Source organism: Leptonema illini DSM 21528 (assembly GCF_000243335.1).
Lineage (GTDB): Bacteria > Spirochaetota > Leptospiria > Leptospirales > Leptonemataceae > Leptonema > Leptonema illini.
Genome location: NZ_JH597773.1, coordinates 2,323,728 through 2,379,241 on the forward strand (window position 1 = coordinate 2,323,728; position 55,514 = coordinate 2,379,241).

Below are 55,514 nucleotides of genomic sequence, written 5' to 3' on the forward strand. Positions count from 1 at the left end.
CGGTGCCGATCTCGGTGATCTCGGCGGCTCAGATCTTGGTGATCTCGGCGGAGCCGATCTCGGTGATCTCGGCGGTGCGGATCTCGGTGATCTTGGCGGTGCCGATCTCGGGGATCTCGGCGGGGCCGATCTTGGCGATCTTGGCGGTGCCGATCTCGGGGATCTTGGTGGTGCCGATCTCGGTGATCTCGGCGGGGCCGATGATAGTGCAGGGTTAGTACCCGATGATTCCTTTCCGGGACTTGACGCTGGCCTTGATAACGACAGCTTCGACACAGGCGGATTCGAATCGGCGGGATTCGATACCGGTGATTTCGGCGGAGACGGACTCGGTCTCGATACATCGGACCTTGCCGACATGTCGCAAACGGCGATGATGAGCACCGGCATCGGCGATGAATTCACCGACGAAGAGCTGGCAAAACTGCGCACCCAGCTTCTCGATTACTCTCCCGGTGTGCGCAAAGCCGTTATCGACGCCATTGTTAACGAAAAGATCAGTTCGGCCGATCAGCGCCGGCTCACGCATATGCTCGTCGAGCAGGCAAACGATGACGCCGTTGCCTCATTCATCGAACAGCACCTCGGTTACAGACCCGATACGGCCTTGCCGGACCGCACCCGCGACGGCGTCCCCATCCTCTACACCGAAGACGTCACGCCCGAAGCCCTGCAACGCCGACGACGCCGAGCCTATGTCGTGGCCGGAACGGTCGCCGCATCTATTCTGGCCGCCATCAGCATTTTTGGGGGCATGTATCTCTGGCGAGCCCATAGCATTTCAGGCATCTATGAGATGGGCCTCGAAGAGCTGCGAGAGGCCGAAAAAGAAAGCGGCGAGCAGCGCCTCAAGCGCCGGGAAGCGGCGGAATCATACTACAAGCGAGCGCTTGAGGCCGACGACGGAAATTTCAATGTCGAATACATGAACAAATACGGCATCGGCTACATGAAGGCCGGCTTTTATGAAGAGGCCTTTACAAAGCTTTTCGGCAAGGTCGAGCCGCCCTATGACTGGAGCGGCGATATGCGCGCTCCGCTCATCCGCACGGCAGACGGTTCGCGATGGTTCAGCGAAACCGAACAGCGAAACGGCTCGCGTACGCGACTTCTATCCGCCGACAATCGCATTCGAGAACTCATCGAGCCCGGAGCCTATACCGTATCGCGACTGCGCGACGGACAGATGGATCGCGAGAACCTCATTGCGCTGGCGAGGTTCCATTCGGGTATCACTTACTCCTTCGTGAATTCCGATGAAGGAAAGAAATACAAGAACGACTCTCTTGCCGTCGACTACTACCGATTGATCCTCACGTTGCTCGGCAGGCCCGCCGATGCCGAGGCGATGGCCGGTATCGGACGCATCTATTATAACCGCGGCGAATACGGAACGGCAGCACGCGAGTATCAGAAGATCCTTGACCAGAACCCGGCAGAGGTCGCGGGCCATGCGGGATTGCTTGAAACATATATCGAGATCTGGCGCCAGAACGGCGATCCGCGCTTCGTCATCGAGAAGCACCGGCAGATCCAGCGACTCGGCCTTGAATCCGACATGCCCATCTTTGTTCTGAGCAAGCTCGCCGGCTTTTATGTCGATCTCGACAGCGACGATCTGCGCATTCGCTACCAGATCGACCCCGTCGATACTATGAGCGGACTCGATCTTGACGATAATGCGGTCAATTTGCTCGGAATCGTATTCGACGCCTCAGAAGCGCGCGATGGGCAGACGATTGAGGGAACCAGCTACGCGGCTGGCTATTACCAGCGCGGACGATACCTGAACGTTCGCAAAGAACACAAGCGTGCGGTGAAACAGTTTCAGAACGCCTATCAATATGACGCTCGCTTTTACCCGGCGCTGAACGAGATCGGCGACTACTATGCCGATATCCTCGATTTCGATCGCGCAAAAGAGTATTATTTAAAGGCGATTGAGTCCTACGAACAGAACTATCGTTCTTATGGCATGCACCCCGAAGATGAGATCTTCGTTCAATACGATCGAGGAATCATCTATTATAATCTGGCATCGCTTGTCTTTATGCGCTATGCAGGCATCGAACACCGCGACCTTCCTGTAACGAATCGCATCTATCCAGAATCCGGACTGCATGACGAACCCGACGACGATCGACGCTCTCGACTCTACGAGGCCGGAAGCTATCTTGAGAAAGGCCTGGAGATCGGTCTTAAAAACGCCGAGGCGAGACGCGAATCCCTGTTCTGGCTGGGCTGGATTCCCTATATTCAGGGAGATTTTAAAGAAGCGATGCGGCGATGGAGCGAACTCGATCGCGAATACGAGGAGAGTCCGGCCAACGCAAACCTGAACTTCGGGAAGGCGAACGCCGCCTTCCATACCGATCAGTATCGCACCGCTCTCGGATACTATCTGAAGCTGCGTGATGAACTGGAGCCGTCGTTAAAAGATGGCTCTCCTCAGGATGAGCGGCAGAAGATGTCTTATTATCTTCTCTATTCGGTGTATAACAACCTCGGTGCCGTCTATGAAGCGGAGTTTCTTGAAAAGCGCGATCGCGGCGCTCCGCGGCGGGAGCTCGATAAGCTCGAAACGAAAGGGCTGACCCATTACATGAAGGCGATCGAGATCGCACGCGAAGCCGGCTTTGTTCCAGAAAAGGCCATGGCCAACAAAGAGCTTGCCTTTCGCGATATGACCGACCGTAAGCCGCTGATCGAAGACTGGCTGAACCCCGTCGTATCAGAGAAGTGATGCGCCGTCTGTTATAAGCGGCCGGAGTTTACCGGCCGGAGTGTTCAGGCCGTTTTTCGGTTAATCCAGCGTTTGAACGAACGCCAGAGCACCGTCGAAAAAAAGGCAGTCGCATACCATACCTTATCAAGGCGGTACGGCCTTGCAAGGATTCGCCAGAACCAGACAAGCCCCTTGAGCTGAAGAGAATCCGGCGCTTTCTTCTTTTTGCCTGAAAGAACGTCGATCGCCCCATCAAGGCCGATCACGACGGCCTTTGTCAGGAACTCCTGATTCTCACGCATCCACAGCTCCTGCCGTGGAAAGCCCATTCCGATCAGAATAATGTCGGGTGATGATTTACGCATCGATTCTTTGATCAGCTGCTCCCGGTCCGCGTTGAAATGACCGCTCTGACGACCGATGATGCGCAGGCCGGGAAGGCTTCGCGTCAGGTTCTGATAGACTCGCTCGATATGTTCGGGAGCCGAGCCAAGCATATAGATCGTATAATCCTTTTTATGGGCCAGCCTGAAAAGATCCATCAGGAAGGCGATCATCGGCACCCTGCCCTTGAACGGGATGTGCAGACGACGACAGGCCCACTCCAGCCCGCCACTCTCGCCGAGCATCAGATGCGAATCGGCAAGCTTCGCCAGCTTGCGACCCGGGCGCATGCGCATGAGCTTGAGAGGATCAAGGAACTGAACGAAATAGGGGCCGTCTTTCTTTTCGAGAAAATCAAAGACCCTGGCGACGGCCTCATCACGCGTCACGTTGTCAACGGGTACATCAAGCAGCTGCACCCGATTCAATCGGAGCAGATCGATGCTCTTGTACTCAAGCAGATAGTCCCGGTCTTCCCAGGCGGACGAGTATTCCCGCGACATAAAAGTTCCTGCATACCGAATCCGACTTTATGCCTGCTTCGTCAAGTCCGATCAGGGCTTCCAGTTCGGAATCGAGCGGAAACGGCGGATGTCGAGCGGATCAGAGAGGGCCCGAATCGAGGCCACAAAGATCGTGCGTTCTTCTTTCTTTTTCGTATTCGACAGGGTCTGCACGAGAACGGGCAGGTTATCGGGATCAATTCCGCCGATAAAGACCGCATCGGGAAGCTCTCCCTTCTTTCTCGCCTCATCGCGACGTCGCTCCAGTTCTTCGAAGGCCTCTTTCTGCAACTGCGGATGCAGGCCACTTTTCTTGGAGGTTGTCTTAAAGCAGGGACCAAAAGCGATATACGAAAGCGGAAGGACCCCGCTTCGATGCAGGGTCAGAGCCTCGGACCACTGATCGGGCGTATGCGTGGAAATGCCGCAGAGCGGAGTGGATTCAGCCTGGAGCGATTGGACGCCATTCAGCCGTCGCAATAGCGCCTGGCGACGCTCTTCGGGAAGCCCATGCCAGTCTTCCCAGCCAAGATGGATGCCATCGGCCACACCGTCGCAGAAAAGCTGATCATAATCATTCAGGATCCAGCGCAGCCGGCGACGACGGGCGTTCCTTTCGACCTCTTCAAGCCTGGCCTTCGTGGGCTTTTGCTTATTGCGATACTGAAAGATCGTAATGCCTTCGTCGGCCCAGAGATCGATCAGATCCATCGGCTGAAGACCGGCCATCTGCAAAAAATCCTCATCAAGGATGGGGTAAGCCCGAATACGCAACGATTCGCTGCTCGTTTCTTTTTTTGACATCAACCGCCGCCTACAAATCGGATGAGCTCGATCCGATCTTCACCGTTCAATTTTACATCGGTCCATTTCTGTCGGGGGATAACCTGTCCGTTGATCTCGATAGCGACCCCGGCAGGCTTGATCCCGTAAAGCTCCAGAAGCGAGCCAATATCGGGGGATTTCAGATCGGCAAGCGACCGTTCCTCTCCATTGACCTTCATCATCTCAATTGTTATCACAACGCAACTGTCGACAAACGTTTTTTTACGTTTCCCGACTGTCCGGTCCGGATCAGGAATGGTTGACCGGAATGCCCGCACCGTACAATTCGTGCACATGAAAAATAAAAATCTTCTGGCAATCTACCTGCTGGCCGGCCTTCTTATCTTCAGTTATCTGCCACCACTGCTTTCGCAGAGCCCCGCCCCCGAGGCCGAAAAAACCGAGCAGGCAGCTCCCGCCGAAGAGATCGTCACCGCCGAAGAAGAATCCATCTTTCAATGGATCATCAAAGGCGGCAGCACGATGGCCTATCTCGGCATCATCGTCGTCATCATCATCGGATTCGCCCTGGAACGTTATTTTTACTTCAAGCGCAGCCGGGTGCAGACAAAAGGCTATTACGAAAAATTCCGCGCCGCTCTCGACCGGGGCATCCCCGATCTCGAGGCCTTCCTGAAAGAGGATGGTACGATCCTTTCGCGCATCTTAAGCGAAGGCATGCGCAGTCGCTCGCGCGGAGTCGCCTCTGTTGAAAAAAGCATCGAGAATACGGCGACGGTAGAGATCGGTAAACTGGAACGGGGCCTTAACCTTCTGTCGAATCTTGGTAACCTCGCCCCTCTGCTCGGATTCTTCGGAACCGTTGTCGGTATGCGACACAGCTTCTTGCAATTCGTCGTCAAAGCGGCTCCGACGGCGAAGGATCTGGCCGGCGGCGTGGAAGAGGCCCTGATCACGACACAGGCAGGCCTGCTTATCGCCATCCCCACATACCTCGTTTACAACCTTTTCCTGTATTCGATCGATACGGTTACGATCGAACTGGAACGCTGTGCGAACGAGCTCTCTGACAGGCTCTCCTGAGGCATACATGGCCATTCGCGTAAAACGCAGAACGAGGCAGCCAGAGGAGATTCCGCTCGCAAGTACGTCGGATATCGCCTTTCTGCTGATCATCTTCTTTCTCGCCGCAAGCGCTCTGCTCGAGCTGCGCGGCGTGAAGGTACCGCTTCCTAAGAAGGACGCGCCTCCGATGCAGATTCAGAAAAAGGATCTTTTCAAGATCAAGATCGACGCCGAAGGGACCTATATCCATGAAGGTAAGGCCGCTCCGTTAAGCGAGCTGATGACGATCGTTGCCGAAGCCCTGCGTTCCAACCGAGATCTTGTAGTGGTTCTGCAGCCTTCTCCTGATGCGCCGGTCGAGACCGTGCCGCGCATCCTTGACGAATTGCAGAAGCGTAACGTGCAGCGTATCTCGCTCTCGATGGATAAAGCCGGAGGGCGTCGATGAAACTCCGTAAAAAACGAAAAAGTGACGCCATCCCCGTCGCCGCCATGGGCGATATCGCCTTCCTGCTGCTCATCTTCTACATGTCGACGACGATGCTGACCGATCAGAAACCGCTCGATCTTCCTCTGCCGGCCGTCGAAGGCCAGGCGCAAACGTCGCCGTTTCCGCTGATCATCTATATGAACCGCGAACTTGCATCCAGCGAACAGGTCTATTTCTATAACGAACGACATCCCATCAATGGACTGGGGGCGCTCGTTCAGGCCCGAGCGGCCGAAAGCCCGGCCGCCGTGCGCGTCTATGTGAACATGGAAAAGGATCTTCCCTATCGCTACATGAACACGCTCATCCAGGAATTAAAAGAGGCCGGCATCCGCAGCATGATCATCACAACGCGCGGCGCCGACGAAAAGATTCCCGGTCTCAAGGAGCCGTCTCCATGATGGCGCTTCTGCGAAACGATCTGCTCTACTGGATCGCCCGCCGCACCGAGCGCTGGTATGCACGCGAATGGCTTGCTGCCGGGGCCGTCGTCCTCGCCCTGCTCGTCGTCTTCGCGCAGCTGATCTTCATGCTTCTGCCCGGTAAAGATGATGGAACGGGCGAAGCGCCCGAGATCGTCGCCGAAATGAGCTTCGTTGAATTTCAGGAGCCGACCGAAACCGTTCAGTCCGAAACGCGCGATCTTTCAGACGAGATCATCGAAACCGATAAGCCCGCCGACGAAAAACCCGTGAACTGGGCCAATGCCGTTGATCCTACGATGGACTTCGATCAGCGCTTTACGGCGCGGCTTCAGGTAGAGAGCAGCGCCGACGATTACCCGGCCAGCGCACGGCGCTCCAATCTCGGCACCGTAACGGCTGCCGTAACGCTGTATATCTCGGCCGATGGCCGGATCCGCGATGTTCGCATTCGCAACCTGCGCACATCAAGCGGTAACATCGACGCCTTTCGCGGTGACTTCGTTCAGGCCGTGCGTAAGATCTTCTTAACAAAAAGCCGGCTCATCAGCTCCCCCTATAAATCAGGCGGAGAGGCAAAAGACTTCACCTGGGATACGACCATCACGTTCACGCTGCAATAGCTCTCCGTGATCGCAGCATCAAAGCACCTTCGCATGAATTACAGGGCGTCTCTGCGCCTGACCGGGCAGAGATGTGTTCGACCGATTGTTTTTCTGCTTGCCAGATTGACACAAATGTCAATTATTTGAGATCTCACACAGGCACGAAACTGGCCACAATCGGGCCACATTCAGACCAAAAGGAATCAAACATGACGGCAAAACAGAAACAAACTCGAACCAGCGTTCCGGAAGTACCCGCCCCCTGGAATCTGAAAGGGCGCGGCATCATGCTGCTCTATAAATTCTCAAAGGACTTTGCACTGAAACACGGCTTCTTGAGCGAAGAAGAGAAGGCCCACTATGCCGGCGGGCTCGGCGCAACGATGATCGTCGATTACGAAAGCTCAGACTGCGGCCCCTACGGCGAGCTATTGTTCATTCCCGGGCGCCTGCGCTCCGAAAAAGGAACGGCGAACATCATCTCGAAGATCTATGTATCGTCCGAGAGCAGCGTGGTCAACGGACGCGCCAACTGGGGCATTCCCAAAGAGCTTGCTGACTTCAACTTCGAACGCAATAACAGAAGCGAATCCGTCATCGTAAAGCGCGATGGCAAAAGCTTCTTCGAAGCGAGCTTCTCATCGGGCGGACTGCGCTTTCCCGTACACACAGCGCTCATCCCCTTCCCGCTCTCACAGAACTTAGACGGAAAGCGGTTTCACACGCGTTATTCGGGCCGCGGATGGGGACGCCTTGCCAGGATCGAATCTATGCACATCAATGCTGCGCTCTTTCCCGATCTTACACAGGCACGGCCGCTTGCCGTGATGACGATCGAAGACTTCCGCATCACCTTTCCGGTGGCGCGAATCGAGCCGATCACCGAAGGCGAGCGAATCGCCTGACTCAAGCAGATCAACTGAGGTGATCGATTGGCGCGAAAAGAGCCGATCGCCGACGCCGGATTGATCGCTTACATGTAGCATGAGCGTGCTTGCACATCCGGGGTGGCTGCGCCGGCGATTCCGGCGCTATCTTCTCTATCTGAGCGCAGGAGCAGCCTTCCAGATTCTCTGGGCTGCTCTGGTCTTTGCCTTTATACGCCATCATCCTCTGGCCGTTTCCCTGTGGCTGGAAGAAGGCGACAGCTGGACGTTCTCAAGCGTCGTTGTCGTCTACTCGATGGTCAGTCTGACGCAGGCTTTTTATATACTGTTGACCGTGCTGATGGCCTTCTTCCTGAACAGCAGGGTCTGGTTTTATACGGGCCTTGTCTTCTCCATCATGCCGGGCCTGCTGCCCTCGCTTGTTCAGATACCTCTCGCTCTTTTCCTCTGGCTTGAGATTCGCCGTCAGGAGTGGGATCACTTTTTTTCGCGATTTGACGACGTAAGACGCATGAAAGGATTGACGGAGCAACGTCGCAAACGACTCTGACAAAAGAGTCTCGGGGTAGTAGCTCAGTCGGTTAGAGTGCTGGTCTGTCACACCGGAGGTCGCGGGTTCAAGTCCCGTCTGCCCCGCCAACTCGTTCATCTGATCAAGGGACCATCGGTCCCTTTTTTATTTTCTTCTCTCGATTCCTTTCTCATACTTCATTCAGCGAATAGAAGGAAGCGAGCCCTGCTTTGAAAATCATGCAGGCCTGTGACCGGTGTACTGTTATATTAAAACATCATGCTGATTCCCGATAAAGCCATTCTCTATGCAGGCGATCCGATGTGTTCCTCGTGCTACGGCTTCTCCCCCGCCCTCGAACAGGCCATGCACGAATACGAAGTTCCCTTTATTCCCGTTATGGGAGGGCTTCGACCTGGAGCAAACTCCGAAGCGATGGACGATCGACTGAGTCGATTCCTTGAGCATCACTGGAAGCAGGTAGAAAGGCTTACGGGAAGACCGTTTGACTACAGCATCCTTTCGCGAAGAGACTTTCGTTACGACACTGAGCCTTCCTGCCGTGCCGTCGTCGCTGTTCGCGAGATGAGGACCGATCTTGCCTTTCCATTCTACTTCGCTTTGCAGAGCGCTTTCTACGCCAGGGCCGAAAACCCCACCGATGAGCAGACCTTTATCAGAATTGCACAGGAACTCGGCATCGACGCAGATGCCTTCGTACAGGCATATCACTCTGAAGAAAACGCCTATGAAACGAAGCAGGACTTTCAGCTCTGCCACGCTCTGCAGATCACCGGATTTCCAGCGCTCATGTATATAGAAAACCGCGTCGCCTGGCCCATTGCAAAAGGCTATAGAGATCTTGATGATCTTCGCGCGGCAATCGACCATACTCTCAAGGCTGCTGCAGAGAATGCCGCTGAGAAACGTGAAGCAAATACCGTAAAGAACACCGGTGTAGCAGGCGAAAGCTGCGCGACGGACGGCTCTGGTTGTTAACTACCTGCACGCCCGGTCACACTATCGACGCGAACCTGTGAGCTTGGGTTAACGCCTGAGGCAGCGAGATGGCGCAGGCATGCTTGAAGCTCAGAGCTTCGCATTCTTCTTTCAAAAAGGAAAACACAAAATAAAAAAAGGCCCGAAGGCCTTTTCGTTTGTATCAAAATTTCCAGTACCCCGTAGGGGAATCGAACCCCTGTTGCTGGAATGAAAATCCAGAGTCCTGACCTCTAGACGAACGGGGCATTAACTGCCTGAGTCGACCGGGGCTCGAACCCGGGACCCTCTCCTTAAAAGGGAGATGCTCTACCGACTGAGCTATCGACTCTTACCGAAAGCAAGGATTCTCTGGCCTTGCCTCCGGTCAAACCAAATTCACATTTTTCCTACTCGCTGCTGTGAAAAAAGTTCGCTGAGTTCTTCTCCCGAGAAGAGATGATCAAGGTTCATAAGAACGATGAAGCGTTCCTTCAACTTACCGATACCTGAGATATATCTCGTATGCACGGACTTCACTGCAGGCGGTCCCTGATCGATATCTTCGGGACGAAACTGCACCACGCTCGATACGCGATCGACGGCAAGACCTATACGACGCTTTTCCACTTCGATGATGATGGCACGATCGGGATTTCCCGTCCCACCTTCATCAAGCTCAAGCTTGCCTTTCAGGTCGATGATGGGAATAACCTTCCCGCGAATATCCATCATTCCGAGGAAATAGGGACGCGAATGAGGCACGGGAATGATACTCTCAATGCGCACAATCTCGTGCACCTTGAGAACCTCAAGACCGTACTCTTCATCCTTCATCATGAAGATGACGTATTTGTTGTCGGGCTGCGCCCCTCTCGAAACAGGTTGGGCCATTTCTCATTCCCTGCAGAGATCGAACGCCGGTAAAGTTTTTTTCATCGGCCTTCGGAAATTCGGCAAACTCCTTAAGGGGCCCGCCGTTTTATAAGACGGAATCCATCTCAAGAAATCGAATCAGAAAGACCCGGAAAGCCTGTTAAAGGCCTGGTCAGAAACGAGATCAGCCTGAAAGCATTTCAGGCCGACTGCCTCACGCTATCAGAGCGCACTGCTTTCCCTCTGTTTTTCGGCTGCTGGCCGGCCTTTCGCTGCTTTCCCTCTATTGCAGACGGTGCAGATGGCCGGGTAGCCTTCGTGGCCTTCGTGCCCTTTTTGGAGTTGCGAGCGCTCTTCTTTTGCTGTCCGTTAAAATGCTCGAGCAGCATCTTCGCAGCGCGCTCACCTGCCTGTACACCCATAGCGACGGTCTCTTCAAGCTTCGCCTGATCTGTCGTCACCAGACCCACGGGCAGAAACTGTTCAGGCGCGATCGTGTGGATGGTAATGCCTTCCGGAGGCGCCGAGGCTACCGAACGGGCAAGGTTGAAATGATGATGATGCCAGCGACGCATCAGCTTTGCCATCTTCCAATCACGTGGAAAAGAAAGCATGCCCGTCAGAAAATTGAAGGGAGCTGAAGTTCTCCATGAAGGGGAATTCATTACGACCGTGATGTCGGTGTATCCACATTCGATCAGATCGTTAACCGGAAGCGGATTCAACAGCGCTGCATCCGAGCAGAGCCTGCCCTCGACATCGTGCCGTCCGCGCGTGGCGATGGGCAGAGCCGTCGCCGCCTTCAGAAGCGGAAATATATTCGATTCGGTCGCCCGAACATACTCAATCGATCGAGAACGCAGATTCGTGACGGCGACGCGAAACTCCGGAAGGCCATACTGCTCAAAGTTCTCAGCCTGCAACGGATACTTCTTCGCAAACAGGAAATCGATCAGAAACTCCTGATCAAGCAGGGTCTTCTTCCTGAGCGGATTGAAGATGGATATCAGCCTGTGACCGGCCAGCTCATGACGCCATATCGATAGCGTATGATCGCCGATCTCGGGCTCGGGATCGGGCGTCGACGCATAATAGGCGGCGCAACAGGCCCCTGACGATACGGCGACGACAAGATCATAATGCTGCGCCGGCAGATAACAGTTCAAAGCATGCAGAACTCCGCCGGCGAAGGCGCCCTTCATGCCGCCACCTTCGACGAGCAATGCTCGTTTGCGGCCTTTCGCTTCAGGAAGACGACGGTTCATACGGAAGGCTCACCTTTTTCAAACGGATAGGTCAGGTTGGTCAGGCTTGCAATCTCATGCATACACTCATGCAAGAACTGCTCGGGATCATGGTCGGCCGTGAAATGCTTCAGCTCACCGGCCCGCACGACATATTTTGTGCGACGGAACCATCCGCGCGGCTGGTATTCCATACCAAGACAGAGCACGGGAAGCGGTTTCTCGGGCTTTCCGGCGACGAACCGAAAAGCGCCCGCTCTACCGCGGCCCATCGCATAAGGAACGGTCGTCTGCTCGGGAAAGATCACAAGCATATTGCCCTGATGAAGCACCTTGCGTCCGTGCAGCAGATGCTTCTTGCTTTTGCGCGGCTCGTCTCTATTCAGAGGAATGCCGCCGCATTTCAGGAAGTAGTTAAAGAAGATGGGATGCGCAAGACTGTCCTTCATCACGCACCAGACATTCCAGCGACGTCGAAAGAGCGCATTGGCCAGGCCAAGCGGAATATCATCCACGCGCTGATGCTTCGCCAGCACAAGCACACTGCCATCAGTGGGGATGTTTTCAAGGCCGTATGCCTCTGCTTTGTAGAAGAGTTTGCTGTACAGCCGACCGAACCAGTCAAGTGACCGACGCACAAGTTGCGAAGATCCTGGATGAAGACCCGGTTCAGCATCATGCCGGATGTGCTTTTTCTTTGCCAGACGGTGAATCTTTGCCGGCGTCTCTCCGCGCTCCCCTGCACGGTCTATTGTAGATGATTGAATGGAGTTCATTAACGGATGCGACTCCCATTGCAATCGTCGGTTGCAAAAAAAAGAGGCCCGCAGGCCTCTTTTTCATGGAAATGCGCGATCAGTCCCAACACCGTCCCCGGAATTCCGGAGTAAGTAAGGTATCGCCGTAAGTCACACGCTCAACGAGCGGTTCGACAGTGCTCCAGAACCTCTGCAAACTCAGCATCGGTCATATAAGGGAAGAGCGGAAGGTTCAGCACCGAGGCGCTGATGCGTCGGGCTACATCCCCTCCGACCTTGCCTTTCAGGAAAGCCTCCGCTCCTTTTTGATCCGAAACGGCGCCAGGATAGACGATTCCGAATCCGATGCCTTTTGCCTTCAGATGGGCCTCGATGGCCGGGCGAGCGGCGGGGTCATGCAGAGTGACGTTCAGGTATCCGTTCTCGACGATACCGGCCGGCGGCAGCACGCAGTTCCAGCCCAGTTTCGGCAGCTCTTCCTGGTAGCGACGGGCGATGGCCTGTCTGCTTTTCAGCCGTGCGGCAAAATGCGGATGGCTGAGATTCAAGAAGGCCGCCTGAAAGGAATCCATGCGGGAGTTCCAACCCACGCTACCATGCGCATAGTGCTGCTCCCGGCCGTGGTTGCCAAGCGAACGGATTTTCTCGGCCAGCCTTTCGTCGTCGGTAAGAACGGCTCCACCGTCGCCCGCAGCGCCAAAGGTCTTTGCCGGGTAAAAGCTGATCGTAGAGATCTGAGCGCCGGAATAGATCGACGTTCCATTCGCCTGAACGCCATAGCACTGCGCTCCGTCTTCGATCAGCGCAATACTCCGCTCCAGACAGAAGCTACGAAAGTCGTTCAAGCGTGCGCTGGCCCATCCATAGAGATGAACAAGCATAGCGGCCTTCGGTTTATACTGCTCGACGGCCTTCACAAAAAGATCGTAATCCATTTGCAGATCGGTACTCGAAACATCGACCGTCACAGGATCGGCGCCGACATTCACGACCGCCTCGAAGGTAGCCCAGAATGTCAGGTCGGGAAGAAGTACCGTGTCGCCAGGACCGACGCCGGCCGCGCGCAGTGCAAGTTGCAGAGCATCGGTGCCGTTAGCGCAGGCAATGGCATAACGGACGTTATTCTCCATGCAGAGAGTTTCTTCAAGCTTCTGCACTTCGGCTCCACCCACAAAGGAGGTGTTGGAGGTAAGATTGCGCACCTTTTCGGTGAAAGTGTCGACAAAGCCGTCTTCAAATCGCTTCAGATCGATAAAAGGAACTGTCATATAAGACGAAAAACCGTGTCACACGCCCCCGGCAAGCCAATTCCCGCACGCATCTCATTCCTCACCCCGCGGGTGGCACTTTGTTGATTGGTTGAGTGCCAGGCGGGGTTCGGATGGATGCGTGCGGGATGCAGTCGGTTAGACGAGACTTGAATTTGCTCCATATGCACAGAGTCCAGCCCGCCCGCTCCCCCTGTGTAGCGAAGCAGGAGTGCGGAGCGTGCGGCGATTGACGCAGGACGCGTCATTTCGACGCACACAGGGGGTGCGGGCGGGCCCTGGTTTATTTGAAAAGATTGGAGAGAAGCGCTGAGCCCATCTGAACGACGCGGTCGTCGATCTTGCCGTCGCCGTCGGCATCCATAAGTCCTTTCATCACTCCCATCAGGCCAGGAACCTTTGCTTCGGCCATCTCTCTTGCCGAATCAAGGACGCCAGGCAACGAAGAGGCGTCAAATTCTCCGCCCGACTGCATCTTGCCAAGGGCGCCCAGAACAACAGGAGCAGCCATTCCAAGCACCTGCTTGGCTACCTTCGGATCAACGCCAGAAAGCTCGGCAAGCTGATCGGCCATCGGATCGGTCTGCGCCCCGAGCACATGCTTTAATATGCCCGTTCCCTGCTTCAGATTCGGATTCTCGAGAAAATCGTCGGCCTTATCAAGAACGGAGCCGTCATGATCGCTCGACACCGCCTTAAATAAAGACTCTGCCCCCGATTTGGTTTCGGCATTCTTTGAGAGGGCCTGGATCAGTAGCGGAACTGCGATGACGAGGATCTTCTGCACCTGGTCCTCACTGATATTCAGCTTTTTTGCCATGCCCCCGAGCAGTTCGTCATTCTTCAAAAATCCAAGGGCCAGCGTTAATAATGAACTCATACGTTCCTCCGTGTTTTAAAGCGCTTCGAGCAGGTCTGCCTTTAAGGCAGCGGCTCAGAAGTACATGGTTCAGGAGACGTAACAGCAGATAATAAATCCGATAAAAAAGCCTGCCTGCGCCTCTGCATTTGCGATGACCGGCGACTGCCGGACACTCATTACCCGTCCTTTCTCAGGATCAGACCTTTCCCGATACCCTGTCAGCGATTTTTTTTCTGCTCTCATTTTTTTGTTGAGCTTTTACGAACTCTTACGCTTCTAATGCATCGAACAGGGAGATAGAATCCCGAATGAGGTACCTATGAAAACAAAAACGAAGATGATTCTGGCCATGGCTGGAATGGTAGCTTTTCCCCTTGCATTGTTTGCCGATTCTGCAATCTATTTCTGCGAAGAAACCGGTTCTTACGGCGCCTCCTGGGGTGGAAGCATGGCTTCTGTAACTCAGACTGCCATCGACAACTGTCAGAGCCAGGGCGGAACGAACTGCCAGGAACTCGTTTCCTGCGAAGGCACCGGATACGGAGCTATCGCCATCAGCAACAACGAGGTCATCGGCGCATCCTGCGGCTACAACACTCAGAAAGAAGCCAATAAGGCTGCCCTTGAATCGTGCGTTCAATCGGATGGCGACGGCTGCACCGTAAAGCATACCTGGAACGGCTGATTTCAGGCTCATGCCTGAATCGCCTGTTTTACGACAGGCTACTACCAAAAAAAGCCCGGTCTCCCGGGCTTTTTTCTTATCTTTGCAGCGTCGGCGGGTACCTTATCGATTCAATACGAAGCCAGGGCCGCTTCAATGTCAGTGTAAACGACCAGGCCCTCGGGCAGCTCCATCAGCGAAAAGACCTTCGTCAGAAATGGATGCAAACCGCCGATACACACCCTGCCACTCTTTTCGGCCGCTTTATAAAAAAGCGTGAAGATGATCGCAACGCCGGTTGAGTTCACGTAATCAAGCTTCGAGAGATCGATGACGACGTTAAAAAGGCCGTCGTCGAATACCTGTAAGAAACGACGGTTCAGCTCATAAGAATTGGAGTTCGTGATTTTTCCCTCAAAGGAAACAACCTTCACGTCGGGCTTCTTTGAGCTCAGCTCCTGAATCTTCAGATCCTTCAGTTCGATTGTTTCCATAAACGGGCCTCAGCGATCCACGACGATCAGCGCGTCTTCAGAGCCGAAGACAAAGCCGTCGATACGTCCGCGCAGGAATTCTTCGAGAACGCCGCGCGTTTCGACACGGCCCGAGTAGCTCATATACATCTTGCGATGATCGGCCTTCCGTTTCAGGGGTACCTTGCGCATAGAAACGGCCGAACAGCTCGCCATGACGGCCTCAACTGAATCGAAAACCTCAAACTGAGAACGCAGCTCGGATTCAAGCCCTCGATCGGCAAGCATGAGATACACGCGATCGACGTCTTTCTTGATCAGATCAAGCAAAACTCCGTTCAATTCATAGGTCAGCAGGCGCTCGTGGCCGGGCAGTTCTATGAACAGATCGCCATGCCTCTGATAATCGGGCAGCGTATGAGCGGCGATTCTGAACGACGGTTTAGAGAGAAGCATCTGGGTTATCCTCCATACGTATAACTACTGTGGGAGCGAGGATGATTTCGCCCCCGTCAATCTTTGAAACGGCTGAACGCACGGCGCTCTCGCTTGCCTCATGCGTTACGATGACGACATCGACGGGCTCGCGGCCCTCTTCCTGATGCATCGTCGCAATGGAGATGTCATGCTCGGCCAGAACGCCGGCGATGCGCGCCAGAACGCCCGGACGATCGACCGTCCGAAAACGAAAATAAAAACGATACCGCGCATCTTCAAGCGATTTCAGGGGCTGTAGATCGCCGACCCAGCGGTTTGCCGAGCCGCTGCCGATGGCGACAAGATCAGAGAGCACCGCCGCTGCCGTTGGAAGGGCCCCCGCTCCGCGGCCGACGATGAGCGACGGGCCGGCGTAACGTTCTTCGATAAAGAGGGCGTTAAATTCGTCGCGCACGTCGGCAAGAAGATGATTGGCCGGAATCATCGCCGGATGCACGCGCAAAAGCAGTCGATCGTCGACGCGACGGGCGATGGCAAGCAGACGGATCACACGTCCCATCTTTCGCGCAAGCTCATGGTCGACGCGATGAAAGCTCTCTATGCCCTCGACGACGATATCGCTATCGCGCACGGAGACGTCAAAGGCAAGCATCGATAAGATGGCAAGCTTCTGTGCCGCATCTTTGCCCGAAACGTCGAAGCTCGGGTCGGCCTCGGCGAATCCCTTCTGCTGCGCCAGTTTCAACGCCTCGGCATATTCCATGCCGTCATCCTGCATTCTTGTAATGATAAAATTGCATGTACCGTTCAGAATACCGACCATGCGCTGCATACCGCCGGCCGACCAGATAAGACGCATGTTGCGCACCAGCGGCAGAGCACCGCCCACAGCGGCCTCGAAGCCGATCGTCGTTGCCGGATTTTTCTTGCGTCCCTCGGCGATGGCCTCAAAGATCTCGGCCGATCTCGCCGCGATCAACGCCTTATTCGCCGTCACCACGCTCTTCCCGGCTCGCAGCGCCTTGAGAATCGCTGTGCCGGCCGGATCAAGGCCTCCCATCAGCTCGACGACAAGCTCGACCGAGGGATCGTCAATGACCTCGTCGATCGACGCCGTCGGAGCATAGGCAGAAAGCACAGGCTTCTTTTGAAAACTGCGGTCGGCAACACGACGCAGTACCGGACGCACTCCCGTTCGCGAGGCAATACGCTCGCCCTCGGTTTCCAGAATCTCGATCAATCCGCGCCCGACCGTGCCCGCACCAAGAAGTCCTATACCAATTTCTTTCATAATGACAGAGTTACCGTATTCCCGCTGCTATGAGCACACAGAGCGTGCTCGCACGACCCGACGGGCCGACATCCCAACTTTACGTTTCTTGATCTGAAGTCGATACTAATTCGCCATCGGTCAGTGTCGCCCGGCCTGCAACTGCCGCGCGAAGCGATCGATGTTCGCCGTGTCTGATTTCCAGACCCGACGGTAATCATGCCAGACGATCAATCCCGAAAGCAACGTGCCGAGGCCGATGACGGCAGCCGTCTGCGGGCCATCGAGCGCTGTGGGCAGCCCCTGTGACTGCCTGTAGCCGGCCATCAGGGCATACGAGAGGCCAAACGTAAAGGGGGATGAGAGAAGAAAGATATTGCGACCCCGTTCAAAACGGGTTTCGGTAAACTCCGGCTCGCCGTAAAACGGGTTGTGTGAGTCGGGGTCGATGCGCCATCCGAACTGAGGCAGATACGTTCGTTCGAGGTAGATGCGATCCTGCTGTCTCTGGAACTCGGCCTCAAGACGGGCCTCTTCGAGCGCATGCCTCGACTTCGGACGCTCGACGTCGACGGCCCGTGCCGGATCATCGGCGGGGCGGCCCTCGGGGTTACGAAAGAAACGCTGTGCCGGCGATTCCTGCTGCACACGATTGCGAAGATACGGCGGAATCATGGCGGGCCTGTATGCCGGATCTCTGGGCGTGGCGCGCTTCTCTTCAGTAGAGGACGGCACGGACTGTGCCTGCACCGGCACAGAGAGCGTCGCAAGAATGAGAACAGAGACGAGCGATCCTATCCTGTTCTTTATCGTCCTTTTACAGATCAACTTACGGATCAACGCCTCACCTGCCCTTTACCGAAACGAATCGGGGAATAGATACTCCAGCTTCTTAAGCGCCTGTGCATTCCGGCTGCCGGGAGACGTAATGACTGCCGCCGACGACGTCCCTTTAAACGGATTCGGCAGCTGCGACGCCGGACCGATCAGCTCTTTCACCAGTTTACGGGCATTCTCTGCATTGGCATGCAGATTTCCGATGACCATCTCAACCGTAACGGGCTCTTCTTCCACCTTCCAGCAGTCGTAGTCCGTCGACATGCAGACCATCTGATACGAGATCTCGGCCTCACGGGCAAGCTTCGCCTCGGGCAGAACGCTCATGTTGATAATGTCAGCGCCCCACTGCCTGTACATCAGCGATTCGGCGCGTGTCGAGAAGGCCGGGCCTTCCATGCAGATGAGTGTGCGATCGCGATGAAAGGGCACCTCAATCGTCGCATGCTTCGACCAGATCAGATCGGCAAGAATCGACGAGAACGGATCGGCAAACATAACGTGTACGACGACGCCTTCTTCAAAGAACGTAGATGGGCGGGCCTTTGTGCGATCGATAATCTGCGACGGTAAAACAAAATGACGGGGAGCGATCTCTTCGCGCAGCGATCCGACTGCCGAGAAGGCAATGATCTGCTCGACACCGAGCGACTTCAGGGCGGCGATATTCGCCCGTGCCGGCACCTCAGACGGATTGAGAAAATGTCCGCGACCATGACGCGCAAGAAAGGCCACCGGAGTTCCGTCGTACTTACCGACGATGATGCTGTCGGAGGGCTTACCCCATGGGGTTTCGGGAAAATATTCCTCTTCAATCTCAAGGCCGTCGATCTCATAGAGGCCCGATCCGCCGATGATGGCTACCTTAACATCTTTTCGCATTGCGGAGGAAAGGTTTTTCTGAGCGGCGCGGAGGGCGAGAAGAAAATCGAGCGCACTTGCTTACCTTTGAGTGCGGAAAAAGAACGATAGGCTACCGCGGGATAAGAGTTCAGAGGGATGAACCTCAGAGGCCGAGGAATTGCAGAGAAAGAAGAGAGGAGATCGACCTGTCCGGCAATCGCCTGATGGCCCTCTCTACGCAAGAAAGCGGATATACGCTACTGCTTAAAGTAGTATGGGAACGAGGCTACGCTAAAGTCATAAAGGAGTAATTCTCTCACATCTCAAAGCCCACGGATCGATTTCGCAACTCGACTAATAGGGTGCCTGAGCCTCCTGCCGAAAGGGCCGGGCCGCATCCCATTCTGCGCGATAGCTCTCAGGTACGCCCTCGTCAAAGACGCGATCGATCTGTGGCTCGGATTGCATATCGTTGAAATGCATGCGCACGAAGAGCTCTGATACGAATTCTTCTGATTGAACGACTCCCATCTCCATAACGGACGGGGGTCCCTCCAGGGCACAGGACGGATACTTCAAATGCATATAGAAGGTACGGCCGTCCGTGCTGCGACGCATCTCCTGGCCGAAGTGAACCGAATAGACGGGCCCGAAGTCGCAGCTTCCTGCACCGGCATGGCTTTCAGGTTGATACGGATAGGATAGAAGGCGACCTGGAAGAAGGACGAGCAACGCCTCGGTTATATGCGGGCAGCAGCACCGACAGTGGCTGAGCCTCGCAAATAGCATATTATCAAGAGGTCCGGAACTGACGGAAACGTTATCCTCCGCCTGAATCGTATACTGTTTCTGCGACATCGGCTCTCTGAGAAAGACCGTTGTGCGAAGATCAGCGCTGCAACCGTCATCGGGCGGCTTTTCTCTGCTCGTATAGATCTCGTAACCGCTCTGCTCACGTCTCTCTGCCGTCACGGGAATCGGAGCCTGCGTTGAATCCCATTCATAGGCTCTGTTATAAAGATTCTCGAAATATTCCAGTGTTGCCAGTTCAAAGCTTCGCGTGAAATCGGGATCGGTCCCGATAAGTGCGAAGCCCGAGAAGACCCAGCCCTGCTTTCCGTTGTACTCCACCTTCATCCAGGAGCCTTTGCGATTCTCGATGCGAAAGGTATCGCGCTGACGAAGAAGGACACGCCCCGATTCTTTATAGGGGATCAGGCCCGAAATCGAAGAATCAAGGGAAGGCCCCGAACGCAGATTCAGTCCGGATCGCGCAATAGATGCAAAATAGAATTCGACAGGCGAACTGGACAGCTGCTGCTCGTCAACCCATCCCGTTGCATTCGGCGTCGACACCTTGATCCAGAATTCCAGATAAGTCGAATTCAAGCGCTTCACCGTACGCGTTAGCCCACCCGTGCCGATAACCTCGGTTGCGTTGGCCAGGTGAGTGATGATCGTGCCTCCGGGACTACGATATAAAGGAACGCCTTCAATACCTCTCGTGTACCGAATCGTTTTCAGAGGTTGATCGGCTATTTCCAGATACCAGCGGCCGATCGTGCCCGTCCGGCCTTCATAGGTTACCCTGTAGTCGTCTCCTGTGGCGCCGGTGACGGTCAGCTCGGTGTTGTAAGGAACATGCAGCGAATCCTGCTCGCTGCCGTCCAGATTCAGATGAGCTCCGGTTAAAACGGAAACCCTGGCCTTCTGCGGATACCGGTCTTTTGAACAGCCGAGGAAAACGGGAAAAAAGACCGACATGATGGAAAGAAAAGGAAGCAAGAATAACCCTTTTTTAAAGCTGTGACTCACAGGTACGTCCTCTCTTGCATTAGATGAAAATTCAATCGATTTATGGACTGGCAGATGCAAAGTCATTCAGATCCTGAAGAATCGGCAACAGCTGTCTTCCTCGTTCCGTCAGACTGTATCCACCTTCGACGAGTTCGACGTAACCGGCCGCTCGCAGATCTTTCATGCGTCCGTTCAGCACCGTAGGCGATAGATTGCCACAGCGAGCCTTGAAACAGACGACCGTAGAAGGAACGCATGCAACTACTTCGCCGTTTCAACCGGCGTGGGGTTAGACGGAAAAACCACAACGCTATGAGCAGAGGCAATCATCGCCTCTCTTTCAGCATCGATCTGCAAATCAAGTGGCGCCCGCATGGCAATCAACGCAGTTCGATTAGCAAGCAGTTGTGTCCAGAGATCAAGCCGATACCAGCGGCCTGACGGATCGCCGCCCTCTTTCTTCCTGTAACGGAAGGCGATATGCTCTGCATCCTGGCCCCCAGTTTAATCTTCGTTGGTCTTACAATCATCTGCCCTTCAGGCAAACGATGCAGGAACGCAGTAATCAATTTTTCAGGATGCTGCGTTATGATTGCATCCATGGGATATTCACAGAGAACAAACAGCGGTTCCGGTGCGTTCGGAATAGAAATCTGGGCGCTCTTCGCTGTCATAGTGTAATCGAAAAGCCGATTCAGAACCGTGGAGGGAGGAGTAGTTTGATCCTTGTCTGTTTCCTGTTTGTCTACAAGTGCCCGGGAAACGTTGCGATCGTTAACATGCCAGGTAGAAGGAATCTCCATAGATAGATGGAGGCAAAGGTCGATCCGCTTCGTCGACTGAGCCTGTGCAGGCGATGATGTTAACAGAATGGTGGCCAGAAGGCCGGCTTGAATCAGAAGTGATCTCTTCACTTGCTCACCTCGTGCCTGCCGACGGGCCCCTTAAAGCTCTTTCGACGCCTTATCGAGAAAGGTCTTCTCCTTGCGCGAAAGCGAGTCCATGCCTTCTCTTGAGATCTTCTCAAGCAGACGATCGACCTCTTCTTTCATCTCGATGCGGCGCTCGATCTCTTTGCGCTTCTTATCGAGCCGCTTCTTTTTCTTCTGTTCTTCGAGCCGGGCCTTGAAGCGGGCGACCATGCCCATCTTTTCGGTATCGGCGCCGGCGGCGAAACGCGAGGCGGGCTGGCTCGATGAACGCGTCGAATAATACGGATTGCCGGAATAGCTATCCTGATAGAGCCGGCCGCTGCGGGACTTCAAGAAAAGAAAGAGGACGCCGGAGGCCGCGCTGGCCAGCTGCATGACAAGCGTGTCGGTCCGTCCCATAAGTAAAAAGATAAACAGGATGAGCACGATCCACTTCATGCGCAGCGGGAAGATAAACATAAAAAGGGCCTGGCGGTTCGGCCAGAGCACGCCATAGGCGACCATCATAGCGGCCAGGCCGCCGCCGAAGCCATAGGCGATAAAGGGCTGCCCGAGAGCCATACCGAGTGCGACGGTAAAGAGGCCGCCAAGCATCTGCGACAGGAAGAAAAAGCTGTAGAAATTGCGGCTGCCCCAGAGGCGGTCGAGTTCAGAGCCGAAGCTCCAGAGGATGAGCATCTCAAAAAGCAGCGAAATGCCATCCGAAAACCCAAATCCGAAGGGAGAGATCGCTCCTCTGACGACAAAAAAATGTGTGATCAGGGAGAGGGGTTGGAAATCCTGACTCGCAGAGAGGACGAGCGGAGCCAGCTGCGCCGGTCCCACCTGAAAAAACAGCGTGGCGACCAGCTGAACGGCAAAGGCCAGGACAAAAAGAACCATCAGCCTGAGAATCCCGTCTGAAGTGACCGGATATTGGATTTCGTATCCCTGCTGCATGAGCTTAGATCCTCCGCGTACCCTGCCAGGCAAGTAGAACCAGGAAGAAACCAGGTATGGAAGAAAAAAAAGTTCGAGAACTGCGATTTTACAAGTATTTCGTTGTGCTTCTGATGTCGGCAGCGGTCGTCGGCGGCCTGGCGTTTGGCGCACTCATCGGTGTCGTCGCCGACGGAGACCTCTCGCTGCTTGCCGGGTATCGCCCCTCTCGCCCCACTCGCCTCTATGATATTCGTGGCCGGCTCTTTGCCGAGATCTACCGACACCGCCAGGATCTGACACGTTACGATCGCATCCCGCCCGAGGTGCTGCAGGCATTTTTATCGGTTGAAGACGATCACTTCTATCATCACCATGGCTTTGACGTTCCGGGTATCTTTCGCGCCGCCATCAAGAACGTTCTCGCCGGTCGCATCGTCCAGGGCGGATCAACGCTGACACAGCAGGTTGCCAAACAGATCTATCTGAACGCCGAGAAGAAGCGTCCGAAAACCTTCACACAGAAGATTCGCGAAACCGTACTCGCACTCAAAATGGAAGAGGCTCTCTCTAAAGAAGAGATTCTCGAGCTCTATTTTAACGTCATCTATCTGGGCCACGGCTGCGAAGGCCTGAACTGCGCCACGGCCGTCTATTTCGACAAACGCGTCGAAGACCTCACGCTGGGCGAGGCGGCGCTGATGGCCCGACTTCCTAAGTCGCCCGTCGAGTACTCCCCCTATAAGTATCCTGAAAACGCGAAAAGCCAGCATAAGTTCGTGCTCGAACGCATGGTCGACGCCGGTTATATTGCCGGCGAACAGGCCGAGAAGATCCACACGGATTTCTGGAACGAATACTGGGGCTACTTCATCGTTCGTTCGCCATCAAAGAACATCCGCTCTGAGCGTCTGGACATGGCCCCCTACTTCACCGAATACGTGCGTAACGTGCTCGAACAGAGTCCCGAGGTCGGCGACGAGCTGCTCTACAGCGGAGGCCTTCGCGTCTACACCACGCTCGATCTTGACGAACAGCGCATCGCTCAAGATGAGATGGACAGGGCGCTTGAAAACGCCAACCGCATCGGCCGTAACTACGCGAAAAGCTCGGGCAAGGCCGGCGTCGATATGAGCCTGTTCGGCATCCATCGCCTGCTGGCAAGCATCGTTCCCGTCGGCGGCCCCGTCGTTACAGGGCTAACGCCAGGACAGCAGCTTCAGAAGTATATGGAAGAGGGCCTGCTTGATAGCGCGCAGATCCTCACGTATTTTAATCCGGCCGATCGCGAAGCTGCAGGATTCGAAGAGCTGCGTAAGGTTACCCGTGACTTCACCGAGAACCTGAACGTCGAAGGCGCCTTCATCAGTCTGAACCATGCCACCGGCGGCATCACGGCCATGATCGGCGGACGAGAATTCTCGCCGCAGAACCAGTTTAACCGAGCGCTTTTCGCCCGACGTCAGCCCGGCTCGGCCTTCAAGATCTTCGTATATGGGGCGGGCCTTGAGCGTCGCGTCATCAACTCGATGAGTCCGCTGAACGATGCTCCGCTGTACAACATCGCCGACGACGGCAGCTCCTGGGCGCCGGCGAACTACGACGAAGGCTTTATGGGACTTGTTCCGGCGACGATGGCAATGGCATACTCGCTCAATACCTGCTCGGTACAGACCTACTACAAGGTCGGCCCGACGCCGATCGTTAACCTTGCGATGCGCATGATGAAGATCACAAGCCCGCGTCGCTTCAACTACGACCCCGCTCTCTCGCTCGGTTCGAGCGAGATCACTCCGATGGAACTGGCGACGGCGACGGCCATCATCGCCAACGATGGAAAAAACGTCATCCCCTACGCCATTCGTTCGGTACGCACATCGGGCGGTGATCCGATCTACAGCCAGGAACGCACCGTACGCGATGCCATCCATACGATGACGAAGAACAACTCCATTCAGGTGATCGAACCCGGTCTTGCCTTTATTCTGCGTCAGATGATGATCCGCACAGCCGATTCGGGCACCGTCACTCGCGGCCTGCGCACGCCCGGCGAAGGCGGATTCTCGGGCGATATGGCCGCGAAAACAGGAACGACGTCGAGCTGGTCCGATGCCTGGGTAACCTCGTTTAATCCGCAGTTCTCGACCGTGATCTGGTTCGGCTTCGATAAGTCTTCGGTCACGCTCGGCCCCGGACAGGCAGGCGGCGCCATCGCCACGCCCGTTCTCGGTTCGGTGATGCGACGCTATTACAATACGATCGGAACTCCCGCTCCTTCGTTCAAGGATCGGTCGGATGGGAACCGTCCGCCGCATGACGTGGTGCCCGTAAGCTGCGATGGCTGGGCGCTTGCGTCGACTGAGATCAAAGGTCAGACGCTGAAACCTCCTATGGATGCGATCTGCGGCATCAGCGAAGAGACGCGCATCTACGACCAGCGCGAGCTTCTGATGAAAGAACTGGGCATCACACCCGAAGAGATCGGCGGACAGAAAGGCGTGCGCGTTCGCTTCCGCGATTAAAATTTACCCGCCTCAAGGCGGATTCGGGAATACGGGACGGGTCGCATGCGACCCCGACCGTTCCGGCTATTATGACTTCAAGGTCGACGACCAACACATTTCGAGGATGATATGAAAAGCAAACACGTAGGACGAGATAAGTTAAATTCACAGATGGGCAAACTGTACCTGAGCTCCATCGATAAAAAAAGAGGGGCCGAGCCGGGCGAAAGCGTCACACTGCGTGTAACCGATATCCAGGATCCGGAATTCATCTTCGTTAACTCCGCCTTTGGAGCCGGTGTGATTCCCCGCGTTCAACTGATCGACGCCGAAGGCGCCGTAACGGTGAACCCAGGCGAACAGATCGAGGCCTTCTTTCTTGAAGAGAAGAACGGCGAACGCATCTTTACCATCTTCCCGGTGGGAGCGATTGCGCGTACCATTCTTCGCAGAGCCTTTGAAAACCGCACCGTGATGACCGGTAAGGTGCTCAAGCCGATTAAAGGCGGCTATGAGATTCAGATCGGCGACGAAACGGCCTTCTGCCCCGCCTCGCAGATGGAAGGCGAGCCCGAGAAGAACGCTCAGCTGAAATTCCTCATCATCGAAGCGCCTGACCGCAACATCGTCGTATCTCACAAGCAGTATCTGGAAACCGAAAGACAGCGTCATAAAGAGACGATGATCTCGAACCTCGAAGAAGGATCGGTCGTGCAGGGCACCGTAACTTCGCTTCGCGATTTCGGCGCCTTCGTCGACATCGGCGGCGGCGTCGAGGGTTTGATTCCGTTATCCGAACTGTCTTACAAGCGCGTCAATCATCCGTCTGAGATGCTGAAAAGCGGCGAAGAGATTCGCGTGAAGGTCATGTCGGTAAACTGGAAAGAGGACCGTATCACTCTTTCGCTGAAAGAGCTGCAGCAGAACCCCTGGCAGGGAGCGCTTCCCTTTCAACCGGGCGAGCTGCTTGCCGTCACCGTCGAGAGCATCCGTCCGTTCGGCGTATTTGTGAAGCTTCCCGACGGGTTCCGCGGCCTGATCCCCGCCTCTGAGACGGGCGTTCCGCGCGGCACGCCTTTTGATAAAGAGTTCCAGCGCGGCCAGCAACTGAAGGCCGTCATCATGGAGATCAACAGAGAACAGCAGAAGATCTCGCTTTCCGTTAACCGTGCGAAAGAAATGCAGGATCGCGCCGAATTCGAACAGTACATGGCCGACGGCGCTCCGAAGCAGGAAGAAGAGAACATCTCAAGCTTTGGCCGCATCCTGATGCAGTCTCTGGATAAGAAGAAATAAGAGATTATGACGCTGAATCGTTCCCGGAAGCACAGGCAGCGGGAACGATTTCATAACTCCTTCTCGCAAAAAAAGCGGCCTTTTTCTGGCCGCTTTTTTATTTCCGGAGCGCCTCCCCGTCGCGGACGCCCTACACGTAGCTGCTCAGGACGGCCTTGATATACGTGAGAATAAAATCGGGCATCGGATCAAAGATCGCCCACTGCTCGAGCTGAATCTTCAGCCACAGTATAGCCGAGGCCGGGAAAAGAAAAAACAGGGCCTTGAATACAAGCGGGCTGCGCTGACGCCAGACTGCATCCATCCCACCTGTTAAAAAGCCAAGCGTACCCAGGGCGAAGGCCAGGCCTTCGGGGCTGAGCTCTCTCTTGAAGAAGAGCGAGACGGGAATAAAGGCCATGCCCAGATCAAAGAGATCGGCAGGCAGGCGTCGTAAAAGGCGACGATGATAGGGGCGCTTTTTGTTTTCGTCGATGCGCTTCGCCCTCAAATAATCGCGAAGCAGATCCTTTACCGTCTTATGCCTGATGTTCTGCCAGGTAAAAAGATCGCGGGTGCGCGTGCTTTCGGGGATGGCGGATTGTGTCGGCAGGCCATAGATCCCATCCAGCGATCGCAGCACGTGATTGTCGGGAAAATACTGAAAGAACTTTGCAAGCGGACGCATGCGCCGGTGCAGATCGACGACGCGGTTCGTGGCAAAATCCCTTTCCTGTAAAAGGACGCCTTTTTTGACGACGGCGATGTAGATGCGTTCGCCATCCTCGCTCGGATGATATTCAATGCGCACAAGCTCCCGCGCAAAGTTATAGTCCAGCTCGACGCTGCTGCCGTCGGGGAACTCCCCCACGTAGGTTTTATTATAGCCTTCACGCCGGCAGGGACGCACCCGCCAGACCCGTCTGTAATCCACGCCGGGTTCTTTCAATTCTGCCTGCATCATATAGAGGAACGGCGGCCCGCTGCGATCCTTGAGTTTTTTTCGGAAAGAGTTGACGGAGAGCGTCCGGAGCCGATTTTCACGATATTATGCAGCTCACCACCATTCTGAGCGAAGATATCCGCTTTCGCGGCAATCTGAAATTCGACCACACCCTGCGCATCAACGGATCCTTTCAGGGCACCATCCAGTCCACAGGAGAATTGATCATCGGCGCAGACGGAAAGGTGGAAGCCGATATCAAAACCGAATCGATGCAGTTAGAAGGCGACCTGACGGGCAACGTCATCGCCGGAAAGCGCATCTCCCTGCGCCGCACCGCACGCATGCACGGAGATCTGCGCTGCCAGGAACTTGAGATCGAAGCCGGCTCGAAGTTCACCGGCAGCTGTATCATGGACAATCCATGAATCCCTCTTTGATTCTGCGCATACCTGCTACGACAGCAAACCTGGGCCCGGGCTTCGATCTTTTCGGCCTGGCCCTTTCGCTTTATAACACCATAGGATTTGATTTCGATGCAGGCGCCGATTTCCGCCTTGTCGATACGGAAGGCCGAGATCTGCCCATCGCCCCCGAAGATAATCTGATCCGCACCGCCTACGAGCATATGTATCGCAAGCTGGGCGGAGGCAAGGCCCCTGCCTGGAACGCCGTCGTAGATGCGGCCACCGCTCCAGGAAAAGGCTTCGGTTCGTCGGCGATGGCCGTCGTCGCCGGCGTTCATCTCGCCTGGGCGATGCTGCGTTCGGGCGGCATCGATTCGCTTGTCTCGTCGGTTGAAGAGGGCTTTCGCCCCGAAACACACAGCGACGAGATCGCCGGCTTTCTTGATCTTGAGCCGCATCCCGATAACGTCGTGCCGGCTCGCGTCGGCGGATGGGTGTTCTGTAGCGATACACGCACCGTGCTGCGCCACAGTCTGCCCGATTCGCTCGGCCTTGCTATTCTTATTCCCGACTATTCCATCTCCACCGAGAAGAGCCGTCAGTCGTTACCCCTGCAGATCAGCAGAGAAGATACGCTGGCCAACATGCGCGGATGTCTGCTCTGGCTTGAGTATATCCATTCCGGTCGTATCGATCTGCTCGAACAGGCTCTTGCTTCTGACCGGCTGCATGAGCCCTATCGCACGCCTTCTCTACCGGGTTATCAGGCGATGAAGCAGGCCGTTCTTCGTGAAGGCTGCGTCGGCATGACGCTCTCAGGATCGGGCCCCGGCATCATCGTTTACTTCGATCGCACAAGACAGGAACAGCTTGAATCGCGACTGCGCGCTCTTGCTCTCGAACATATCGGTCCGGCGACGATCGTTCATTTCTGCACTCCGGACCCCGACGGCCTTGTATATCTGAAGGCAATGCCCGGAGCGACCGCTCCTTTACAGGCGTAACCGGCCCTTCGCCCGGAACGAAATGAACTGCGAAGCCTCTCTATCGTCTATCAAATCAAATCAGGATGAATCAGAAGATGAAAAAACTCGGAACCTTGCTTTCCCTCCTGCTGCTTGTATCGCTTGCAGCCTGCGGAAACAAACCCTATATCGAACTCGACGGTCGTAAAATCACGGAAAGCGATCTCAAAAAAGACGAGAATCTCAAGGCGCGTCTCGAACAGCTTAAGGCCTCGATCGACAAGCAGTATAAGGCTCAGGTAGAGCAGATGCTTCAGGAACTGGCGCATAAGCGCATGATCGAGAAAGAAGCGAAGGAAAAGGGCATGGACGTTCAGGCCTACATGGACTCCATTCAGCAAACGGCGGCCCGCCCCACTCAAGAAGAGGTGGATAACTTCTATAACGATCTGAAAAAGAACGGTCAGCTCCAGGGCGCCGGCGAAGGCATTAAAAACGACATCGCCAACTATCTGGCTCAACAGAATCGCGAAGCGGCCATCCAGACCGAGATCGGTCGCCTGAAAAAGAAATATGGCTATAAGGTTCCGATGGACCGCGTCGAAGTATCGACGGTGGGCGAGCCCCTGCGCGGAAGCAAGAATGCAAAAGTAACGATCGTGGAATTCACCGACTTCGAATGCCCCTTCTGCATGAGAGCTCAGAAGTCTACGAAAGAGCTCCGTGACCGTTATGGCGACCGCATCAGCTTCGTATTCAAGGACTTCCCTCTGGACTTTCATCAAGACGCCATGGGCGCCCATATTGCGGCAAACTGCGTGCAACGCGAGAAGCCCGAGGCATTCTGGGATTTTTTCGACGGTCTTTTTGATCCGGCGCGCGACAAAGCGACGCTACAGATGGATTCGCTGCGAACCCGCGCCCTTTCGCTCGGCGTCGATGCAGGTAAGTTTGAAGCGTGCATGAACGATCCGTCCATCATGAAAGAGATTGAAGACGACATCAAAGAAGGAAGCGCCATCGGCGTATCGGGCACTCCGGCCTTCTTCATCAACGGCCGTCTGATCTCGGGCGCCCAGCCTGCCGAGGCCTTCATCGAGATCATCGAAGAAGAACTGGCGAACTGACGTTTTCTCAGGCCTGCTCCGGCAATCGGAGCAGGTTATGCGCCGCATACGAAGACCACATATTTAGAGAATGACCGAAGCGCATCCATTGCAGAGGGCTTCCCGTGCTGCTCTGTTCTTTATCCTGCTTCTAACGATTTTTCCCTTTAGCTGTCTGCCTTTCGCTGCCGACCGCCAGACAACTCCGGAATCTCCAGGATCCCTGCCAGGATCCCTGATTGAGGTTATCCGCGGAGAGGCTGCTCTGCTGATTTCTGTTCCTCATGACGGATCGCTGGATGCATCTTTACCGAAAAGAGAGAGCGGAGCGGATTTCTCGCTCGACCGAGATGTGAACAGCGCCCTTCTTGCGCGCGACATCGCTGCCAGCTACGCCGGCATTCAGGGAAGCCATCCGACACTTATCATCAATCGCCTGCACCGCATCTACCTTGATGTGAACCGCCCCCGGAGCGAGGCGGCCACAGACAGCAATGCCCTGCAGATATATGACCTGTACCATCAGACCATTCAAGCAGAGACGCACCGGCTGAAGGCGCTTCATGGCAGCGTCCTGTTCGTCGATCTGCATGCGCAGGCGACGTATCCGGCCGACTTGATGACGGATCGCGAAAGCACGGCTCTTCTCGCTTTGCAGAAGATCGCTCATCGGTATTCCGTTTACGGAATCTCTGCTATTGCGAGGGCCGATCTGTTCGAACACACCTGCCTCCTGCCCTGCTCTCTTGTGATCGCCCCTGTGCCCGATGGCTTTCTTGACGGCTACACGGCGAAAAGCGTTCGGCAGAGCGGCATACAGAGCCTGCAACTCGAGGTACACGCCCGCCAGCTACGCAACGAAACGCGACGCAGGCAACTTGCCGATGCACTGGCACGGCTGCTGGTGCGGTAGGGCCGCTGCGAGCGTAAAATCAGATTAACCGCTGAGGGCTCTGAGGGCGCGGAGACACAGATCGCAAGGGAAATTGGGAGAAGAGAGATAGCCCGGATAATTGTGGCTGCGTTTCCTCAGGGAAACCTCATAGCATTGAGTTATTCCTTTGATGTGTTCACTTTGTCCTGTACGAGTCACACCCCCAAGGCAATGCTACGATGATATAATTTCATAAGACCACACGATTCGGAGATTATAAAAAAAGTCACTTTCACCAGTTAGCTCAGTAATAAGGCACTTTATCCCTTTTAATGGCTGTCATCACATCGGATTTTTGTGCATTGGGTGCTGATACCAGGCGAAAGAGCTCCTGAGAAGGAGCATCGACAATATCATTCACCGCTTCAATTTCTTCCTGAGATAAAGGACCAAACTTCTCTTCAAGAAGAGAAACAAACAGATTACGCCGCTGTTCAATGATAAGGATAAATGAATTGATACGCCGAATATCACTTTCCCATCGTTGACGCATATAGCGCGCATAATCCTGTCGGCCTCCCGGCCACAGCTGAACGCTTTCGAGCTGCAAATCCCCTGTGTCAAACCGTCCGACGACCCAATTCTGACCGGATTGGCGACCATCTATGCGATGCCGTATAGTAAAGTCCTGCACAACCCCTTTGTACAAAAATACATAGTACAGGATGCTTTCCATATTTACGTAACTGCGGAACTCACCTCGCTCCTCATAACGATCGTACGTAAACCCAATGATGCGGTCCACGAGAAAGACGCGGTCATGAATACGCTTCTTAAAAGGGACAAGATATGTAAACCTGAGATTCGGGCCTTTCGGATAGACACTCAGGATTTCTTCTTCTGTGGTTACTCCTTTCACTGGCATTCTGTCCTCACGAAACTCGAAAGACCACCCAAACGGTGCTTTCAGAATGTCACCACGGAAGCGCTGATCAAACGTCCAATTGTCGCTCAAAAAGATCGAACATCCACTGAAGAAAATTACCCCAAAAACACTTATTCCAAGACGCATAGTTCTCTCCTTCAGACGCTGACTCTATACACCCTGACGTGAGAAAACTATTCCTGCAAGTCCTTATACGCTCAGTAAACCGAATGAGCTGCATCAGCGCCTCCGCCCGTTGCATGAAATCCATGGTCCAGGGCGGAACACACAGGCGAACCCCTGCTTTTGGCTCCCTCCGCGGTTGCAAAGAAGGCGGGCGCTCTCCAAAGGTTGTCCCCCGAAAAAAAACTGGACGCCAGAAAGATCTGTCGCTACTTCGGATCTGTAAATGCGTTCTCTCGTCGTAAACGTAATGCTTCTTGTCTCTGTGGTGGTGCTCCAGCGCAGACATAGATGCTTTACGCCCGAGAGATAAAGCCAGCCGGTTACCGGACTCAAAAAGGCCCTCGTCAGCGTAAAGCAGGCGGGGGCCTTTTTGTTTTTCGGGCCGGCCAGGCGAATAAAAAGCAAAGGAGCAGACTATGAAGAACGAAATGACCGGAGCGGAATTTATCATCGATTTTCTTGTGAAGAAGGGAGTGCATACGATCAGCGGCATTCCAGGCGGGGCGAATCTACCCCTTTATGACGCCCTGCAGCGCAGTCCCATTAGACATGTACTGGCCCGGCATGAACAGGGAGCGGGCTTTATCGCACAGGGTATGGCGCGGGCCACCGGAGAACCGGGCGTCTGCTTCGCATCGTCAGGGCCAGGCGTTACCAACCTGGCCACCGCCATCGCCGATGCCATGATGGATTCCATTCCCGTTCTCGCCATCACAGGTCAGGTTCCGACGTCGCTGATCGGCACCGACGCCTTTCAGGAGGTGGATGCCGTCGGTATCATGACGCCGATCACAAAGGCAGCCTTTATGATTCGCAACATTGACGAGCTTCAGGAAAGGCTTGAAGAGGCCTATCATATCATGCTCGACGGGCGTCCGGGGCCGGTTCTTGTCGATGTTCCGAAAGACATACAGTTCGCAAAGATGCCGGCCGCAAGTCGATCGTTTCAGGCTCCCTCAAAGCCTGCCACGTTCAACAGGGCCCCGTCGAATCCCACGCTTTCGGACTCAGATATTAAAACGAAAGATGCAGAGGCATCGCTGCCTTCACTGCCATCAACGAATTCGTTTCACGATAAGGTCAAAGCCATCGTCGCCATGTTGCAGGAGTCGAAACGTCCGTTGATCTATGCCGGTGGCGGCATCGTCTATGCCGGAGCCGCTGACGAATTCAGAGCCTTGATCGACGCCTTGCAGATACCGGCCGCCTTAACGCTGATGGGCCTTGGTACTCTGCCTGAAACGCATCCGTTGAACCTCGGCATGCTTGGCATGCACGGCAACAGATCGACGAACCATGCCATTGAAGAGGCCGATCTGATTCTCGCTCTGGGAGTGCGTTTCGACGACAGGGCGACCGGAAACGTACATACGTTCGCGCAGAATGCAAAGATCGTTCATATCGATATCGACGCCTCTGAGATCGGCAAGAATCGCTCCGTCGAAATCGGTCTGTGCGCCGATCTGAAAGAGGCGCTGACGGCACTTTTGCATGCGCTTCACGGTTATGAGAAGCCGATCGGTCAATCGTCCTGGCTTGATCACATCGAGTTATTACGAAAAGAGGATTACCTTCCCGAAGAATGGCTGGATAACCCCTTTCATCCCGTCGCCCTGCTGCGACATCTGGGCGAGATCGCTCCGGCCGATGCGATCTTTACGACAGACGTCGGTCAACATCAGATGTGGGCGGCGCAGCATCTGTCATTGCGAGGTCCGCGAAGCTTTCTCACGTCAGGCGGAGCAGGCACGATGGGATTCGGCCTGCCTGCCGCGATTGGCGCCGCCCTTGCCTACCCTGAGCGTCCCGTCATCTGTATAACGGGGGATGGATCGCTCTTTATGAACCTGGCCGAGCTTTCGACGGCGGCTGAGCTGAATCTGAATATCAAGGTCCTTGTTTTCAACAACAATCACCTCGGACTTGTCCGTCAGCAGCAGGATCTCTTTTATCAGAAGAACTTCTTCGCCATCCGGTATGATCGCCCGACCGATTATGCGATGGTGGCTCGCGGGATGGGCTTTGAGGCGCGAAACATCCTGCACGAGCAGAACGTCGGCGAGATCCTTGAAGCGGCGCTTTCAGAGAATGGGCCCGTTCTTCTGAACATCCCCATCGACGAAGAGCAGCATGTACTGCCCATGGTACCGCCCGGTAAGGCGAATATCCAGGCGATCACTCCGGTTGCATCGACCCGATAGCCGACCGTATAACGCAAAAAGGGAGGCACTGGCCTCCCTTTTATCCATGCATACAGGACCGCTCTTCAGTTGCCCTGTATGCTCTTTTTAAAGCCGAAACGAATCAGAGGATGCCGGAGTTATCCACAACCGACATCAGCTCTTTTACGGCGCCGGCCGACTTATCAAGAGCGGCTTTCTCGTCGGCGGTGAGCTGGATCTCGATGATCTTCTCGACGCCTTTCTCGCCCAGGATAACGGGAACGCCCATGAAGATGCCCTTATGACCGTATTCGCCTTCGCAGAGAACGGCGCAGGGGAAGATGCGCTTCTGGTCACGGATGATCGACTCTGCCATGGCAATAGCCGATGCGCCCGGAGCGTAGAAGGCCGAGCCCGTTTTCAGAAGATTGACGATCTCGCCGCCGCCGTTACGCGTACGATCTTCCATTGCGCGGATTTTCTCGGCGCTCAGTCCCGGATAATCGGGAAGCGGAATGCCGCCGATCGTCGAATAGCGGGAGAGCGGAACCATCGTATCGCCGTGGCCGCCGAGAACGAAGGCGGTGATGTCGTTTACAGAAACGCCGGTTTCCATAGAGATGAAGGCACGGAAGCGAGCGGAGTCAAGCACGCCGGCCATGCCCATCACGCGGCTTTTCGGAAAGCCCGTAACCTTCTGCATCACATACACCATCGCATCAAGCGGATTGGTGATGATAATGACGAAAGAATCGGGAGCGTATTTCTTGATGTTTTCGGCGACGTCTTTTACGATTTTGGTGTTCGTGGCGATAAGGTCGTCACGCGACATACCCGGCTTACGCGGAATACCGGCCGTTACGATGCAGATGTCGGCGCCGCGAATATCTTCGTAGGAGTTCGTTCCCGTTACGGTGGAGTTACAGCCTTCGACGGGAGTGGTCTCCATCACGTCCAGGCCCTTGCCCTGAGGCACGCCTTCGACGATGTCAAAGAGGATGACGTCGCCAAGCTCCTTCTGAGCGGCAAGCAGAGCCATAGTTCCGCCGATCTGACCGGCGCCGATTAATGCGATCTTCTTTCTGGGCATAGAAATACCATCCTTACAATATTATCATCCTCTGCACTGGAGGAAAAATTAGTATACTTTTCTTAGAATTTTTTCAAGGCCGATGCGGTCAAGGAATTTCAACCCCTGAGAGCAACGCGCCGATCAACGCGCATACTTGCGCACGATATCGATGAATTCCTGCAGCGAACGCTTGCTCTCGTCGGGGTCGACGGTCTCCTGAAAACACTGGTAGGCCTGCTTTTCGAGAATGGCCATCGCCACCCCGTCAAGGGCCGACTTCACGGCGCTGATCTGGTTCAGAATATCCACACAGGTGCGCTGGTCTTCGATCATCTTTCCGATGCCGACGACCTGCCCCTGAATGCGATTCATTCGCCGCCCGAGAGCGGCGATGGGATTCTCTTCCGAGCCTTCCAGCTCCTCTTCTATTCCCGGAGCCGGATCGCCAGCCTTCCGGGGAGTTTTCTCTTTGCGCTCGGACTTTTTAACGGCCATTTATCCTCGATGTTTATCACCGGCGAAATGATCAAGCCCTTTCATAATATCGTCCAGGCTTCCTATATCCATCGGCAGGATGACCGTATTCTCAGGACGGGCGATTCCGCCGATTTTTTGCAGATATTCCTGAGCCAGGCTGAGGTACACGGCCTGGCGTCCGCCCGTCATCTCGATGGATGCGGCGATTTTCTCAATACCGGCCGCCGTCGCCCGTGCGATTGCAAGCACCTCCTGTGCCTGTCCTTCGGCCTCATTGATCAGCTTCTGTTTCTCACCTTCTGACTTGTTAATGAGTTCCTGCTTCAAGCCCTCGGATCGGTTGATCATCGAACGCATATCGCCTTCGGACCTGGCAATCACGGCTCGCTTATCTCGCTCGGCCGTCATCTGCTTCTCCATCGAAGCCAGAACCGTCTGCGGAGGCGTGATGTTCTGAATCTCATAACGCAGGATGTTGATGCCCCAGTTATCGGCGGCCTCGTCTACCACGCGCACAATCTGAGCGTTGATCGACTCACGTTCTTCAAAGGTACGATCGAGTTCGAGCGAGCCGAAGGCGGCGCGCATGGTCGTCTGCGCAAGCTGAATCAGCGCATAACGATAGTCGGCGACGTGATAGGCTGCCTTGTAAGGATCGATGACCTTCATGTAGATGATGCCATCCACGCGAATCAAAACGTTATCTTTCGTAATGCAGTTCTGCGACGGAACGTCAATGGCCTCTTCTTTTAACGTGAGAATATATTCTACGTTATCAAAAAACGGAATCAGCGGATGAAAGCCTGCATAGAGACTTGTGCGGTATTTGCCCAATCGCTCGACGATGTAAACGTCCTGCGCCGGTACGATGCGGATGGCCCGCGCGAACTTGAAGGCAACATAAATGAAGAGAATAACGTAAAAAATCAAGCCTATTGTATCTAACATACCCATTGTAATTCTCCTGCGCCTTATTGCTTCGGCGTCTTCGGCGGTCGCGGAAACTGTCCGCTGTCGGTTTTCATGGCCTCGGTAATACCTGACACGCCCTGAAAGAAGCTCTGAATGACAGCCGGGCCAAGAGGAATGACCTGCGTCTTCGAGGTTTCGACGACGTCGCCGAATTCACGAATAAACTCTTCGGCAATACGCAGCTTCATCGCATCATCGCCGCCCGGTCGCGCAATAGCGGCGGCCACAAGGCGGATCGATTCTGCCGTAGCCTCGGCCACAAGCTCGATCTGCCGGGCACGGCCTTCAGCCTCGTTGATGCGTCGCATCTTCTCGCCTTCAGAGACGTTGATCGACTCGACCTTATCGCCTTCGGATCTGTTGATCGTCGCCGAACGCTCTCCCTCAGAATGAAAGATCTCGGCTCGTTTATCGCGCTCCGCCGTCATCTGCTTTTCCATCGTTGCAAGCACGGTTTTCGGCGGCATGATATTCTTGATCTCGTAACGGGTAACCTTCACGCCCCACGGATCGCTGGCAAGGTCAAGGGCTCGAATGATGTTATCGTTGATCGTTTCGCGCTCCATCAGCGTATGATCGAGATCAAGCTTACCGATCTCTGAACGCATGTTCGTTTGCGCAAGCTGAATCGAGGCAAAGCGATAGTCGCTGATGCCATACGAGGCCAGCTTCGGATCGACGACCTTGATATAGAGGATTCCGTCCACCTCTACCTGAACGTTATCTTTGGTAATACATATCTGAGGGGGAACATCGATGCTCTCTTCCTTCAGAGTATGCCTGTAGGCGACACGATCGACGATCGGAATCAGGAAATGGAAGCCAGACCCGAGGGTGGCGCTGTAATTCCCCAGCCTTTCTTTAATGAAAGCATGCTGGTGAGGAACGATGATAAAGGTCTTCCAGATGACAAAAAGCACCAGAAGAAGCAGAACGGCGGGAATACCAAACATGGCTGCACTGTAATCACGGCAAAGCTGCCGTCACCCATTTTTTTGAATTCTTGCTCGCATCTCGCAGACAATGCAATTGACTGATTCAAGCGAATCAGACATCTGCTTTTCTATGGACAACGTGTACCAACCTCCTCAAGCAAATCTGCAGCCGGACGATGATTTCGGAGCGGGCACATTCAGCATCAGCCGGGCCTTCAGCCTGGCAACGTCGACGTTCGGAAAGAAGTTCGGCCTGGCACTCGGTATTCTTTTACTGATGGTCATTATTTCGTTCGTCATTGTTTTTGCCGTCACGCTGCTCGGAGTGATTTTTCGCCTGACCGAGATCGTGCTGGGTCTGTGGATCATCTTAACTATCATGGTTTTTCCGGTATTTTTTGCCTCCTACACAGTCATCGGCTATCGCTTAATACGCCGGGAGGCTTCGGTTGGCGACCTGTTCTTAGGATTTCGGTCTTATGGATCGACCCTTGTCACGGCCATCAGCCTCTTCATACTCTATTATCTTATCACAATCCCTTTTAGCCTTCCGCAAATGCTCTACCTGTTTGAGGGTTTTCCAACAGAGAACGTCATGGAAAACATGTCCTCCTATATGGCCGGACTGAAGGCAAAGCAAGAGCAGATATACGATGCAGAAAATATCTGGCGCGTTTTCCTGGGCTACGCAGGATACCCTTTTGCCCTCTATTTTTGGGGAAGGGTGCAGATGGTTCTGCCGCTTGTAATACTACGCGAAAGCGGCATCGGGCAGGCCTTTAAGTCGAGCTGGCAATTGACGGGGCCGCATCATCTCAAGCTCGCCCTGTATCTATTCCTGATAACTATTGTTATGATTATCGGCTTCGCCATCCTTGCTTTTGGCATCGCCCTTTCTGCCTTAACGGGATCCCTTGCAATCATTCTGATCCCGGCCTGCGTCTTCCTGCTTCTCTTTGTTTTCGCCTACGGCCTTATTCTTTACGGAGCGGCGACCTATCAGCTTTTCGGCGACGACACGCAGCAGCCGGCGCCACAATAGGCTACGGATTGCAGTTAATCAGCACCTTACCGCCGCTCATCTGACGGCTGTAGTCTTCAATCGCCGCATGGATCTCTGCAAGGGGATAAATGCGGCGCACCTCGGTCTTGAGCTCGCCTGCAAGATGCTTCTGCACCGACCATCCGAGCCGCATCAGACTGAGAGCGGACTGCTTCTGTAACCAGAGCGAAAGCCAGAATCCGCGAATCTGCGCCTCTTTAAAGATCAGAAGACCCGGCGAAAGAGCACAGGCCTCGCCGGATAACCCACCGTACACGAGAACCGTCGAGAAGGCCGGCATACAACCGACAAGCTGCTGTGTGAGCGCTCCACCGACGGCATCGACGGCCATCGTCGCCTGAAGCTTACGCGCAAGAACGGCAAGCTTTCGCTCAAAATCGGGAGCAGTGCTGTTTAATACGTACTGCGCTCCCTGCTCTTCAAGCGTATTCACCTGCTCGTCGCGCCGCACGATATTGATCACAGGCCGACCGTTTACCGCGGCCAGCTTCCGGATCATTCCGCCCAGGGCGCTTGCCGCCGCCGTCTGGATCAGGGCGCCATGACGTCCTTTCTCGAAGATGTTATACATCGCCACCGCCGTCATCGGATTCACGATGAGCGACGATCCCTGTTCCAGACTAACGCTGCGACGCAACGGAATACATCCCTTCGCATCGGCGACCATGTATTGCGCCCAGGTGCCGTCTCCCGAACTGGAGGCGCAGGCCACGCGACGTCCCACAAGAAAACGACTCCACCCTCCACCATAGGCGACGACGGTTCCGCTGCCCTCAAAGCCCGGCACCGCAGGCAGCTTTTTCTTAATACCGTACTGCCCTGATAAAAAGGCAAGGTCGGATGGATTGATGGACGCATAGGCCATGCGAATCAAGACCTGCCCCGGTTGCAGAGCGGGTAACTCGACCTCCTGCACCGGCATATCGGCAGGCGTTCCATAACGGAGCAGCCGCGCTCCCTGCATCGTCGTAACAGGAATCATATCATACTCTCCAGGGACTGAACATCTTACGAACCATGAAGCCCGTAAGCTTCAGACCGTTACCCATCCGCGCAAAGAGAGAGGGCGACATGACGAAACGAAGGGCCTGAAGCAGCGCTGTATACGTGCGTTCATCAAACGGGAACCACCACAGATTACGACTGGGCGAGAGAAAATCCCAGTTCACCAGTTTCGCATGCGTCATCTCATCGAGGCCGAGATGCGAATGCGTGCGCCCGAGTCCTGACTCCTTCCAGCCGCCCCATGGCGTCTCGGACTGTCCGTGCGTGTAAAGATGGTCGTTGATCGTCGTCACTCCGCTATGCAGCTTTGCGGCGATCCTGCGTCCCTCAGAGAGGTTGCGCGTCCATACCGATGAGGTTAACGCCATCGTCGAGTCGTTCGCCAGCCGGATCGCCTCTTCGATATCACGGAACTTCATAACGGGCAACACCGGACCGAACGTCTCTTCGCGCATGATCTCCATTGAATGATTCACGCCGGTCATCAAAGTCGCCGGATAAAACCATCCTTTATCGGCCCCTGCAGGCTGCGACTGCGCGACGATCTTCGCACCGGCTGAAAGGGCGGCCTCAACCTGAGAGCGCACCGTTTCAAGCTGCTCTTTCGTCGTCATCGCCCCCATATCGACGCCATGCCCGGTATCAGGGCCGTGGCGCATCGCCTTCGTTTTCGCAGCGAGCATATCCACAAAGCGATCATAGACCGATTCATGCACGTAGATGCGCTCCACGCCGCCGCAGCTCTGTCCGGCGTTTTGATATCCGGCCCAGGCGGCGCCGCTTGTCGCTCGCTCAAGATCGGCGTCGGGTAGCACGATCATCGGATCCTTTCCGCCCAGCTCCAGCGAAAGCGGCGTTAGAGTCGCCGCCGCCTCGGCCATCAATCTTTTACCGGTCGGAACAGAGCCCGTAAAAAAGATCTTATCGATACCGTTGTCGAAGAATCCCCGGCTAACCTCGGCGCCCGATCCGACGATATGAGAGAAGAGGCCTTCAGGCAGCTCGCCGGCAGCGACGATCTTATCGATGGCCTCGCCCACAAGAACCGTAGCGGCGGCGACCTTCAGCATGACGGCGTTACCCGCCATGAGGGCCATCACCACCTCGCCAAACGGAATGGAGAGCGGATAATTCCAGGGGCTGATGATGCCGACGATGCCGACCGGCACACGAATGATCTGATTCCTCTTGTTAAAGAAGAGCAGCGAAGATCCGGGAAGCATCTTCGGCTTCAGGTGCGACGCCGCATGCTTGCCGTACCAGTTCGCCGCAAGGGCGCAGGGAATGACCTCGGTGGCAAGGGCGTCGATACGCGACTTGCCGTTATCGCGGCTGACGATGGCGGCCAGCTCTTCGGCGTTCGCGACGATGTAGTCGCGCATCTTCAGAATATGACGTTTGCGAACGGAGAACGGCGTCGCCTCCCATGCCTTCTGCGCCTCGCGGGCCTTCGCAAAAAGCGCCGGCAGCCGGCTCATATCGGTATGAACGACTCGCCCGACCTCTTCCATCGTGGCCGGATTCACAGAGACGGTTTCTCTTGTTGCAGTAACGGACATCTTTCCCCCCTGCTGAATTCAGTTCAGCTAATTCCAGTTGAATGCCTGTCCGAAAAAAAGCGATCAAAAAAAGGGCGGTTATACCACGGTGATCACAGAGGTATAGACGGGGATTCCATGCAGGAGCGAAGGCGACGAGAGAAGAGCAGAGTAGACCACGGAGGCACGAAGAATACACAAGGAAGTTATTCGCAATTCGAGAACTCAAGAATTCCCTGTAACAGCGAAAGGCTCGGGAAGCACGAAAACCGTATTTGACAGAAAGTCAGATCAGAGTATACTGACAGTATTAAACTCGCAAGAGGAGGATCGGCCTGGATGAAAAGACTCTGGAAATCCATTCTCTTTTCTGTAATAAGCGCCGCGCCTCTTGCCATGACCGGGTGTTACAATCCGGAGTATACAGAAGAGGATTGTGAGGGAATGCTGCTCGGGTTAGCAGTAAACGAATTGCTCCCGGGACCTCCGAATGCAACAGAGGCAGAGAAGGCCGCCCTCACCGCTCAAGGCCGTGAGATGTTTTCTACCTTCTATCTCTATTGTAGAGCTCAAATCCCTCCACAAGATCCTCTCGATCGGGCCACAGAGATCAATATTTTTTAACTGATGTATAACTATGAAAAAAACGGGCAGAAACAGGTTCGCCTTAATTAACGCTTTTGCGGCAACAATTCTTCCTTTAATGTTGCTTTCTTCATGCGCCGGTGCAAACGGTGACGAAGTTGTAACCAGAGCGGAGTTTGAGGACAGGCGCTTCCTCGCCATTTTCGCGACGTTTGAGCGATGCTCATACGATCTTGATCCAACAACGCGGCAACAGAATTCGTGGGTTCTTTTCGTCGAGAGCCTCCGCTCAGGCAATAATGCCTTCCTTTCGTTGCAATTCCCGAAAGACCTGGCTGAGTCCTATGTTACGGAAAAAGACGCGAATCTTTGCGTGATCTCCCTTCTTTCAATACCATGCAACGATGAACTAATAGAAGGCCTGGCCCTGGCCGATACGCTTCATTGCAATCCTGCACGAGCTTCGCTCTGGCAGAACCAGCATCTCGGACAGGGGGAGTGGTCGTTGCCCGAAGGCGGTCCAACTTTCTGATTGGAACTATAAGTGAAGTACTATTGTAAGTCTATACCTATTGTCTTTGGTTTAAAAAAATAATCTACAACCAAAGAATAGTCAGGGACAGTCGCCTGCGGATAAGGCCTCGTTTTCTCAAGATATCGCGTCGCCTGGAAGGCTCGTCAGAGACGAGAAGACGTGGCAAGCCGTTGAGTTTGACTGGAGTCTAATGCGTGCAGTAGCTGCCGGGATTGATTGGCTCAGGATATTGATTAAGGCACAGGTTGTGCTTTGGAAAAAATCAGCAAGGCCGTTTTTCTCTTTAATCATCATGCCTGTGTTGATAGGTGCCTGTGTTGAGAAGGGCCATGTGGTAGCGAAAGAAAATCGTTCCTGTAGACTGGTTATTCTTCCACCTCAGGGTCAATCCGTCTTCTTTGTAGGTCCACACGCTGAAGATACGATTGAACTGATCGATGAAATGAGAATGGAATTGGCGAAGCGTTGCAAATGTTCCTTAGAAGAAGTCGTATTCCGTTCCGACGAGACGTTTTTTCCTGATGGTGCGTCTTCTGAAAAAGGGGGGGTGACTATAAAGGTCTTTTATCGACCCAAAAGTACCTGCTCTGCTGTTTTTGGGTTACTCCTGGGGGCAACTGACACGGGTCTTTTAACTCTTCATTTTTCGACTTACTCCCCGCCATCGTCGGTTTTGGGGTTACCACCTAATCAACGCTATGTTAATGCATTTACGTGGAAACGGAGGTATCTGCATTCCAGTATATCGACCATCAAACCGATTGTAAGAGGGACCCCCTGGGCCTGTCCAGCCGAATAGACGATCTGCGGCCTGTCCTGTCCCGTATCATCTGCAATGTTGCGTACTGAAATAGACAGGAATCCCTCGGGAAATGATATTCTGGACGCGAAACCAGAGAGGAATCAGGGAAGATCCGGCAACATCAGAAGTCTGTATCGTTCGAGAAAGGCTTTTGGAATACGTTCTGAATCAGCGAATCTCACGGTCCGTCGCGCCAGCTCGTCCATGTACCCATTACAGCCGAACATGCAAGCCGAGCGAGTAGGAGCTGATCCGCTCCCGCAGCATGCCCGTGGCGAACGCATATTGGTCATACAGATAAACCGCCGGAGGGTTATTCGCAGAGAGATACAGACTCACGAACGGATCATTCCAGAGATGCCGGTAATCCTGCGTGACTCCGTAGCCAAGGGAGAGGCTGACGTGTTCGTTCAGAGCATAGTGGAACGCTGCATTCCATTCATAGCCCGACGCCTGTCCTGTTCGCTCATCGGATAGTCGAACCCACGCATACTGCCAGTCCGACGAGATATGGGCAAGCGGTGCCGGCCTGAACCGGCCTTCGCCGATGTAGCCCGCACCATCCAGTTGCAGAGAGAACGAGGCCGGCAATGGAATCTCAAGGCGCAACGCTCCCTGAAGCATAAGGGCGTTCATGTCTTCATGCACGACGCTCGATGCGGATCGAAACGATACCTGTCGCCTTTGATGACGCAGGCCGATGCCCGGTGAAAGACGCATCCCGAAAACGTTATACGAACGAAGCAGTTGAAGCGTTTCCTGTGAGCGGTCGATGGTATTAATGCCCGTCGTCCATTCAAAGACGCCGGCCGGAAAGATGCCGACGGTTTTATAATGCCCGTCGGTGATCTGAAATTTCGATGCGGTGAACTCCAGACGCAGGCGATTGGAGAACTCATACCAGAAAAGAAAGGGATAATGGGTTTCCGTCGTGCCGCTCAGCTTCTCCTTATTATAGAACGGAAAAGAAATGTCATACTCATAGGGCCGCATGACCGAGGTCTGACGGAAAACAGAGAGCCCGTACGACGGCTTCGTTCCATTCTCGGACTGTGCTAAAAGCCCGCCAGTTGAGGACAGAAAAGCCAGTACAAGAGTAAAATAACGAAATCCGTTCATGCGTCCATTCTCCTGCATTCCCATCAGGAAGTCGAGTCGAATGTGACCGAGCTCCCGACAAAAACGATTGCGAATTCCGTCGATTCGCGTAGCATGAGCCCGTGAATTCGCTTCCCGTTGAAAAGCTCATCCGGCGCTGTATGCCAGATTCCCTTCCCTTTGAAACGACGGCCGATCTTGCCGACCTGCCCGGCGGACTCGGTCAGGAGCGCGCCGAAGAGGCGGCCGATTTTGCGCTGTCGATGCGATCACCGGGGTATAACGTATTCGTGCTCGGCCCGACGGGCAGCGGACGGCGCAAGCTGATCTTTCAACTTCTCGAGCGAAGAGCGCCCGACGAGAAAACGCCCGACGACTGGTGCTACGTGCATAACTTTGCAAAACCGCACCGTCCTCTTGCTCTGCGCCTTCCGGCAGGAATGGGCGTGCGGCTACGCGAAGACATGAGCCATCTGCTTGAAGATCTGAAAACGGGCATACCGGCCGCCTTTGAAAGCGACGAGTTTCGCATGCGACTCTCACAGATTGAAGATCAGTTCAACGAGAAGCAGAATAAAACACTGGAAGAGATCGGTAAAGATGCGGCCTCACAGAAGATAGCCCTTCTACGGACGCCGGGCGGATTCTCGCTTGCTCCGCTGAATCCCGACAAACTCGACGACGTTCTCTCACCCGAGCAGTACATGAGCCTGCCCGAAGATCATCGCCGCCATCTTGAAGCCGAAGTGGAACGCCTGCAGCAGAGGCTTCAGGAGGCCATCCGGCAGTTTCACGTCTGGCGACGCGAAAGGGCCGATCGGCTGCGTGCGTTAAGCGAAGAGGCCGTCCAATTCGCCGTCGGTCATAGCATGAGCGATCTGCGCACGTCCTGGGCGCAGTACCCTGACGTGCTCACATATCTTGAAGCGGTGAAGAAAGACGCCGTCGAGCACATGCAGGATTTCAGACCGCCCGAGGCAGGCGTTCCGCAAGAAACCGATTTCACACGCTACAGCGTTAACCTTGTCGTCGATCATGCCTCCAACGGAGGGGCTCCCGTTATTTATGAAGAGTCGCCGACGCATCCGAATCTGATCGGGCGAGTCGAACATATCGCCCAGCTTGGCGCCCTGATCACGAACTTTACGCTGATCAAAGCAGGCGCTCTACATCGAGCGGCCGGCGGCTATCTGATCCTCGACGCTCAGAAGCTGCTGATGCAGCCCTTTGCCTATGAGGCTTTAAAACGCACGCTCTCTACGGGCGAGATACGTATCGAATCTCCGGGTCAGATCTATGGCATGGTCAGCACGGTGTCGCTTGAGCCCGAGCCCATTCCCTTCGCCGGCCGCGTGATCCTCGTCGGCGATCGTTCGCTTTATTATCTGCTCTCGGCCTATGATCCGGAATTCCGGGAGCTTTTCAAGATCGCCGCCGACCTTGAAGACGAGATTCCGCGCACCGACGATAACCATCTGCTGATGTGCCGCTTTATCGCCTCGCTCTGCCGGCGTGAGAATCTTCTGCCCTTTGATCGCAGCGGAGCGGCCCGTATTATAGAGGCTTCGGGACGCATGGCCGACGATCAGCAAAAGCTTTATACACACGCCGAATCGCTCTGCGATCTGATTCGCGAAGCCGATCATTTCGCACGCAAGAACGGACATGCACACGTCCTGGCCGATGATGTCGATCTTGCGCGCAATGCCCGCGAAAGGCGTCTCGGTCGCATTCGCGAAATGCTCATTGAGCAGATTCTGCGCGGAACAATGCGTATCGATTCCGATGGAGCGGTCATCGGTCAGGTGAACGGCCTTTCCGTTCTTTCGACGGGCGACACCTCGTTCGGCACGCCTACGCGCATTACGGCGACGGTGCGTCCGGGTGAAGGCGAGGTGCTTGATATACAACGCGAGGTCAAGCTCGGCGGAGCGCTGCACTCTAAAGGGGTATTAATACTCAGCTCTTTTCTCGGCAGACGCTACGGGCTTCAGGGCTCGCTCTCCCTTTCGGCCAGCCTGGTCTTCGAACAGACCTACGGCATGGTCGACGGAGACAGCGCCTCAACGGCCGAGCTCTGCGCCATCCTTTCGGCGACGGCCGGTATTCCCATTCTACAGCGTTATGCAATCACCGGCTCGGTCGATCAGTTCGGGAACGTTCAGGCGATCGGCGGCGTGAACGAAAAGATCGAGGGATTCTTCACCATCTGCTCCAAACGAGGGTTAACCGGAAGCCAGGGAGTCGTCATCCCCGAGACGAACGTGCCTCATCTCATGCTGCGGGACGAAGTCGTCGAGGCGGTGAAAGACGGACGTTTTCATATTTACGCCGTAAGAACGGTCGACGAGGCGCTTGAGATCCTGACGGGAGAGTCGGCCGGCGTGGCCGATGAACAGGGGGCCTTTCCCGAAAGCTCGATCAACGGCCGGGTCTTTCAAAGACTGAAAGAGTTCGCAGATCTGCGAAAGCGCCTGCGTGAAGAGCAGAAACCCGGCGTTTCTCCGTCCGAAGAGTCGACCACGCCCTCCGAGGCGGGAGAGGCATGAGACGCCGTATCGTTCTTTCGATCGATAGCTCGTCGCGCGGACGAAAAGCCGTGCACTGGGCCGTGCGCGCCGCCTCTACTCTACAACTTGACCTCACCGGGCTATTTCTTGAAGACGAACGTATACTGCGTATGGCATCGCTTCCGCTCACGAAGGAGCTCGGTCTCCTGGCGGGCGATGTGCGAGCCTTTGAAACCACCGATGTCGAACGCCATCTGCGCCGTGAGGCGAGAGAACTGGAAATTCTTCTCAAGCGGTTAACGCAGCAGTACCGACTCTCGTTCAGCTTTGAAACGGTTCGCGGAGATCCCTTTCAGGCCATGCACAGCCGCCGCCAGGGTGATGATATGCTGCTTCTGGGATTCTTCGACACGCGAGTGCATTCTATCGACTGGGCCCGGCAAAAATCTTCGGGCCCCATCGCAGTCTTTATCGACGACGAAACGCATTCAAAACAAACGCTGGCCGTCGCCGAAAGACTGGCAAAACAGGAACGGCGACCGCTGCTGATTCTGCATCCGACCGCTTTATCGGCCGACGCGCTGACGAAACTGGTCGGCACGCTACAGGTGCCGATCCAAACGCAGTCCGTTTCGGGAATCGAGCAGCTTGTGCAAAGGGCCCGCCTCTTTCATGCCGACCTGCTTGTTTTGCCCGACGGCGGCCGGCTCGGTGATCCGACCTATTTGCAATTGCTTGCCGGCGAGATCCCGGTGCTGCTTGTTTAACCGTATCGATTACAGAACTTCAAGCGTCAGGTTATTATTCGTAAAGACGCAGATGTCGGCGGCGATTTTCATCGAGCACTCGACGACGGTCTTTGCGTCCATATCAGTGTTGTGAACGAGAGCACGGGCGGCGGCAAGCGCATAGTTTCCGCCCGAGCCGATGGCGAGGATGCCGTCATCGGGAGCGATCACATCGCCCGTTCCCGAGATCAAAAAGGACTCTTCGGAATCGGCGACGATAAGCAGCGCCTCAAGCCGACGCAGCATGCGATCGGTGCGCCATTCGCGGGCAAGCTCGACGGCGGCCCGACTGAGCTGCGAACGATACTGATCGACCTTCTTCTCGAAAAGCTCGAAAAGCGTAAAGGCGTCGGCAGCGCTACCGGCGAATCCGGCGATGATGTTCTTCCCTTCAAGGCGACGCACCTTTCGCGCACCGGCCTTCATGATGGTGTTGCCGAGGCTTACCTGGCCGTCGCCGCCCATGGCCGTCTGGCCGTTTTTACGCACACAGAGGATGGTCGTTGCATGAAAAACAGGAAGCTCGCTCATGCGGACAGATTGCTTTCTCGGCGATGCCCGCAAAGCAAAATTGTGTAAAAAGGCTTGCCGGAATGGACGGCCCGGCATAAAGTAGAACGATCGGTCTACCACATCAACAAAAAAAAGAAGGAGAGTGTATATGTCGTTAGAAGAACAATTCCCGTCTGAGATCCCCCTGCCCGACGCCATTCAGAATCCCGAAGAGCTGTTAGCGGCCTGGAAGAATGTTCGCTCCACGATAGAACAGATATTAAAAAGCATCGAAGACAGGGGCTTCGTCGAAGCCTCGCCGCAAGGAGGCTGGAATGCCGGCCAGAATGCCGAGCATCTGTATAAAACGCAGTATGGCTATGCGCGTATGATTCCGGCGACACTGAAAGGTCGTATCGGTATGGATGCATCGGAGCTAAAAAAGCTCTCGTATAAATCGCTCTTTCGTCGCGCATCGGAACCTGGCAAAGCAAAGAATCCGGAAAGCGTTTCGCCGACAGAAACATGGAGCAAGGAACGTTCGCTTAAAGAGCTTCCGAAAGCCATGCAGATACTGGAAGAGAATTTTCGCGGCCGAACGGTTGAAGAGCTTCGCAGCCGGGGATTCCCGCATCCGCTTTTCGGGCCCGTATCGCTTCTTGACTGGACCTACATCCTGACGGCGCACGAAATCGCCCACGGGCGTTCCCTGGCGCGCAAATACGGCCTTTAGAGCTTGAGCCGGTGGAAAATCACCGGCCCATCGGCGCGTACGGCGTCAGAGGTTGATCTGCCACTCGTTCCGCTTGTTACGACGATCGTAGTAGGCGGCGATGAGCATATCCATCGAATACAGGGCGGTGCGCAGGTTCTGGAATACAAGGCGGAGCGCCTTCAGCTGCACTTCCGGGCTGGTATTTTCGAGGCTTTCGAGCATACGCAGGTTATGCGTTCTTGTTTCGAGCTGCAGCGTTTGAATGCTCGGATAATAGAGGCGCATGATCTTGCGCGTCCATAGCTCATATTTATTCACGCCGCGGATCATCGAATCGAGAACAATACAATCTATTTCGCCCGTTTCGGCATAGTGCAGAGAAAGAACCTTCTTTGAGTTTACAAGCAGGCCGTCTCGCCAGGCGCCGGGATTGTCTTCGAGTACGATTTCCTGATACCGTTTGAGTTCGGGATACAGCTTGATCAGTTCTTTGTGTTTGGAGACGACGTCGAGGATGGCCGTATTGACGTTCTGAATCTCAAGCTTCAGAAGCCGCTCCACCTCACGACGGTATTCGCCTTCTTGAGGGTTATTCCCCCAGGAGATGGCGGGCAGGATCAGCTCGTCGGCGCCGGCCTTACGAAACTCCTGATGATTCTTGCACTCCCGGGCCGAATCTTCGGGCTTTTTCAGGGGCCGCTCTTCGGTCTGGGCCACAACGCCGGTGACCGACAAAAGCAGGATAAGTGCTGAGACTGTACGAATACCTGGACGCATGACCATTTACCTCAATTCAGCTTCGGACGAATGAAGTCCTGAATTCAAAGGTAGAGATTCTTTTTTTCAGGTAAAGGAAAAAAGATGCAAGTTTTTCCCCGAAACTTCCGAAATTCGGGGATTTTCGGGTCTGATTACAGCTCGTATGGACGCGGCTTGCAGGTATTCAACACGAAACGGTAGTAATTCATGGCATCGGTGTCAGACAGCTCCGCCGCCGGACACGGAACGAGCAGAAGGGCGACAAAGCAGGTATCCAGGCTCTCTTTATAGTAGAAAGGACGTGTCAGGATGCGATCGTAGCCTGCATCGAGCAAAAAGAGGGCCGGTTTATAAAGCGTGGTACAGTTGTTCGCATTGATCGTAATGGCGGTATTCAGGTATCCCCGCGCCTCCTCAGCTGAGAGCACCTCATCTCTCGCAAAAAGGGAGGCTGTATCGCTGCTCATCCACAAACAGGAAGAAAGCATCGGAAGAAGCACAAGCGGCAGAAAACGTCGCAGATCGAACATGCCTGAGCAGATTTTCGATCCTTTGCCGTCCTGTCTACAAGAACGTACGTCTGTATGATAAAGGGTCGCTCGACGGAATCGCCTGCGGCAGGGCGGGCGTTTTTTTATTTTCCTGTAAGGGACCATTTCTATACAGGCATCGTCTATGAAAGCTCTGACCTGCGCCGAATTACGTAAACTCTGGATCGAATTCTTCGAGTCGAAAAAGCATCTTCAACTGCCCTCCGCAAGCCTGTTGCCGGCGGGCGATCCGACTTTGCTTTTTACGTCGGCGGGTATGGTTCCATTTAAGGCATATTTCGAAGGCGCAGAGACTCCTCCAAGCCCGCGCATCGCCACGATTCAGAAATGCCTGCGCACCACGGACCTCGAAGTGGTGGGAAAAACGGCACGGCACTGCACCTTTTTTGAGATGCTCGGCAACTTCAGCTTTGGCGACTACTTCAAAGAAGAGGCCATCGAATGGGCGTGGGAGTTCTCGGTCGACTGGCTGAAGCTCGACCCGAAAAAGATTCATATTACCGTTTACGAAGACGACGACGAGGCCATTCAAATCTGGAATAAGAAGGCCGGCGTTCCGCTGGAGCGCATCACCCGACTCGGCAAAGATACGAACTGGTGGGGACCGGCCGGCGATTCCGGTCCGTGCGGCCCCTGTTCTGAGCTCTATCTCGATCGCGGCGCCCACATCTGCAAAGGGCCGACGGGCTGCGGCGATCCCGATACGTGTAAGCCCGGCTCGGACTGTGACCGCTACCTTGAATACTGGAATCTTGTCTTCAATCAGTTTAACCAGGATACGCGAGGACAGCTGCATCCGCTGCCGCGAACAGGCATCGATACGGGCGCCGGTCTCGAACGCATCGTCGCGCTTCTCGGTAACACCGATACCGTTTACGAAACCGACGAGCTGGTGCGCATCCGCACGAAGGTGCAGGAGCTTGTGAAAGAATCGACGGGCAAAATGCCCGAGATCAACGATACGACGCTGGCCGCCTTTCGCGTACTCACCGATCATGCGCGCTCGTCGACGTTCGCCCTCTCTGACGGGATTCTGCCCGATAACACCGGCCGCGGTTACGTCGTTCGCCGCATCATCCGGCGTGCGCTTCTTTTCGCACATCATCTGGGCGTGAACGAGCCTATCCTGCATCGCCTGCATCCCGAGGTCGTCTCGATTTACGGTTCTTTTTATCCGGAGCTTGTCGCCGAACAGAAGAAGGTTCATGACATCCTGCTCTCTGAAGAACAGCGCTTTCTCACGACGCTTGAAACGGGCGTTCGTAAATGGGATGAATACCTTGCCGAAGCGAAGGCGGCGAAGGCGAAGGTCTTCCCCGGCAAACAGGCCTTCACGCTCTATGACACGTTCGGATTCCCGCTTGAGATGACGATTGAGTTAGCCGAACGCAACGGCATGACGGTCGACCTGAAAGAATTCGAGCGACTGATGGAAGAGCAGCGCGAAAAGGCCCGCACGGGAGCGAACTGGAAGGACTTCAAGCTGCCGGCCGACTTTCCGATCAGCGACGAAACGCGCACCGAGTTTGTCGGTTATGATACGCTTTCGGATGAAGGCGCCGTCATCGGCATGATCATCGGCGATCATACGACGTCACAGATGAAGGCCGGCGACGAAGGCATGATCGCGACATCTCGCAGTCCGTTTTATCCCGAAGGCGGCGGCCAGCAGGGCGATACGGGATTTCTTGTAGCTAAAGGCGGACGCTTTCGCGTCGAAGATACGCGTAAAAAAGGCGAGCTCATCTTTCATATCGGCCGTCTCGAAGAAGGGGCTCTGAAAACGGGCGATCGCATAGAACTCAAGGTCGATACGGATCGTCGTACGCTGCTCATCGGCCATCACAGCGCCACACATCTTCTGAACAGCGGATTGCGATCCGTTCTGGGCACGCACATCTTGCAAACCGGATCGCTCGTATCGCCCGACTATCTGCGCTTTGACTTCTCGCATCCGAAACGCATGGAGCCTGACGAGATCGAACAGGTCGAGCGTTCGGTAATCAAAGCCATCATGGCAAAGGCAAAGGTCGAGGCGAAGATCCTTCCTATCGACGAAGCGAAGAAAACGGGCGCGATCGCCACGTTCGGCGAGAAATACGGCGAGCAGGTGCGCGTGATCACGATGGGAGAGCGACAGGGCGAGAACGAGCCCTACTCCGTCGAGTTCTGCGGCGGATGCCACGTGAAAAACACGGGCGACATCGCCCTCTTTCATATTCTGCGTGAATCCAGCCCCGGTGCCGGTAACCGTCGCATTGAGGCCGTCGCCGGCAAACGCGTCACGGCCTACTTCGATGAGCAGTTCTCTGAGCTTCGCGCCGAGCAGATGCGCCTGCTTGACGAGATCGCCACTCATAAGGTCGATCTGCAGGCGGAATCAAAAGATCTGAAAGCCCTGGCGTTACCCGACGTGAAGGCCATCGAGTCGTCGCTGGAAAAAGATCCCGAGCAGAGCATTGTCTTTGAAAAACGTATTCGCGATGCTCGCGAGGCTCTGAAGTCGATCGAGAAGCGTATGCGAAAGGCACTCGCAAAAGGACCCGCCGACGGAGCAGAACTTGCGGAGTCCCTCCTTGCTTCGGCGAAATCGACGGGCGCCTTCAAGGTCGTCGTCGCACGACCGGATTCTCTGGACGGCCAGGCATTGAAGGCCCTTGCCGACGTCTTACGAGAACGCGAGTCGAAGCTCATTCTTCTTGCCGGCTCGGCTACCGAGAAAGGCCCCGTCCTTGTTTACAGCTGCACGGCCGAAGCCGTAAAAGTCGGGCTTGACTGTTCTGACCTGATACGGCAGACTTCTGCTCATATCGGCGGCAAAGGCGGCGGAAAGAAAGACATGGCACAGGCCGGCGGCACGCTCGTCGAAGGGATCGAGAAGGCCCTTGCCGAGGCCACAGCGCTTGTCGAGGCCCGACTGGCGGGAAAATAAAACCGGGCGGCTTCATCGCCGAAGCGAAAACCCTGAAAAGGAGCGAACATGGCAGAGTATTCATTTGACGTCGTTTATAAAGTCGACGAGCAGGAGTTATCCAACGCCATCAATCAGACGCTGAAAGAAGCAAGTACTCGCTTCGACTTTCGCGGAGCGACCATCGAGATCGAACGCGAGAAAGACGGCATTCACATGGCTTCGTCCGACGAGATGAAGCTGAACCAGCTCATCGATATGCTTCAGAGCAAGCTCGTGAAACGCGAGATCAGCCTGAAGGCCTTTAAGTTCGGGGAGTTCGAGAAGAACATCTCGGGCAGGGTGAAATGCAAGGTGACGACGCAGAACGGCCTGTCCACCGAGCAGTGCAAGACGGTGACGAAGCTGATCAAAGACTCCGCTCTGAAAGTGACGACGCGACAGCAGGGTGATGCGGTGCGCGTAACGGGAAAGAGCAAGGATGATCTACAAGCAGTCATGAAGATGCTGCGTCAGAGCGAGATCGATTTCGCCGTCACCTTCGACAACTACCGTTAACATGGGAAGCCTCGACGAAGCGCGATCGTTGCTCGAATCAGGAGACTTTGCCGGCGCCGTTCAGGCGATAGGCGAGCTGCTCGAACGACATCCTGAGAACTCCGATCTGATGTCGGGGTTCTATGCCGCTTCGTACTGGGAACACCGACAGGCGCTGTTAACGCAGGCTCCGGCAGGCAAGCTGTCCGGCGCCTATCTGCTCGACGAATGGAACGCCTTTGAATCCCTGCTTCGCGATAAAAAGCTCGACCTGACGCCGTCCGTCGACTCGGCGATGAGAGCCGTGCTCAATCATGCGGCCCGTCAGTTTCGCCACCGCTTCAAAGAAGGATCGGTGGGTACTGAAGACATGGCGGCGCTGCTGCAGCTCTCGCGTAACATGATGCGTCTGCGCGATTACCGCAACGCTCGCGATCTGCTCGGCTTCGCCCTTCAGCTTCAGCCGCATCGTCCCGAAACGATGATGCTTCTTGGCGAATGCAGGGCCCTTGTCGGCGACGAAGAAAAAGACGCTCTTGAATACGAGAAAGGGCTCGGAACGATGCGAGACGCCTTTCTTCTGAATAACGCTCCTCTTGATGTGCAGGCCTATCGCTCCTCGCCGGCCTCTGAAATCGTCGGTGAACTTAATTTTCGCTTCAGCGGCGAAGAGAAAGAACGCGTCGCCCTGTGGCTACCGGCCGAATGGATGACGGCCGTTCTTGATCATCCGCATCTGCGACGTCTGCAATCCGACGAGATTCTGCAAATCGAAGAGGAATGCATGCGCCTTGAGCGAGACCTGCCGACGCTTGACGATCGTTATCGCGAGAAGGCGGCGGCCCGTCTCTGTTTTTATTCGCTCGTTCTGCTGCACTCGCTCTATCATCATTATGACAACGAAGCGAGACGCGATGAGCTGATCACATTGATCGGCCGCCTTCGCCCCGGCCTTCTGAACCGCAGCCGCCTTTCTGAAAACTGATCGTTATGGCTCCTTTCTTTCACGCCCTTCTGCCGGGCCTGCTCTGGATGGATATCGCCCTCGTCGGCGCGATTGCCGGTATCTTTTTGATCGCCTCGATGCGCACGTCGAAGAAGGATCTGCGGCCGCTTTTTGGTTTCTTCTTCTTGATCACGACCGAGATCTATCTGATCTACTGGCTGCTTCATTATATCGCACCGCCCGAGCTGCTCTCCTCGTCGGCGGTACAGCTTGTTTTCGGTGCCGGCATCCTGCTTCTGCCGTATTGCTTCTGGATGTTCTCGCTTTCGGTCTTTGACGATGGGTTCCGTCCCGGTCGATTGCATCTTGCCGTTCTTCTCGGCCGTTTTCTACTTGTGGCCGTGACACTGCCGGGCCGCCTGCCCGAGCATCCCTTTCTCTTTCTTGAAAGCAGCGGTAAAAGCGACGACCTGCTCTATCTCTTTCCCAACATCCTCTACTCGCTTGCTCTTATCTTTCATTCGCTGCTTGTCGCCCATCGCGGTCAGCGCGATGATCTCGTCGAACTGCGTCTTGATCTGCGGCGCATCTTTGTTCTCCTGATCGGGCTTTTGATTGCCTGGATCATCGCCTCGCTGTTTATTCTGCGACCGCTTCAGGCCGATCTTCCGGTAAGTCTCATCAACGCGACGATGACGCTTTTACTCTCGCTGGCCTTCCTGTGGCTTGCGATACGTCTGCATCCTGATATTCTTCCTCTTGAACTGAAAGAGAAGGTCGGGTATCGCCCCGATCCCGCCCTCAAAGAACGCCTGCTTGAAGCTCTGGAAAAAGATCACATCTACAGGCAGGAAGGCCTCACGATCGGCGAGCTGGCCCGCACGCTTTCCGTACAGGAGTACCGGCTCAGGCGCCTGATCAACGGCGAGATGGGATTCCGCAACTTCAACGATCTCCTGAATCGCTATCGCATACAGGAGGCCTGCGAGTTGCTTGATCGCCCCGATCTGCCGATCATCCGCATCGCCACCGATATCGGTTACCCTTCTCCTGGCCCCTTCAATCGGGTCTTCCGAACTCTGACCGGACAGACTCCGACCGAGTACCGCCAGCGCAAAAAAGAATAAGGCCATCTCAAGAATTACTTAGCAGGCTGCTGAAAAAGCAGCCTGTTATGCGCGCGGCAGGGTTCCTCCGGGCATAGGTCTTCGATCGATTTCAGGAAATCGGCCTGTAAGGATTCTGGTGCTCAGGATTTCGATGCCGACGCCGCGAAATCCTTCACAATTTCGAAATTGTGAAGCTTATTTCGGCATTGAGAAGACGGCTCCGGCGAAAAG

General features: G+C 55.0%; 55 protein-coding genes, 3 tRNA genes and 1 pseudogene. 28 read left to right on the forward strand and 31 right to left on the reverse strand.

The genetic code is table 11. From position 1 onward, the window contains the following. Positions 1-2,743 (forward strand): tetratricopeptide repeat protein (locus LEPIL_RS10675; RefSeq protein WP_040918648.1); only part of this gene is annotated, 2,743 nt, incomplete at its 5' end. A 44-nt stretch (positions 2,744-2,787) separates the two neighbouring features. Here the strand turns inward: LEPIL_RS10675 and LEPIL_RS10680 are convergent. Genes LEPIL_RS10680 through thiS form a run of 3 tightly spaced genes read right to left on the reverse strand, consistent with a single transcriptional unit; the run spans position 2,788 to position 4,616 of the window. Next, on the reverse strand, positions 2,788-3,612 hold the full coding sequence (locus LEPIL_RS10680; RefSeq protein ID WP_002772489.1) for a WecB/TagA/CpsF family glycosyltransferase: 825 nt from the start codon (positions 3,610-3,612) through the stop codon (positions 2,788-2,790). A gap of 51 nt (positions 3,613-3,663) precedes the next feature. After that, positions 3,664-4,416, reverse strand: a complete 753-nt coding sequence (locus LEPIL_RS10685) for a thiamine phosphate synthase (RefSeq protein WP_002772490.1) — start codon at positions 4,414-4,416, stop codon at positions 3,664-3,666. After that, positions 4,416-4,616 (reverse strand): sulfur carrier protein ThiS, encoded by a 201-nt coding sequence (gene thiS / locus LEPIL_RS10690; protein ID WP_040920147.1) that lies wholly within the window; start codon positions 4,614-4,616, stop codon positions 4,416-4,418. Before thiS ends, LEPIL_RS10685 begins: the two co-directional genes overlap by 1 nt. Positions 4,617-4,731: 115 nt before the next feature. Here thiS and LEPIL_RS10695 point away from each other — a divergent pair, with 115 nt between their 5' ends. From LEPIL_RS10695 to LEPIL_RS10730, 8 genes are all read left to right on the forward strand, one after another. Continuing rightward, positions 4,732-5,481 carry a MotA/TolQ/ExbB proton channel family protein gene (locus tag LEPIL_RS10695; protein ID WP_157135058.1) on the forward strand — a complete coding sequence of 250 codons (750 nt, stop codon included), beginning with the start codon at positions 4,732-4,734 and terminating at the stop codon, positions 5,479-5,481. Positions 5,482-5,488: 7 nt separating this feature from the next. Further along, on the forward strand, positions 5,489-5,911 hold the full coding sequence (locus tag LEPIL_RS10700; protein ID WP_002772493.1) for an ExbD/TolR family protein: 423 nt from the start codon (positions 5,489-5,491) through the stop codon (positions 5,909-5,911). Then, on the forward strand, positions 5,908-6,354 hold the full coding sequence (locus LEPIL_RS10705; RefSeq protein ID WP_002772494.1) for an ExbD/TolR family protein: 447 nt from the start codon (positions 5,908-5,910) through the stop codon (positions 6,352-6,354). The genes LEPIL_RS10700 and LEPIL_RS10705 overlap by 4 nt, the downstream gene beginning before the upstream one ends. After that, a complete protein-coding gene (locus LEPIL_RS10710) occupies positions 6,351-6,998 on the forward strand; it encodes an energy transducer TonB (RefSeq protein ID WP_002772495.1) in 648 nt (215 codons plus the stop codon). The genes LEPIL_RS10705 and LEPIL_RS10710 overlap by 4 nt, the downstream gene beginning before the upstream one ends. Positions 6,999-7,189: 191 nt before the next feature. Further along, positions 7,190-7,885 (forward strand): acetoacetate decarboxylase family protein, encoded by a 696-nt coding sequence (locus LEPIL_RS10715; protein ID WP_002772496.1) that lies wholly within the window; start codon positions 7,190-7,192, stop codon positions 7,883-7,885. Between the two features lie 79 nt (positions 7,886-7,964). After that, positions 7,965-8,417, forward strand: coding sequence for a hypothetical protein (locus tag LEPIL_RS10720; RefSeq protein ID WP_002772497.1), 453 nt, complete (start codon positions 7,965-7,967; stop codon positions 8,415-8,417). Positions 8,418-8,429: 12 nt separating this feature from the next. After that, a tRNA-Asp gene (locus tag LEPIL_RS10725) sits at positions 8,430-8,506 on the forward strand. 151 nt (positions 8,507-8,657) lie between these two features. Next, complete coding sequence (locus LEPIL_RS10730; protein ID WP_002772498.1) at positions 8,658-9,377, forward strand: DsbA family protein; 720 nt, start codon at positions 8,658-8,660, stop codon at positions 9,375-9,377. Between the two features lie 176 nt (positions 9,378-9,553). Here LEPIL_RS10730 and LEPIL_RS10735 read toward each other — a convergent pair. The 7 genes from LEPIL_RS10735 to LEPIL_RS10765 form a co-directional block, all read right to left on the reverse strand. Beyond that, positions 9,554-9,625, reverse strand: a tRNA-Glu gene (locus LEPIL_RS10735). Between the two features lie 10 nt (positions 9,626-9,635). Beyond that, positions 9,636-9,708: transfer RNA gene (locus tag LEPIL_RS10740), tRNA-Lys, on the reverse strand. 47 nt (positions 9,709-9,755) lie between these two features. Then, positions 9,756-10,250: a chemotaxis protein CheW gene (locus tag LEPIL_RS10745; RefSeq protein WP_002772499.1), complete on the reverse strand. Its 495-nt coding sequence runs from the start codon at positions 10,248-10,250 to the stop codon at positions 9,756-9,758. A 182-nt stretch (positions 10,251-10,432) separates the two neighbouring features. Beyond that, positions 10,433-11,497 (reverse strand): patatin-like phospholipase family protein, encoded by a 1,065-nt coding sequence (locus LEPIL_RS10750; RefSeq protein ID WP_002772500.1) that lies wholly within the window; start codon positions 11,495-11,497, stop codon positions 10,433-10,435. After that, the gene (locus LEPIL_RS10755) at positions 11,494-12,252 is read right to left on the reverse strand and encodes a lysophospholipid acyltransferase family protein (RefSeq protein ID WP_002772501.1); all 759 of its coding nucleotides are present in this window, start codon (positions 12,250-12,252) and stop codon (positions 11,494-11,496) included. Before LEPIL_RS10755 ends, LEPIL_RS10750 begins: the two co-directional genes overlap by 4 nt. 140 nt (positions 12,253-12,392) lie before the next feature. Further along, positions 12,393-13,502 (reverse strand): DegT/DnrJ/EryC1/StrS family aminotransferase, encoded by a 1,110-nt coding sequence (locus LEPIL_RS10760; RefSeq protein ID WP_002772502.1) that lies wholly within the window; start codon positions 13,500-13,502, stop codon positions 12,393-12,395. A gap of 283 nt (positions 13,503-13,785) precedes the next feature. After that, positions 13,786-14,382 carry a DUF937 domain-containing protein gene (locus tag LEPIL_RS10765; protein WP_002772503.1) on the reverse strand — a complete coding sequence of 199 codons (597 nt, stop codon included), beginning with the start codon at positions 14,380-14,382 and terminating at the stop codon, positions 13,786-13,788. Between the two features lie 301 nt (positions 14,383-14,683). Between LEPIL_RS10765 and LEPIL_RS10770 the strand changes: the two genes are divergently transcribed. Next, the gene (locus LEPIL_RS10770) at positions 14,684-15,049 is read left to right on the forward strand and encodes a DUF4189 domain-containing protein (RefSeq protein ID WP_002772505.1); all 366 of its coding nucleotides are present in this window, start codon (positions 14,684-14,686) and stop codon (positions 15,047-15,049) included. Positions 15,050-15,159: 110 nt separating this feature from the next. Here the strand turns inward: LEPIL_RS10770 and LEPIL_RS10775 are convergent, their stop codons facing one another. The 9 genes and pseudogenes from LEPIL_RS10775 to LEPIL_RS10810 form a co-directional block, all read right to left on the reverse strand. Continuing rightward, entirely contained in the window at positions 15,160-15,522 is a 363-nt protein-coding gene (locus LEPIL_RS10775) for an STAS domain-containing protein (RefSeq protein WP_002772507.1), read from the reverse strand. 9 nt (positions 15,523-15,531) lie between these two features. Continuing rightward, positions 15,532-15,957, reverse strand: coding sequence for a hypothetical protein (locus LEPIL_RS10780; RefSeq protein WP_002772508.1), 426 nt, complete (start codon positions 15,955-15,957; stop codon positions 15,532-15,534). Beyond that, positions 15,944-17,230, reverse strand: a complete 1,287-nt coding sequence (locus LEPIL_RS10785) for a homoserine dehydrogenase (RefSeq protein ID WP_002772509.1) — start codon at positions 17,228-17,230, stop codon at positions 15,944-15,946. Before LEPIL_RS10785 ends, LEPIL_RS10780 begins: the two co-directional genes overlap by 14 nt. Positions 17,231-17,350: 120 nt before the next feature. After that, positions 17,351-18,049, reverse strand: coding sequence for a hypothetical protein (locus LEPIL_RS10790; protein WP_002772510.1), 699 nt, complete (start codon positions 18,047-18,049; stop codon positions 17,351-17,353). 15 nt (positions 18,050-18,064) lie between these two features. Then, positions 18,065-18,928, reverse strand: a complete 864-nt coding sequence (gene mtnP, locus LEPIL_RS10795; RefSeq protein ID WP_002772511.1) for an S-methyl-5'-thioadenosine phosphorylase — start codon at positions 18,926-18,928, stop codon at positions 18,065-18,067. A 315-nt stretch (positions 18,929-19,243) separates the two neighbouring features. Continuing rightward, positions 19,244-20,704, reverse strand: coding sequence for an SH3 domain-containing protein (locus LEPIL_RS10800; protein WP_002772512.1), 1,461 nt, complete (start codon positions 20,702-20,704; stop codon positions 19,244-19,246). A 40-nt stretch (positions 20,705-20,744) separates the two neighbouring features. Next, positions 20,745-20,903 (reverse strand): annotated as a pseudogene (locus tag LEPIL_RS23450) (winged helix-turn-helix transcriptional regulator); the annotation flags it as partial. A gap of 163 nt (positions 20,904-21,066) precedes the next feature. After that, the gene (locus tag LEPIL_RS10805) at positions 21,067-21,600 is read right to left on the reverse strand and encodes a hypothetical protein (protein ID WP_002772513.1); all 534 of its coding nucleotides are present in this window, start codon (positions 21,598-21,600) and stop codon (positions 21,067-21,069) included. A gap of 30 nt (positions 21,601-21,630) precedes the next feature. Beyond that, a complete protein-coding gene (locus tag LEPIL_RS10810) occupies positions 21,631-22,557 on the reverse strand; it encodes a rhomboid family intramembrane serine protease (protein ID WP_002772514.1) in 927 nt (308 codons plus the stop codon). A gap of 56 nt (positions 22,558-22,613) precedes the next feature. Between LEPIL_RS10810 and LEPIL_RS10815 the strand changes: the two genes are divergently transcribed. Together LEPIL_RS10815 and LEPIL_RS10820 are read left to right on the forward strand one after the other, a co-directional pair. Beyond that, positions 22,614-25,058 carry a penicillin-binding protein 1A gene (locus LEPIL_RS10815; RefSeq protein ID WP_002772515.1) on the forward strand — a complete coding sequence of 815 codons (2,445 nt, stop codon included), beginning with the start codon at positions 22,614-22,616 and terminating at the stop codon, positions 25,056-25,058. 111 nt (positions 25,059-25,169) lie between these two features. Further along, positions 25,170-26,336 carry a 30S ribosomal protein S1 gene (locus LEPIL_RS10820; RefSeq protein WP_002772516.1) on the forward strand — a complete coding sequence of 389 codons (1,167 nt, stop codon included), beginning with the start codon at positions 25,170-25,172 and terminating at the stop codon, positions 26,334-26,336. A 130-nt stretch (positions 26,337-26,466) separates the two neighbouring features. Here LEPIL_RS10820 and LEPIL_RS10825 read toward each other — a convergent pair whose 3' ends face one another. Beyond that, entirely contained in the window at positions 26,467-27,279 is an 813-nt protein-coding gene (locus tag LEPIL_RS10825) for a hypothetical protein (protein ID WP_002772517.1), read from the reverse strand. A gap of 86 nt (positions 27,280-27,365) precedes the next feature. Here LEPIL_RS10825 and LEPIL_RS10830 point away from each other — a divergent pair, with 86 nt between their 5' ends. From LEPIL_RS10830 to LEPIL_RS10845, 4 genes are all read left to right on the forward strand, one after another. Further along, complete coding sequence (locus LEPIL_RS10830; RefSeq protein ID WP_002772518.1) at positions 27,366-27,686, forward strand: bactofilin family protein; 321 nt, start codon at positions 27,366-27,368, stop codon at positions 27,684-27,686. After that, positions 27,683-28,669: a homoserine kinase gene (thrB, locus tag LEPIL_RS10835; protein WP_002772519.1), complete on the forward strand. Its 987-nt coding sequence runs from the start codon at positions 27,683-27,685 to the stop codon at positions 28,667-28,669. The genes LEPIL_RS10830 and thrB overlap by 4 nt, the downstream gene beginning before the upstream one ends. 77 nt (positions 28,670-28,746) lie before the next feature. After that, positions 28,747-29,757 carry a thioredoxin domain-containing protein gene (locus LEPIL_RS10840; protein ID WP_002772520.1) on the forward strand — a complete coding sequence of 337 codons (1,011 nt, stop codon included), beginning with the start codon at positions 28,747-28,749 and terminating at the stop codon, positions 29,755-29,757. 70 nt (positions 29,758-29,827) lie between these two features. After that, on the forward strand, positions 29,828-30,649 hold the full coding sequence (locus LEPIL_RS10845; RefSeq protein ID WP_002772521.1) for an N-formylglutamate amidohydrolase: 822 nt from the start codon (positions 29,828-29,830) through the stop codon (positions 30,647-30,649). Between the two features lie 265 nt (positions 30,650-30,914). Here LEPIL_RS10845 and LEPIL_RS10850 read toward each other — a convergent pair whose 3' ends face one another. Further along, positions 30,915-31,682 (reverse strand): hypothetical protein, encoded by a 768-nt coding sequence (locus LEPIL_RS10850; RefSeq protein ID WP_002772522.1) that lies wholly within the window; start codon positions 31,680-31,682, stop codon positions 30,915-30,917. Positions 31,683-32,137: 455 nt separating this feature from the next. On the opposite strand from LEPIL_RS10850, the gene ilvB reads away from it, so the two are divergent. Further along, complete coding sequence (gene ilvB / locus LEPIL_RS10860; RefSeq protein ID WP_002772523.1) at positions 32,138-33,922, forward strand: biosynthetic-type acetolactate synthase large subunit; 1,785 nt, start codon at positions 32,138-32,140, stop codon at positions 33,920-33,922. A gap of 103 nt (positions 33,923-34,025) precedes the next feature. Here ilvB and mdh read toward each other — a convergent pair whose 3' ends face one another. From mdh to LEPIL_RS10880, 4 genes are all read right to left on the reverse strand, one after another. After that, positions 34,026-34,973: a malate dehydrogenase gene (gene mdh, locus LEPIL_RS10865; protein ID WP_002772524.1), complete on the reverse strand. Its 948-nt coding sequence runs from the start codon at positions 34,971-34,973 to the stop codon at positions 34,026-34,028. Positions 34,974-35,096: 123 nt separating this feature from the next. Further along, positions 35,097-35,450, reverse strand: a complete 354-nt coding sequence (locus LEPIL_RS10870; protein ID WP_002772525.1) for a metal-sensitive transcriptional regulator — start codon at positions 35,448-35,450, stop codon at positions 35,097-35,099. Further along, positions 35,451-36,386 carry an SPFH domain-containing protein gene (locus LEPIL_RS10875; protein WP_002772526.1) on the reverse strand — a complete coding sequence of 312 codons (936 nt, stop codon included), beginning with the start codon at positions 36,384-36,386 and terminating at the stop codon, positions 35,451-35,453. A 17-nt stretch (positions 36,387-36,403) separates the two neighbouring features. Next, positions 36,404-37,357, reverse strand: coding sequence for an SPFH domain-containing protein (locus LEPIL_RS10880; RefSeq protein WP_002772528.1), 954 nt, complete (start codon positions 37,355-37,357; stop codon positions 36,404-36,406). A gap of 112 nt (positions 37,358-37,469) precedes the next feature. On the opposite strand from LEPIL_RS10880, the gene LEPIL_RS10885 reads away from it, so the two are divergent. Beyond that, a complete protein-coding gene (locus tag LEPIL_RS10885) occupies positions 37,470-38,381 on the forward strand; it encodes a glycerophosphoryl diester phosphodiesterase membrane domain-containing protein (RefSeq protein ID WP_002772529.1) in 912 nt (303 codons plus the stop codon). 1 nt (position 38,382) lies between these two features. On the opposite strand, the gene LEPIL_RS10890 is transcribed toward LEPIL_RS10885, so the two are convergent. Together LEPIL_RS10890 and LEPIL_RS10895 are read right to left on the reverse strand one after the other, a co-directional pair. Then, positions 38,383-39,384 (reverse strand): zinc-binding dehydrogenase, encoded by a 1,002-nt coding sequence (locus LEPIL_RS10890; RefSeq protein ID WP_002772530.1) that lies wholly within the window; start codon positions 39,382-39,384, stop codon positions 38,383-38,385. A gap of 1 nt (position 39,385) precedes the next feature. Continuing rightward, positions 39,386-40,966, reverse strand: a complete 1,581-nt coding sequence (locus LEPIL_RS10895; protein ID WP_002772533.1) for an aldehyde dehydrogenase family protein — start codon at positions 40,964-40,966, stop codon at positions 39,386-39,388. Between the two features lie 318 nt (positions 40,967-41,284). On the opposite strand from LEPIL_RS10895, the gene LEPIL_RS10900 reads away from it, so the two are divergent. The 3 genes from LEPIL_RS10900 to LEPIL_RS23455 all read left to right on the forward strand — a co-directional run bounded on the left by LEPIL_RS10900 (position 41,285) and on the right by LEPIL_RS23455 (position 42,864). Continuing rightward, positions 41,285-41,569, forward strand: coding sequence for a hypothetical protein (locus tag LEPIL_RS10900; protein WP_002772534.1), 285 nt, complete (start codon positions 41,285-41,287; stop codon positions 41,567-41,569). Between the two features lie 13 nt (positions 41,570-41,582). Beyond that, positions 41,583-42,062 carry a hypothetical protein gene (locus LEPIL_RS10905; RefSeq protein ID WP_002772536.1) on the forward strand — a complete coding sequence of 160 codons (480 nt, stop codon included), beginning with the start codon at positions 41,583-41,585 and terminating at the stop codon, positions 42,060-42,062. A gap of 193 nt (positions 42,063-42,255) precedes the next feature. Then, a complete protein-coding gene (locus LEPIL_RS23455) occupies positions 42,256-42,864 on the forward strand; it encodes a hypothetical protein (RefSeq protein ID WP_002772537.1) in 609 nt (202 codons plus the stop codon). A 216-nt stretch (positions 42,865-43,080) separates the two neighbouring features. Here the strand turns inward: LEPIL_RS23455 and LEPIL_RS10910 are convergent, their stop codons facing one another. Beyond that, positions 43,081-43,986: an LA_2444/LA_4059 family outer membrane protein gene (locus tag LEPIL_RS10910; RefSeq protein WP_002772538.1), complete on the reverse strand. Its 906-nt coding sequence runs from the start codon at positions 43,984-43,986 to the stop codon at positions 43,081-43,083. A 140-nt stretch (positions 43,987-44,126) separates the two neighbouring features. Between LEPIL_RS10910 and LEPIL_RS10915 the strand changes: the two genes are divergently transcribed. Then, the gene (locus LEPIL_RS10915) at positions 44,127-46,514 is read left to right on the forward strand and encodes a Lon protease family protein (protein WP_052608508.1); all 2,388 of its coding nucleotides are present in this window, start codon (positions 44,127-44,129) and stop codon (positions 46,512-46,514) included. Further along, positions 46,511-47,242 (forward strand): universal stress protein, encoded by a 732-nt coding sequence (locus tag LEPIL_RS10920; RefSeq protein ID WP_002772540.1) that lies wholly within the window; start codon positions 46,511-46,513, stop codon positions 47,240-47,242. Before LEPIL_RS10915 ends, LEPIL_RS10920 begins: the two co-directional genes overlap by 4 nt. Before the next feature lie 9 nt (positions 47,243-47,251). Here LEPIL_RS10920 and hslV read toward each other — a convergent pair whose 3' ends face one another. Beyond that, the gene (gene hslV / locus LEPIL_RS10925; RefSeq protein WP_002772541.1) at positions 47,252-47,794 is read right to left on the reverse strand and encodes an ATP-dependent protease subunit HslV; all 543 of its coding nucleotides are present in this window, start codon (positions 47,792-47,794) and stop codon (positions 47,252-47,254) included. A 130-nt stretch (positions 47,795-47,924) separates the two neighbouring features. Between hslV and LEPIL_RS10930 the strand changes: the two genes are divergently transcribed. Continuing rightward, positions 47,925-48,488: a DinB family protein gene (locus tag LEPIL_RS10930; protein WP_002772542.1), complete on the forward strand. Its 564-nt coding sequence runs from the start codon at positions 47,925-47,927 to the stop codon at positions 48,486-48,488. A gap of 45 nt (positions 48,489-48,533) precedes the next feature. On the opposite strand, the gene LEPIL_RS10935 is transcribed toward LEPIL_RS10930, so the two are convergent. Then, positions 48,534-49,247: a hypothetical protein gene (locus tag LEPIL_RS10935; protein WP_002772543.1), complete on the reverse strand. Its 714-nt coding sequence runs from the start codon at positions 49,245-49,247 to the stop codon at positions 48,534-48,536. 134 nt (positions 49,248-49,381) lie between these two features. Further along, positions 49,382-49,759 (reverse strand): hypothetical protein, encoded by a 378-nt coding sequence (locus LEPIL_RS10940; protein ID WP_002772544.1) that lies wholly within the window; start codon positions 49,757-49,759, stop codon positions 49,382-49,384. Positions 49,760-49,904: 145 nt separating this feature from the next. Here LEPIL_RS10940 and alaS point away from each other — a divergent pair, with 145 nt between their 5' ends. Genes alaS through LEPIL_RS10960 form a run of 4 tightly spaced genes read left to right on the forward strand, consistent with a single transcriptional unit; the run spans position 49,905 to position 55,301 of the window. Beyond that, the gene (gene alaS, locus LEPIL_RS10945; RefSeq protein ID WP_002772545.1) at positions 49,905-52,712 is read left to right on the forward strand and encodes an alanine--tRNA ligase; all 2,808 of its coding nucleotides are present in this window, start codon (positions 49,905-49,907) and stop codon (positions 52,710-52,712) included. Positions 52,713-52,760: 48 nt separating this feature from the next. Continuing rightward, a complete protein-coding gene (locus tag LEPIL_RS10950) occupies positions 52,761-53,249 on the forward strand; it encodes a YajQ family cyclic di-GMP-binding protein (protein WP_002772546.1) in 489 nt (162 codons plus the stop codon). A 1-nt stretch (position 53,250) separates the two neighbouring features. Beyond that, positions 53,251-54,213: a tetratricopeptide repeat protein gene (locus LEPIL_RS10955; RefSeq protein ID WP_002772548.1), complete on the forward strand. Its 963-nt coding sequence runs from the start codon at positions 53,251-53,253 to the stop codon at positions 54,211-54,213. 5 nt (positions 54,214-54,218) lie between these two features. Next, positions 54,219-55,301 (forward strand): helix-turn-helix transcriptional regulator, encoded by a 1,083-nt coding sequence (locus LEPIL_RS10960; RefSeq protein ID WP_002772549.1) that lies wholly within the window; start codon positions 54,219-54,221, stop codon positions 55,299-55,301. The last annotated feature ends 213 nt before the right edge of the window (positions 55,302-55,514 follow it).

Excerpts from the sequence above, each read along its gene's own strand:
- LEPIL_RS10680 (WP_002772489.1), bottom strand. The coding sequence starts at position 3,612 with ATGTCGCGGGAATACTCGTCCGCCTGGGAAGACCGGGACTATCTGCTT.
- LEPIL_RS10685 (WP_002772490.1), bottom strand. The coding sequence starts at position 4,416 with ATGTCAAAAAAAGAAACGAGCAGCGAATCGTTGCGTATTCGGGCTTAC.
- thiS (WP_040920147.1), bottom strand. The coding sequence starts at position 4,616 with ATGAAGGTCAATGGAGAGGAACGGTCGCTTGCCGATCTGAAATCCCCC.
- LEPIL_RS10695 (WP_157135058.1), top strand. The coding sequence starts at position 4,732 with ATGAAAAATAAAAATCTTCTGGCAATCTACCTGCTGGCCGGCCTTCTT.
- LEPIL_RS10700 (WP_002772493.1), top strand. The coding sequence starts at position 5,489 with ATGGCCATTCGCGTAAAACGCAGAACGAGGCAGCCAGAGGAGATTCCG.
- LEPIL_RS10705 (WP_002772494.1), top strand. The coding sequence starts at position 5,908 with ATGAAACTCCGTAAAAAACGAAAAAGTGACGCCATCCCCGTCGCCGCC.
- LEPIL_RS10710 (WP_002772495.1), top strand. The coding sequence starts at position 6,351 with ATGATGGCGCTTCTGCGAAACGATCTGCTCTACTGGATCGCCCGCCGC.
- LEPIL_RS10715 (WP_002772496.1), top strand. The coding sequence starts at position 7,190 with ATGACGGCAAAACAGAAACAAACTCGAACCAGCGTTCCGGAAGTACCC.
- LEPIL_RS10720 (WP_002772497.1), top strand. The coding sequence starts at position 7,965 with ATGAGCGTGCTTGCACATCCGGGGTGGCTGCGCCGGCGATTCCGGCGC.
- LEPIL_RS10730 (WP_002772498.1), top strand. The coding sequence starts at position 8,658 with ATGCTGATTCCCGATAAAGCCATTCTCTATGCAGGCGATCCGATGTGT.
- LEPIL_RS10745 (WP_002772499.1), bottom strand. The coding sequence starts at position 10,250 with ATGGCCCAACCTGTTTCGAGAGGGGCGCAGCCCGACAACAAATACGTC.
- LEPIL_RS10750 (WP_002772500.1), bottom strand. The coding sequence starts at position 11,497 with ATGAACCGTCGTCTTCCTGAAGCGAAAGGCCGCAAACGAGCATTGCTC.
- LEPIL_RS10755 (WP_002772501.1), bottom strand. The coding sequence starts at position 12,252 with ATGAACTCCATTCAATCATCTACAATAGACCGTGCAGGGGAGCGCGGA.
- LEPIL_RS10760 (WP_002772502.1), bottom strand. The coding sequence starts at position 13,502 with ATGACAGTTCCTTTTATCGATCTGAAGCGATTTGAAGACGGCTTTGTC.
- LEPIL_RS10765 (WP_002772503.1), bottom strand. The coding sequence starts at position 14,382 with ATGAGTTCATTATTAACGCTGGCCCTTGGATTTTTGAAGAATGACGAA.
- LEPIL_RS10770 (WP_002772505.1), top strand. The coding sequence starts at position 14,684 with ATGAAAACAAAAACGAAGATGATTCTGGCCATGGCTGGAATGGTAGCT.
- LEPIL_RS10775 (WP_002772507.1), bottom strand. The coding sequence starts at position 15,522 with ATGGAAACAATCGAACTGAAGGATCTGAAGATTCAGGAGCTGAGCTCA.
- LEPIL_RS10780 (WP_002772508.1), bottom strand. The coding sequence starts at position 15,957 with ATGCTTCTCTCTAAACCGTCGTTCAGAATCGCCGCTCATACGCTGCCC.
- LEPIL_RS10785 (WP_002772509.1), bottom strand. The coding sequence starts at position 17,230 with ATGAAAGAAATTGGTATAGGACTTCTTGGTGCGGGCACGGTCGGGCGC.
- mtnP (WP_002772511.1), bottom strand. The coding sequence starts at position 18,928 with ATGCGAAAAGATGTTAAGGTAGCCATCATCGGCGGATCGGGCCTCTAT.
- LEPIL_RS10810 (WP_002772514.1), bottom strand. The coding sequence starts at position 22,557 with ATGCAGCAGGGATACGAAATCCAATATCCGGTCACTTCAGACGGGATT.
- LEPIL_RS10815 (WP_002772515.1), top strand. The coding sequence starts at position 22,614 with ATGGAAGAAAAAAAAGTTCGAGAACTGCGATTTTACAAGTATTTCGTT.
- LEPIL_RS10820 (WP_002772516.1), top strand. The coding sequence starts at position 25,170 with ATGAAAAGCAAACACGTAGGACGAGATAAGTTAAATTCACAGATGGGC.
- LEPIL_RS10825 (WP_002772517.1), bottom strand. The coding sequence starts at position 27,279 with ATGATGCAGGCAGAATTGAAAGAACCCGGCGTGGATTACAGACGGGTC.
- LEPIL_RS10830 (WP_002772518.1), top strand. The coding sequence starts at position 27,366 with ATGCAGCTCACCACCATTCTGAGCGAAGATATCCGCTTTCGCGGCAAT.
- thrB (WP_002772519.1), top strand. The coding sequence starts at position 27,683 with ATGAATCCCTCTTTGATTCTGCGCATACCTGCTACGACAGCAAACCTG.
- LEPIL_RS10840 (WP_002772520.1), top strand. The coding sequence starts at position 28,747 with ATGAAAAAACTCGGAACCTTGCTTTCCCTCCTGCTGCTTGTATCGCTT.
- LEPIL_RS10845 (WP_002772521.1), top strand. The coding sequence starts at position 29,828 with ATGACCGAAGCGCATCCATTGCAGAGGGCTTCCCGTGCTGCTCTGTTC.
- LEPIL_RS10850 (WP_002772522.1), bottom strand. The coding sequence starts at position 31,682 with ATGCGTCTTGGAATAAGTGTTTTTGGGGTAATTTTCTTCAGTGGATGT.
- ilvB (WP_002772523.1), top strand. The coding sequence starts at position 32,138 with ATGAAGAACGAAATGACCGGAGCGGAATTTATCATCGATTTTCTTGTG.
- mdh (WP_002772524.1), bottom strand. The coding sequence starts at position 34,973 with ATGCCCAGAAAGAAGATCGCATTAATCGGCGCCGGTCAGATCGGCGGA.
- LEPIL_RS10870 (WP_002772525.1), bottom strand. The coding sequence starts at position 35,450 with ATGGCCGTTAAAAAGTCCGAGCGCAAAGAGAAAACTCCCCGGAAGGCT.
- LEPIL_RS10875 (WP_002772526.1), bottom strand. The coding sequence starts at position 36,386 with ATGGGTATGTTAGATACAATAGGCTTGATTTTTTACGTTATTCTCTTC.
- LEPIL_RS10880 (WP_002772528.1), bottom strand. The coding sequence starts at position 37,357 with ATGTTTGGTATTCCCGCCGTTCTGCTTCTTCTGGTGCTTTTTGTCATC.
- LEPIL_RS10885 (WP_002772529.1), top strand. The coding sequence starts at position 37,470 with ATGGACAACGTGTACCAACCTCCTCAAGCAAATCTGCAGCCGGACGAT.
- LEPIL_RS10890 (WP_002772530.1), bottom strand. The coding sequence starts at position 39,384 with ATGATTCCTGTTACGACGATGCAGGGAGCGCGGCTGCTCCGTTATGGA.
- LEPIL_RS10895 (WP_002772533.1), bottom strand. The coding sequence starts at position 40,966 with ATGTCCGTTACTGCAACAAGAGAAACCGTCTCTGTGAATCCGGCCACG.
- LEPIL_RS10900 (WP_002772534.1), top strand. The coding sequence starts at position 41,285 with ATGAAAAGACTCTGGAAATCCATTCTCTTTTCTGTAATAAGCGCCGCG.
- LEPIL_RS10905 (WP_002772536.1), top strand. The coding sequence starts at position 41,583 with ATGAAAAAAACGGGCAGAAACAGGTTCGCCTTAATTAACGCTTTTGCG.
- LEPIL_RS23455 (WP_002772537.1), top strand. The coding sequence starts at position 42,256 with ATGCGTGCAGTAGCTGCCGGGATTGATTGGCTCAGGATATTGATTAAG.
- LEPIL_RS10910 (WP_002772538.1), bottom strand. The coding sequence starts at position 43,986 with ATGAACGGATTTCGTTATTTTACTCTTGTACTGGCTTTTCTGTCCTCA.
- LEPIL_RS10915 (WP_052608508.1), top strand. The coding sequence starts at position 44,127 with ATGCCAGATTCCCTTCCCTTTGAAACGACGGCCGATCTTGCCGACCTG.
- LEPIL_RS10920 (WP_002772540.1), top strand. The coding sequence starts at position 46,511 with ATGAGACGCCGTATCGTTCTTTCGATCGATAGCTCGTCGCGCGGACGA.
- hslV (WP_002772541.1), bottom strand. The coding sequence starts at position 47,794 with ATGAGCGAGCTTCCTGTTTTTCATGCAACGACCATCCTCTGTGTGCGT.
- LEPIL_RS10930 (WP_002772542.1), top strand. The coding sequence starts at position 47,925 with ATGTCGTTAGAAGAACAATTCCCGTCTGAGATCCCCCTGCCCGACGCC.
- LEPIL_RS10935 (WP_002772543.1), bottom strand. The coding sequence starts at position 49,247 with ATGCGTCCAGGTATTCGTACAGTCTCAGCACTTATCCTGCTTTTGTCG.
- LEPIL_RS10940 (WP_002772544.1), bottom strand. The coding sequence starts at position 49,759 with ATGTTCGATCTGCGACGTTTTCTGCCGCTTGTGCTTCTTCCGATGCTT.
- alaS (WP_002772545.1), top strand. The coding sequence starts at position 49,905 with ATGAAAGCTCTGACCTGCGCCGAATTACGTAAACTCTGGATCGAATTC.
- LEPIL_RS10950 (WP_002772546.1), top strand. The coding sequence starts at position 52,761 with ATGGCAGAGTATTCATTTGACGTCGTTTATAAAGTCGACGAGCAGGAG.
- LEPIL_RS10955 (WP_002772548.1), top strand. The coding sequence starts at position 53,251 with ATGGGAAGCCTCGACGAAGCGCGATCGTTGCTCGAATCAGGAGACTTT.
- LEPIL_RS10960 (WP_002772549.1), top strand. The coding sequence starts at position 54,219 with ATGGCTCCTTTCTTTCACGCCCTTCTGCCGGGCCTGCTCTGGATGGAT.